The organism is Okeania sp. SIO2C2, assembly GCF_010692625.1.
GTDB lineage: Bacteria > Cyanobacteriota > Cyanobacteriia > Cyanobacteriales > Microcoleaceae > Okeania > Okeania hirsuta.
Window position 1 is genome coordinate 1 of the sequence record NZ_JAAHGM010000052.1, and the last position, 50,953, is coordinate 50,953.

At 35.9% G+C, this 50,953-nt stretch carries 38 protein-coding genes and 2 pseudogenes; 19 read left to right on the forward strand and 21 right to left on the reverse strand.

The genetic code is table 11. The features are described 5' to 3' along the window. Positions 1-421 precede the first annotated feature (421 nt). The 3 genes from F6K18_RS27690 (at position 422) to F6K18_RS27700 (ending at position 2,654) form a co-directional block, all read left to right on the forward strand. Positions 422-580 (forward strand): ATP-binding protein, encoded by a 159-nt coding sequence (locus tag F6K18_RS27690; RefSeq protein WP_287525640.1) that lies wholly within the window; start codon positions 422-424, stop codon positions 578-580. Between the two features lie 351 nt (positions 581-931). Beyond that, entirely contained in the window at positions 932-1,444 is a 513-nt protein-coding gene (locus F6K18_RS27695) for a hypothetical protein (RefSeq protein ID WP_287525586.1), read from the forward strand. Then, entirely contained in the window at positions 1,437-2,654 is a 1,218-nt protein-coding gene (locus tag F6K18_RS27700) for an FAD-dependent oxidoreductase (RefSeq protein WP_287525588.1), read from the forward strand. Before F6K18_RS27695 ends, F6K18_RS27700 begins: the two co-directional genes overlap by 8 nt. 129 nt (positions 2,655-2,783) lie before the next feature. Here F6K18_RS27700 and F6K18_RS27705 read toward each other — a convergent pair whose 3' ends face one another. The 11 genes from F6K18_RS27705 to F6K18_RS27755 all read right to left on the reverse strand — a co-directional run bounded on the left by F6K18_RS27705 (position 2,784) and on the right by F6K18_RS27755 (position 14,246). Beyond that, the gene (locus tag F6K18_RS27705; RefSeq protein WP_287525590.1) at positions 2,784-3,212 is read right to left on the reverse strand and encodes an AAA family ATPase; all 429 of its coding nucleotides are present in this window, start codon (positions 3,210-3,212) and stop codon (positions 2,784-2,786) included. Positions 3,213-3,241: 29 nt separating this feature from the next. Further along, positions 3,242-4,147 (reverse strand): sulfotransferase domain-containing protein, encoded by a 906-nt coding sequence (locus F6K18_RS27710; RefSeq protein WP_287525592.1) that lies wholly within the window; start codon positions 4,145-4,147, stop codon positions 3,242-3,244. Positions 4,148-4,454: 307 nt separating this feature from the next. Beyond that, positions 4,455-5,306, reverse strand: a complete 852-nt coding sequence (locus F6K18_RS27715; RefSeq protein WP_287525594.1) for a sulfotransferase domain-containing protein — start codon at positions 5,304-5,306, stop codon at positions 4,455-4,457. A gap of 228 nt (positions 5,307-5,534) precedes the next feature. Then, on the reverse strand, positions 5,535-6,440 hold the full coding sequence (locus F6K18_RS27720) for a sulfotransferase domain-containing protein (protein WP_287525596.1): 906 nt from the start codon (positions 6,438-6,440) through the stop codon (positions 5,535-5,537). 342 nt (positions 6,441-6,782) lie between these two features. Further along, positions 6,783-7,688 (reverse strand): sulfotransferase domain-containing protein, encoded by a 906-nt coding sequence (locus F6K18_RS27725; protein ID WP_287525598.1) that lies wholly within the window; start codon positions 7,686-7,688, stop codon positions 6,783-6,785. Positions 7,689-8,163: 475 nt separating this feature from the next. Next, positions 8,164-9,069 (reverse strand): sulfotransferase domain-containing protein, encoded by a 906-nt coding sequence (locus tag F6K18_RS27730; RefSeq protein ID WP_287525600.1) that lies wholly within the window; start codon positions 9,067-9,069, stop codon positions 8,164-8,166. 786 nt (positions 9,070-9,855) lie between these two features. After that, complete coding sequence (locus F6K18_RS27735) at positions 9,856-10,593, reverse strand: SDR family oxidoreductase (protein WP_287525602.1); 738 nt, start codon at positions 10,591-10,593, stop codon at positions 9,856-9,858. Next, a complete protein-coding gene (locus F6K18_RS27740; protein ID WP_287525604.1) occupies positions 10,553-11,359 on the reverse strand; it encodes an SDR family oxidoreductase in 807 nt (268 codons plus the stop codon). Before F6K18_RS27740 ends, F6K18_RS27735 begins: the two co-directional genes overlap by 41 nt. 237 nt (positions 11,360-11,596) lie before the next feature. Beyond that, on the reverse strand, positions 11,597-12,370 hold the full coding sequence (locus F6K18_RS27745) for an SDR family oxidoreductase (protein WP_287525606.1): 774 nt from the start codon (positions 12,368-12,370) through the stop codon (positions 11,597-11,599). A gap of 163 nt (positions 12,371-12,533) precedes the next feature. After that, complete coding sequence (locus tag F6K18_RS27750) at positions 12,534-13,271, reverse strand: SDR family oxidoreductase (protein ID WP_287525608.1); 738 nt, start codon at positions 13,269-13,271, stop codon at positions 12,534-12,536. 231 nt (positions 13,272-13,502) lie between these two features. Further along, entirely contained in the window at positions 13,503-14,246 is a 744-nt protein-coding gene (locus F6K18_RS27755) for an SDR family oxidoreductase (RefSeq protein ID WP_287525641.1), read from the reverse strand. A gap of 205 nt (positions 14,247-14,451) precedes the next feature. On the opposite strand from F6K18_RS27755, the gene F6K18_RS27760 reads away from it, so the two are divergent. Together F6K18_RS27760 and F6K18_RS27765 are read left to right on the forward strand one after the other, a co-directional pair. After that, complete coding sequence (locus F6K18_RS27760) at positions 14,452-16,296, forward strand: fatty acyl-AMP ligase (RefSeq protein ID WP_287525609.1); 1,845 nt, start codon at positions 14,452-14,454, stop codon at positions 16,294-16,296. Positions 16,297-16,984: 688 nt separating this feature from the next. After that, positions 16,985-18,598 (forward strand): aminotransferase class I/II-fold pyridoxal phosphate-dependent enzyme, encoded by a 1,614-nt coding sequence (locus F6K18_RS27765; RefSeq protein WP_287525611.1) that lies wholly within the window; start codon positions 16,985-16,987, stop codon positions 18,596-18,598. A gap of 391 nt (positions 18,599-18,989) precedes the next feature. Here F6K18_RS27765 and F6K18_RS27770 read toward each other — a convergent pair whose 3' ends face one another. The 3 genes from F6K18_RS27770 to F6K18_RS27780 all read right to left on the reverse strand — a co-directional run bounded on the left by F6K18_RS27770 (position 18,990) and on the right by F6K18_RS27780 (position 24,221). Further along, the gene (locus tag F6K18_RS27770) at positions 18,990-20,411 is read right to left on the reverse strand and encodes an NAD(P)/FAD-dependent oxidoreductase (protein WP_287525613.1); all 1,422 of its coding nucleotides are present in this window, start codon (positions 20,409-20,411) and stop codon (positions 18,990-18,992) included. Positions 20,412-20,634: 223 nt separating this feature from the next. Further along, positions 20,635-21,990 (reverse strand): methylglyoxal synthase, encoded by a 1,356-nt coding sequence (locus F6K18_RS27775; RefSeq protein ID WP_287525615.1) that lies wholly within the window; start codon positions 21,988-21,990, stop codon positions 20,635-20,637. Positions 21,991-23,477: 1,487 nt separating this feature from the next. Continuing rightward, the gene (locus F6K18_RS27780; protein ID WP_287525617.1) at positions 23,478-24,221 is read right to left on the reverse strand and encodes a hypothetical protein; all 744 of its coding nucleotides are present in this window, start codon (positions 24,219-24,221) and stop codon (positions 23,478-23,480) included. A 100-nt stretch (positions 24,222-24,321) separates the two neighbouring features. Between F6K18_RS27780 and F6K18_RS27785 the strand changes: the two genes are divergently transcribed. The 6 genes and pseudogenes from F6K18_RS27785 to F6K18_RS36925 form a co-directional block, all read left to right on the forward strand. Next, positions 24,322-26,103: an ABC transporter ATP-binding protein gene (locus F6K18_RS27785; protein ID WP_375341359.1), complete on the forward strand. Its 1,782-nt coding sequence runs from the start codon at positions 24,322-24,324 to the stop codon at positions 26,101-26,103. Then, a complete protein-coding gene (locus tag F6K18_RS27790; protein ID WP_287525619.1) occupies positions 26,076-26,255 on the forward strand; it encodes a hypothetical protein in 180 nt (59 codons plus the stop codon). The genes F6K18_RS27785 and F6K18_RS27790 overlap by 28 nt, the downstream gene beginning before the upstream one ends. Positions 26,256-26,720: 465 nt before the next feature. Then, the gene (locus F6K18_RS27795) at positions 26,721-27,191 is read left to right on the forward strand and encodes an SMI1/KNR4 family protein (RefSeq protein WP_287525621.1); all 471 of its coding nucleotides are present in this window, start codon (positions 26,721-26,723) and stop codon (positions 27,189-27,191) included. Between the two features lie 485 nt (positions 27,192-27,676). Continuing rightward, positions 27,677-28,120, forward strand: coding sequence for a hypothetical protein (locus F6K18_RS27800; RefSeq protein WP_287525622.1), 444 nt, complete (start codon positions 27,677-27,679; stop codon positions 28,118-28,120). Between the two features lie 68 nt (positions 28,121-28,188). Then, positions 28,189-28,414, forward strand: a pseudogene (locus tag F6K18_RS27805) (IS1 family transposase); the annotation flags it as partial. A gap of 113 nt (positions 28,415-28,527) precedes the next feature. Then, a pseudogene (locus tag F6K18_RS36925) lies at positions 28,528-28,779 on the forward strand (glycosyltransferase); the annotation flags it as partial. A gap of 341 nt (positions 28,780-29,120) precedes the next feature. On the opposite strand, the gene F6K18_RS27810 reads toward F6K18_RS36925, so the two are convergent. Beyond that, on the reverse strand, positions 29,121-30,332 hold the full coding sequence (locus F6K18_RS27810; RefSeq protein WP_287525624.1) for a glycosyltransferase: 1,212 nt from the start codon (positions 30,330-30,332) through the stop codon (positions 29,121-29,123). 522 nt (positions 30,333-30,854) lie between these two features. On the opposite strand from F6K18_RS27810, the gene F6K18_RS27815 reads away from it, so the two are divergent. Next, positions 30,855-32,579, forward strand: a complete 1,725-nt coding sequence (locus tag F6K18_RS27815) for a DUF6798 domain-containing protein (protein WP_287525625.1) — start codon at positions 30,855-30,857, stop codon at positions 32,577-32,579. Between the two features lie 86 nt (positions 32,580-32,665). Here F6K18_RS27815 and F6K18_RS27820 read toward each other — a convergent pair whose 3' ends face one another. Beyond that, a complete protein-coding gene (locus F6K18_RS27820) occupies positions 32,666-32,830 on the reverse strand; it encodes a hypothetical protein (RefSeq protein ID WP_287525626.1) in 165 nt (54 codons plus the stop codon). A 74-nt stretch (positions 32,831-32,904) separates the two neighbouring features. Continuing rightward, positions 32,905-34,764: an ATP-dependent zinc metalloprotease FtsH gene (ftsH, locus tag F6K18_RS27825; RefSeq protein ID WP_287525627.1), complete on the reverse strand. Its 1,860-nt coding sequence runs from the start codon at positions 34,762-34,764 to the stop codon at positions 32,905-32,907. Between the two features lie 623 nt (positions 34,765-35,387). Between ftsH and F6K18_RS27830 the strand changes: the two genes are divergently transcribed. Next, positions 35,388-35,549 (forward strand): hypothetical protein, encoded by a 162-nt coding sequence (locus tag F6K18_RS27830; RefSeq protein ID WP_287525628.1) that lies wholly within the window; start codon positions 35,388-35,390, stop codon positions 35,547-35,549. Positions 35,550-35,551: 2 nt separating this feature from the next. Then, complete coding sequence (locus F6K18_RS27835) at positions 35,552-36,232, forward strand: Uma2 family endonuclease (protein ID WP_287525643.1); 681 nt, start codon at positions 35,552-35,554, stop codon at positions 36,230-36,232. 838 nt (positions 36,233-37,070) lie between these two features. On the opposite strand, the gene ftsH4 is transcribed toward F6K18_RS27835, so the two are convergent. Further along, positions 37,071-38,960, reverse strand: a complete 1,890-nt coding sequence (gene ftsH4 / locus F6K18_RS27840; protein WP_287525629.1) for an ATP-dependent zinc metalloprotease FtsH4 — start codon at positions 38,958-38,960, stop codon at positions 37,071-37,073. Between the two features lie 300 nt (positions 38,961-39,260). Between ftsH4 and F6K18_RS27845 the strand changes: the two genes are divergently transcribed. From F6K18_RS27845 to F6K18_RS27865, 5 genes are all read left to right on the forward strand, one after another. Beyond that, positions 39,261-40,037 carry a peroxiredoxin-like family protein gene (locus F6K18_RS27845; protein ID WP_287525631.1) on the forward strand — a complete coding sequence of 259 codons (777 nt, stop codon included), beginning with the start codon at positions 39,261-39,263 and terminating at the stop codon, positions 40,035-40,037. Positions 40,038-40,138: 101 nt separating this feature from the next. Next, positions 40,139-40,792, forward strand: a complete 654-nt coding sequence (locus F6K18_RS27850) for a response regulator transcription factor (RefSeq protein ID WP_287525632.1) — start codon at positions 40,139-40,141, stop codon at positions 40,790-40,792. A gap of 537 nt (positions 40,793-41,329) precedes the next feature. Continuing rightward, positions 41,330-42,793 (forward strand): hypothetical protein, encoded by a 1,464-nt coding sequence (locus F6K18_RS27855; protein WP_287525634.1) that lies wholly within the window; start codon positions 41,330-41,332, stop codon positions 42,791-42,793. Then, complete coding sequence (locus tag F6K18_RS27860) at positions 42,778-44,241, forward strand: MAC/perforin domain-containing protein (protein WP_287525635.1); 1,464 nt, start codon at positions 42,778-42,780, stop codon at positions 44,239-44,241. Before F6K18_RS27855 ends, F6K18_RS27860 begins: the two co-directional genes overlap by 16 nt. A 504-nt stretch (positions 44,242-44,745) precedes the next feature. After that, on the forward strand, positions 44,746-45,219 hold the full coding sequence (locus F6K18_RS27865; protein WP_287525636.1) for a peptidoglycan-binding protein: 474 nt from the start codon (positions 44,746-44,748) through the stop codon (positions 45,217-45,219). 420 nt (positions 45,220-45,639) lie between these two features. Here the strand turns inward: F6K18_RS27865 and F6K18_RS27870 are convergent, their stop codons facing one another. From F6K18_RS27870 to F6K18_RS27880, 3 genes are all read right to left on the reverse strand, one after another. Further along, a complete protein-coding gene (locus F6K18_RS27870; RefSeq protein WP_287525638.1) occupies positions 45,640-48,447 on the reverse strand; it encodes a tetratricopeptide repeat protein in 2,808 nt (935 codons plus the stop codon). Positions 48,448-48,474: 27 nt separating this feature from the next. Then, positions 48,475-48,597 carry a hypothetical protein gene (locus F6K18_RS27875; RefSeq protein WP_282433675.1) on the reverse strand — a complete coding sequence of 41 codons (123 nt, stop codon included), beginning with the start codon at positions 48,595-48,597 and terminating at the stop codon, positions 48,475-48,477. A 298-nt stretch (positions 48,598-48,895) separates the two neighbouring features. Then, positions 48,896-49,435 carry a tol-pal system YbgF family protein gene (locus tag F6K18_RS27880; protein ID WP_124155593.1) on the reverse strand — a complete coding sequence of 180 codons (540 nt, stop codon included), beginning with the start codon at positions 49,433-49,435 and terminating at the stop codon, positions 48,896-48,898. Between the last annotated feature and the right edge of the window lie 1,518 nt (positions 49,436-50,953).

Below are 50,953 nucleotides of genomic sequence, written 5' to 3' on the forward strand. Positions count from 1 at the left end.
GTGGAATCGATTTTTGTTTGTAGGTGTCTTTATCTCCCCCTCTCCCCACCTCCCCACCTCCCCATCTCCCCACCTCCCCATCTCCCCCTCTCCCCCTCTCCCCATCTCCCCATTCCCCATCTCCCCATCTCCCCATCTCCCCATCTCCCCATCTAAAACACCATTTCAGTTGACGCATTAGACGAAGCAAGTGAAGGCAAAATTTACGCTGACATTGAAGTCAACAATAATCGCATTACTATTCAACCTATCCCACTAATAAGATTTTTGCTAAAAACCCTAAATGTTTTGAGAGTTAAAAACCAAAAATTCAGTCTTTTAAACACATTTTACTTAAAGAAATAAGTTTGTTAAAAATAGTGGGATAGGTTCTTAGTACGAAATTAAGTTAAGTACTGAGAAAAATATGACGGTGGTATAAATTGCGGATAATCGTCAAGGAATTAGTGAAAAAGTGCACTCAAAAATATTCAAGCAGGGATTTACAACAAAAGGGGTGGGCAAAGGAACAAGGTTAGGACTGGCGATCGCGTGGCAAATTATCGTAGAAAAACATGGCGGAACAATAACTTTTAAGTGAGAATTAGATAAACGCACAGAATTGATTATTTCTCTTCCTTTGATTTAAAATGATTGATTGAATGGAAGAGAAAAAAGTGGGGTGCATCTCAATTTTGAATAAAGCCAAAAAAATATTGCTTTTAGGGAACAGGGAACAGGGAACAGGGAACAGGGAATATATAGTAAAAAAGTATTTTTGCAAATATGAGAACCACCCAAAAAGTGATTGCTCACCCTCCTGTTTTTGTTAATATTAAACGGTAAAAAAGATTAGTCATTTTTTTGTCGTATTATTTCAATTTGATTCAATTTTATACTATAAAACTATGATAAAATTAATTCATACTCACTTAACTAAAACCATCTATATATGCAGCTTAAAACTATTTGGCAATTAGGTAGCAATAATCCAGAAAATCCAAATAATCTAGACACTATCCGTCAATGGTGGGCAGCCATAGCTGACACCGAAATTACCTGGCGACAGCGACTTATTCCTGATAGTGGAGATATTTCAGAACTTGATTGGGAACCTCAAAGATTTGATGAAATATTTCTCATTTCTCAACCAGAAATTCGCGGGATTACTCTTTATTGGCAGAAACCTAATTCTCCTACAGAAAGCAATACAACTGTGCAAAAATTAGAACTACATCATACTCGTCAGGAATTATATATTTTTCCTAAATCTCAACAACAATTGGTAATTAGAGTTGCATTGCCAGAGATAAAATATCAAAGAATTGAAATTAATAATCCCGCAGTTTTAGTCGAAAAAAATATTATCTTATTTCAGGATGCAACGCAATTATTAGAAGTACAAATTAAACTAACACCAGAACAGTTAAATCAATTGAAAGAAAAACTTAAAGAAAATGACTAATCATACCCATGAAATTATTGATGTACAGCAAACAACTTGTTGCATAGTTGGTGGCGGACCAGCAGGAGTTGTATTAGGATTACTATTAGCGCGTCAAGGTATCCCAGTTACTCTGCTGGAATTACATCAAGACTTCGATCGCGACTTTCGAGGAGATACTATTCATCCTTCCGTAATGGAAATAATGGCACAAATAGGTTTAGCTGACCGTTTGTTAGAGTTACCCCATTCCAAAGTTCGCACACTCAAGTTAAATTCTCCCACTGGTGACATTACTCTGACTGACTTCAGTCGCTTAAAAACTGCATATCCGTATATTACTATCCTCCCACAAGCAAAATTTTTAGATTTTATTGCTACTAAGGCGCAACAGTATCCCAATTTTAATTTAATCATGGGTGCAAACGTACAGGAAATTATTGAAGAGGATCGAGTAGTGAGTGGGATACGTTATCGGGGTCATGGAGGTTGGCACGAAGTTCGAGCATTATTAACAGTGGGAGCAGATGGTCGTTTCTCCCGAATGCGTCAGTTAGCAGGTTTTGAACCAATTAAAACTTCCCCACCAATGGATGTAATGTGGTTTCGTTTGCCACGCAAGTCAGAGGAACCTAATGGTTTATCAGGTCGTGTGGGTAATGGCAAAATGGTAGTTTTGCTCGATCGCTCAGATTTTTGGCAAGTAGGTTATATGATTTCTAAGGGTGCTTTCGCACAACTGCGTACTGCTGGTATAGATTTTTTGCGCAAGTCTTTGGTTGAGTTAGTGCCAGAATTTAGCGATCGTTCCCATCTATTGCAGGATTGGTCTCAGATTGCTTTTTTGTCTGTAGAGTCTAGTCGTCTTCCTCAATGGTATCGTCCAGGTTTACTACTCATTGGTGATGCTGCTCATGTTATGTCTCCGGTAGGTGGGGTAGGTATTAACTATGCCATTCAAGATGCAGTTGTAGCAACAAATATTCTCAGTGAACCCCTGAAACGCGGGAGTTGGCATTTGTGGGATTTGGCAGAAGTCCAGCGCCAACGAGAATTTCCCACCAGAGTTATTCAATGGTTTCAGGGGTTAGCTCAAAAACGAATGATTGCTCGTGCGCTGAATCAAAATCAGCAGTTTACTATTCCTGCTTTTTTGCAGTTGCCAATACTGCGGGATATTCTAGCACGGTTGATTGCATTTGGCATTGCACCTGTACGTTTGAATAGTTAAATTTTATAGCGGTTTTCATTTGGGTAGACCACAGACGTTCCATGGAACGTCCCTACAGGTTTGTACAGATAATTTAACAGTTTTAATAGAGGAGTTGCTATTTCCAAAACCTCCTTTTTTTTGTGCTAATTATTTTTGATGTCCTATCAACTGATTGAACTGAACGTAATCTGGGGAATTGATTTTTAACATATTTTCTGGAGTATCGTGAATATCATCTTTAGATTTAGATTGTGTTGGTTTCTTAGAAATTTTGATATCCTTAAAACTAACAAAACGGTATTCATAATCATCAAGAAAACTTTGTTTCTCCCAAAATAACTTACCAATTGCTTGACAATAATCAACAAAACACTTCGCCCCTTTAAGTTGCTGAATAATCTCCTTCTCTTTCGATGTCTTTTTTCTTCCCTTCATTTTCCAAGTAGACAAAAATCCAAATAAAGCATAAGTAGCATAAGTCTTGCCAGTATTGTTACCTCCACAAATAATTGTCATATCGGCAACAGTAAATTCAGCTTGCTTTAATACACCAAGATTTTGGATTTTAATTTTCATTCTTTTAATATCTACTGAATAGTTAAACTTTAATGATTTGATGGTTTAAGTAATACAACTTTCCCATCAGGCAAATTAAGATTTTCTGGGAATTTTTCTGGTAATTCTGGGAGAGTATCTATTTGACTATTCAGTGGATAATTTAATAGTTTTAAGAGAGGAGTTGCCATTTCCAATACTTCCTCTTTTTGTGCATCAGTGAGAATATCTACCCACTGTGCCAATTGACCTTTTCTGATATGATTAGGACTATCTTTTTTCATGCTATTCAATGATACTTTTTCTTTGATTTCAGCTCTAGCTTTTTCATCTAAATCAATTTCCAAATATTCTAAAATTTTGTCTAGCTCTCTGTCGAAATTATGTACCAATCTTTCATAAAAAACAAAGTGAATATTCAAATATTTCTGATATTTTAAATATGCTCCTACATGATTCATCCAGTCAGAAACAATTGTTTTCAGGTTGTTGTTTAAATAAGTTTCTGGATCGGTTTCATCAGAAATGATATAAGGGTAATATCTTTGCATATAAGGAGAAAATACAAAATTAGACCAAGAAATTAATACATCTCTGGGGTCACGAACAATATATACCACCTTGTCAAATTTTTGTATAATATTTACAACATTACTACTCATCGGAGCATGAGTCCAAACTACACTACAGCTATTAATATAACCATCTATATCATCAACTGGGTATCTAAATACATTACCTAGTCTATAAAATACAGCATTTTTTGTAATATCTAAAAAATTAATATTGATTTGCCCTTTGAACAGATTCAGATTTAATTTTTTAGCAGCTTCATATATGGGTTGATTTTGGATAAAACTTTCATATTGAAAATCACTATAATCAATAATATTATGTAAGATTGTATGTAGCCAAAAGTTGCCACTTTTAATTAGCCCAGCTTTTAGGATGTGCATAGTCTTCTCCTGATTAATTAATTGTAGTAAAAATAATTAAGCTATCCCACTAATAATGTTTTTGCTAAAAAGCTTAACTATTGTCATAAATAAAAACAAGAAATAAAATTTTTCAGGCAAATTTTACTCAAAGAAATAAGTATTTTTAGAATAGTGGGATAGGTTCATTAGTCTTGAACCTGTGCTGCGGGATATTCCGGTACGGTTGCTTGATTGTGTTTCCAATTTTTTCTGTACGTTTGAATAGTTAAATTTAATGATTAGACGGTTTGAGTAATACCACTTTCCCATCAGGTAAATTAAAATTTTATGGGATTTTTTCTGGTAATTCTGGCAGGGAATCTATTTGATTATTCAACGGATAATTTAACAGCTTTAATAGAGGAGTTGTAATTTCCAAAACTTTCTCTTTTTGTGCATCAGTCAGAATCTCTACCCACTGTCCTAATTTTCCTTTTATGAGGTGATTTTGACTATCTTTCTTCATATAATTAAATGATACTTTTTCTTGAATCTCACCTTTAGCTTTTTCGTCTAAATCAATTTCCAAATATTCTAATATTTTTTCTAGCTCCCGGTCAAAATTATCTAGCAATCTTTCATAAAAAACAAAATGAATATGCAAATATTTCTGATGTTTTAAATATCCTCCTACATGATTCATCCAGTCAGAAACAATTGTTTTCAGGTTGTTGTTTAAATAAGTTTCTGGATCGGTTTCATCAACAGTAAAAAAAGGAAAATATCTTCTGACATAAGGAGTAAATACAAAATTAGACCAAGAAATTGATACATCTCTAGGGTCACGAATAATATATATCACCTTGTCAAATTTTTGCATAATAGTTAAAGCATTGCTACTCATCTGGGAATGACTCCAGACCAAAGTAGAGCTATTAATATAATCATCCATATCATCAACTGGATATCTAAATATATTACTTATTCTATAAAATGCAGCATTTTTGGTAATATCTAAACAATTAATACTAATCTGCCCTTTTAACTGATTTATATCCCAAGTTTTAGCAAGTTCATATATAGGTTGATTTTCAATGAAGCTTTTATACTCAAAATCACTATAATCAATAATATTATGTAAGATTGTATGGAGCCAAAAGTTGCCACTTTTAATTACCCCAGCTTTGAGGATGTGCATAGTTTTCTCCTGATTAATTAATTGTAGTAAAAATTATTAGCCCTGAACCTGTGCTGCGGGATATTCCGCCACGGTTGATTGCCTTTAGAATTTTACCTGTGGGTTTGAATAGATAAATTTTTAGGACTTACGCAAAAAAAACCGGTTTCTAAGATAAATCGTTGTTTTGAGCAATAGACATCTACGATAAACCGGGTTTGGGGGGTTCCCCTGCGTAAAGTCCTGATTTTAAGAATTAGGTGGTTTAAGTAACATCACTTTCCCATCTGGTAAATTAATATTTTCTGGTAATTTATCAGGTAACTCTGGCAGAGAATCTGTTTGATTATTCAGTGGATAATTTAACAACTTTAATAGAGGATTTGCTATTCCCAAAACCTCTTCTTTTTGCGAATCTGTTAAAATATCTACCCACTGTCCTAACTTACCTTTTCTTAGATGATTTGGACTCTCTTTCTTCATGTGATTAAATGAGACTTTTTCTTTAATCTCACCTCTGGCTTTTTCGTCTAATTCTATTCCCAAATATTCTAATATTTTTTCTAGCTCTCGGCCAAAATCATGGAGTAATCTTTCATAAAACACAAAATGAATCTTCAAATCTTTCTGATGTTTTAAATATGCTCCCACATGATTCATCCAGTCAGAAACAATTGTGTTCAGATGATTGTTTAAATAAGTTTCTGGGTTAGTTTCATCAACAGTGAAAAAAGGGTAATATTTTTGCATATAAGAAGAAAATACATAATTAGACCAAGAAATTAATATATCTCTGGGCTCACGAACTATATATATCACCTTGTCAAATTTTTGCATAATACTTAAAGCATTACTACTCATCTGAGCATGAGTCCAAACCAAAGTAGAGCTATTAATATAATCATCCATATCATCAACTGGATATCTAAATATATTACTTATTCTATAAAATGCAGCATTTTTGGTAATATCTAAACAATTAATACTAATCTGCCCTTTTATCTGATTAATATCCCATGTTTTAGCAAGTTCATATATAGGTTGATTTTGAATAAAACTTTTATACTCAACATCACTATAATCAATAATATTATTTAAGATTGTATGTAACCAAAAGGTCCCACTTTTAGGTAATCCAATTTTAAGAATGTGCATAGCGTCCTCCTGATTAATTAATTGTAGTAAAAATTATTAGTGCTGGAACCTTTGCTACAGCATATTCCAACCCAGTTGATTGCCTTGGGAATTTCGCCTGTGAGGGTTGGTTAATTCCATGAATGGAATTTTTTGGGGTAATCCCCTCATAATTGGTCTGACCAAAAAATCAGGTCTCAAGCCTCCCCTTTTAAGGGGATGAAAAAAATATCCGATTCAGTATTTCCAGCCTCTGGTTTTCCTAGGTCATGCTGCGCAAACAGCCAGAGGTACTAATAACTGATAACTGATAACTGATAACTGAAATTACCAACCCTTACCTGTGGATTGAATCGTTTAATTTTAATGGTTTGATGGTTTCATTAACACCACTTTCCCATCTGGTAAATTAATATTTTCCGGTAATTTTTCTGGTAATTCTGGTAGGGAATCTATTTGATTATTAACTGGATAACTTAATAGTTTTAAGAGAGGAGTTGTAATTTCCAAAACTTTCTCTTTTTGTGCATCAGTCAGAATCTCTGCCCACTGTCCTAATTTTCCTTTTATGAGGTGATTTTGACTATCTTTCTTCATATAATTAAATGATACTTTTTCTTGAATCTCACCTTTAGCTTTTTCGTCTAAATCAATTTCCAAATATTCTAAAATTTTTTCTAGCTCCCGGTCAAAATTATCTAGCAATCTTTCATAAAAAACAAAATGAATATTCAAATCTTTCTGATGTTTTAAATATCCTCCTACATGATTCATCCAATCAGAAATAATTGTTGTCAGATTATTGTTTAAATAAGTTTCTGAATCAGTTTCATCAACAGTTAAAAAAGGGTAATATCTTCTTACATAATAAGTAAATACAAAATTAGACCAAGAAATTGATACATCTCTAGGGTCGCGAATAATATATATCACCTTGTCAAATTTTTGCATAATACTTAAAGCATTACTACTCATCTGGGAATGACTCCAGACCAAAGTAGAGCTATTAATATAATCATCCATATCATCAACTGGATATCTAAATATATTACTTATTCTATAAAATGCAGTATTTTTGGTAATATCTAAACAATTATTCTTAATCTGCCCAGGGAACTGATTTAGATCCCAAGTTTTAGCAAGTTCATATATGGGTTGATTTTGAATAAAGCTTTTATACTCAAGACCGCTATGCTCAATAATGTTATGTAAGATTGTATGTAGCCAAAAGTTGCCGCTTTTATGTAGCCCAATTTTAAGAATGTGCATAGCGTCCTCCTGATTAATTAATTGTAGTAAAAATTATTAGTGCTGGAACCTTGCTACAACATATTCCAACCCAGTTGATTGCCTTGGGAATTTCGCCTGTGAGGGTTGGTTAATTCCATAAATGGAATTTTTTGGGGTAATCCCCTCGTCATTGGTCTGACTGAGTTAGGCAGAGTGGTGCTCGCGCAAGTCAGAACTTAGAACTCAGAAGTAATCTCTGAGATTGTTTCAGGATTTAGCAATGTCCTAACGTATTTGCGTAGTGCTATACCTCTACAGATATCCCAATCAATTACCGAAAAAGAAGGTCTAAAGCCTCCCCTTTCAAGGGGAAAAAAAATATCCGATTTAGTATTTCAAACCTCTGGTACTGGTAATAGCTGCGAGGTACTGATAACTGATAACTGATAACTGATAACTGATAACTGATAACTGAAATTACCAACCCTTACCCGTGAGTTTGAATAATTTAATTTTAATGATTAGATGGTTTAAGTATCACCACTTTCCCATCTGGTAAATTAATATTTTCGGGTAATTTTTCAGGCAATGCTGGTAGAGAGTCTACTTGACTATTTAGTGGATAATTTAACAACTTTAATAGAGGAGTTGCCATTTGCAAAACCTCCTCTTTTTGTGCATCTGTTAAAATATCTACCCACTGTCCTAATTGACCTTTTCTTAGATGATTTGGACTCTCTTTCTTCATCTGATTAAATGATACTTTTTCTTTAATCTCACCTCTAGCTTTTGCGTCTAATTCAATTTCCAAATATTCTAATATTTCTTCTAACTCTCGGTCAAAATCATCTAGCAATCTTTCATAAAAAACAAAATGAATATTCAAATCTTTCTGATATTTTAAATATGCTCCTACATGATTCATCCAATCATTGATGATTGTTTTCAGGTTGTTGTTTAAATAACTTTCTGAATCTATTTCATCAGAAATAACATAAGGGTAATATCTTTTTATATAAGGAGTAAATACAAAATTAGACCAAGAAATTAATAAATCTCTAGGGTCACGAACAATATATACCAGCTTGTCAAATTTTTGTATAACATTTAAAGCATTACTACTCATCTGAGCATGAGTCCAAACCAAAGTAGAGCCATTAATATAATCATCTATATCATCAACTGGATATCTAAATATATTACCTATTCTATAAAATAGAGCATTTTTTGTAATATCTAAAACATCAATACTAACTCTATCTTTTATTTGATTGAGTCCCCAAGTTTTAGCAATTTCATATATGGGTTGATTTTCAATAAAGCTTTCATACTTAAGACCGCTATGCTCAATAATGTTATGTAAAATTGTATGTAACCAAAAATTACCACTTTTCGCCAAACCAATTTTGAGAATGTGCATACTGTTCTCCCGATTAATTAATTGTAGTAAAAGTTATTAGGATTAAACCTATAATATAGAGAGTATATCTAAATAAAATTAAGCCTTTATCTAGGCTAAGTTATGGTGGAATTATTCCACACTAATGATACGATATTTTATAATCCGCCATAACCAAGCAAATATTAGTCATTTGATGTTGTTTTTAGATTTTTTTTACCTAAGAATTAATAATTAGGGTTTGCTTATGGAAAGTCTTTTTGCGATGGTAGGGAGTAGAGAGTAGTGAAGAGTTAGGATTTAGGGGAGTTCTAGAAAAACTGGTCATTCATAATCCACCCTGACTTTTTCTGTCATAATGATTCCAAAATCTTCACTTTTTCCGCTCCACCAACCGAAAAGCTGCTACTTTTTCAGCACCTAAAATTCTTCAAACCTTTATCTCTAAATGCTTTGAGATTTAATCAGCAAGCCCTAATTAAATAATTAAATAATTAAATCATTCAGGTTTAAAGCCTCCCCTTTCAAGGGGAAATAAGAAAAAATTTTCCTTTTATTCAATCCTCTTCCTTTTAGGGAGAGGTAATTATCAATTATCAATTATCCATTATCCATTATTGAAAGATATCTTCTATAGGAATGAGTGCTCAGGTATTTACAATGTCCAGATCAAAGTGCAGTCAGCGAAAAGGTCTACAAAAAATAATGTGTAAATATGCCAGCGCAGATTGCTATAGAATATTGCAATATTGCAGGACAAAAATTGGCTTGCCCTTGATATTTCGCCTATAAGTTTGAATTAATAATTCACCTTGGTTTGTAACAAGGATTTATATTAATGCTACAGCCACCATCTACAAAAAGAGTCTGCCCAGTCATATAACCTGCCTCTTCTGAAAACAAAAAACCAATAGTTGCAGCTACCTCTGAAGGTTGACCAAAGCGTTCCATTGGCACCCCACTTATACACTGCTTTCTCAATTCACTTCCAGGTGGGCAAATACGTTGAGTCTTTTCTGTCTCAATGGGCCCAGGAGCAACAGCATTAACAGTTATCCCACTCTTGACCAACTCCAAAGCCCAGGTGCGAGTCATACCAAGCATTCCTGCTTTGGCTATAGCATAACTTGTGCGGTTTTGCACTCCCAAACTAGCGATACTAGAAACATTAACAATACGACCCCACTTTTTTGCCTTCATTGATGGCACCACTGCTTGCACAGTTTGGATCGCAACACGCAAATTTAAGTCAATAACTCCCTCGAAGTTATCAAGTGTTAACTCTTCTAGTGGCTGTGGGTTTATTACTGCTACATTATTGAGCACTCCATCAAAAGCATATTGTTTCGTTAAATTAGCCATAGTTTCTGTTGTGCCATGGCGATCGCTCAGATCGACTGTAAAAAATTCACCAGGAAAGGGTTTTTCTGGAACATGACGTGCTAGGCCAATTACTAGGTGTCCTTGTTTGGCCAGGTATTCTGCTGTAGAGAAACCTATTCCCCTACTTGCACCTGTGATTAGGGTAATGTGTTGTTCTGTCATTTTTCTTGAGAGTAAAATAATAATTATCTTGCCTTATAATAAGGAAAGGATGTATATCCATACTACAACCACCATCGACAAAAAGAGTTTGCCCAGTAATATAACCTGCCTCTTCTGAAAAGAAAAAACCAATAGTTGCAGCTACCTCCAAAGGTTGACCAAAACGCCTCATTGGTATCCCATTTATACACCGCTGTTCAACTTCACTTCCAGGTGGGCAAATGCGTTTAGCCATTTCTGTTTCTATTCCTCCAGGAGCAACAAAATTAACAGTTATCCCACTTGAAACTAACTCCAAAGCCCAAGTGCGAGCCAAACTAATCATTCCGGCTTTTGCTATAGTATAACTGGTCCGGTCTTGCGCTCCTAAAGCAGCGATACTAGAAATATTAACAATACGTCCCCACTTTTTCGCCTTCATTGATGGCACCACTGCTTGCACAGTTTGTATCGCAACACGCAAATTTAAGTCAATAACTGCCTCGAAGTTATCCAGTGTTACCTCCTCCAATGGTTGTGGATGTACTATTCCTACATTATTTACCACTCCATCAAAAGAATATTGCTTGGTTAAATTAGCAAGAGTTTTTGTTGTAGCGTGGCGATCGCTCAGATCGACTGTAAAAAATTCACCAGGAAAGGTCTTTTCAGGGGTGTGACGTGCTAGGCCAATTACTAGATGTCCTTTTTTTGCCAGATATTCTGCTGTAGACAAACCTATTCCCCGACTTGCACCAGTAATTAAGGTTATATGTTGTTGTGTCATTTTATTTGAGACTTTAACTACAAATTGACTATAGTTTGACAAGCTCAGATTAATTTATAGTGGAAATTATCAGGACTTACGCAAAGGCACTATTTATAGAGTCCAATAACTATTGGACAATAGTTAGGAGTGCTATATATAGCGTATCTGCGTAAGTCCTATTATAAATTAATCAGGCTATTACAGATTTGTGCAAATGCTAGACCTAACCAGGAAATATAACTGCAACTATTTAAACTATTTAACAGTATAACCACCATCTATTGTGAGGGAATGACCTGTTATAAAACTAGCTGCATCGGAACATAACCAAACCACAGCATTAGCTACTTCTTCTGGTTGACCGAAACGACCAATAGGGTGTGCTGCTACAGCTTGTTCTCTAGCTTCTCTATCATCTAGTAGATTCCAAGCACGATCAACCATGTCAGTTTGAATTACAGCAGGACAAACACTATTAATTCTAATACCTGCTGTCGCTTGTTCCAAAGCAACAGCTTTTGTTAACCCTATTACACCATGTTTACTAGCACAGTAAATTGAACCATTAGGAACACCAACTAATCCTGCTACAGAAGCATTATTTACTATTGCTCCCCCACCATTTTTTAACATTTGTGGAATCTGATATTTCATTGATAACCAAACTCCTTTAAGATTGGTATTAATAACCTGATTCCAATTTTCTTCACTTTGTTCAATACTAGGTCCTAATATCCCTTCTCTACCTGCATTATTGAAGGCATAATCTAAACGATTATAAGTATTAATTGTTTGATTAACTAAGTTTTCAACTTCAGTAGCTTGAGTAATATCTGTTTTGACAAAGATAGCTTCACTACCCATTTCTTGAATCATTCCCACTGTTTCTTGACTTTCTTTTTCCCTACGACTACCAATCACTACTTTTGATCCTTTCTTAGCAAAGGCTAGGGCAGTAGCTCTACCAATACCCGAACTACCTCCTGTGATTAGAGTAACTTTTCCTTCAAATTCTTTAATCAGATTCATTGCTTTTATTCTTTTAATAATATGATCATGTTCAAACTAATACTAGTATTTATAGTGCTTTTATTACATGAAAATTTCAAAAAATTATCAATAATTATATCTTGATTTTGTACCTTTTAAATTAGATTGTTCAATAACTTCTGACTTCTGACTTCTGACTTCGTTATCTTGCCTTGTAATAAGGATGTATATCAATAGTACAACCACCATCTACAAACAGAGTCTGCCCAGTAATATAACCTGCTTCTTCAGAAAAGAAAAAGCCAATGCTTGCAGCTACCTCCGAAGGTTTACCAAAGCGACCTATTGGCACCCCCCTTAAATAGCGCTTTTCCACTTCACTTCCTGATGGGTAATAATGTCTAAATAATTCTGTGTCAATGGGCCCGGGAGCAACAGCATTAACAGTTATCCCACTCTTGATCAACTCCAAGGCCCAAGTGCGAGTGAAACTAATCATTCCGGCCTTACTGACAGCATAAGTGCCACGGTTTTGCGCTCCCAAAGCAGCGATACTGGAAAGATTAACAATACGACCCCACTTTTTTGCCTTCATTGATGGCACCACTGCTTGCACAGTTTGGATAGCAACACGCAAATTTAAGTCAATAACTCTATCGAAATTATCCAGTGTTATTTCTTCTAGTAGCTCTGGGTGTGATATTCCTACATTATTTACAACTCCATCAAAAGCATACTGCTTGGTTAAATTAGCCAGAATTTCTGTTGTAGCATCGCGATCGCTCAGATCGACTGTAAAAAATTCACCAGGAAAGGTCTTTTCAGGAGTGTGGCGTGCTAGGCCAATTACTAGATGTCCTTTTTTTGCCAGATATTCTGCTGTAGACAAACCTATTCCCCGACTTGCACCAGTAATTAAGGTTATATGTTGTTGTGTCATTTTATTTGAGACTTTAACTACAAATTGACTATAGTTTGACAAGCTCAGATTAATTTATACAGGACTTACCCATGAATCCTATTGGTAGGGTGTGAAGCGCGGTAGCGTAACTGAGCGAAACCCTATATATGTTGTCAGTGCATAAGTCCTGTTATACTGGAAATCATAAATTAATGCGGTTCAGATCAGATTTGTGCAAATTATAGACCTAACCAGGAAATATAACTACAACTATTTCACAGTATAACCACCATCTATTGTGAGGGAATGACCTGTAATAAAACTAGCCGCATCGGAGCATAACCAAACAACAGCATTAGCTACTTCTTCTGGTTTACCTAAACGACCAATAGGGTGTGCTGCTGCCATTTGTACTTTACCTTCACTATCATCATCCTTGCCAAAAATACGGTCATTCATATCCGTTTGAATTACACCAGGACAAACACTATTAATTCTAATACCTGCTTCAGCTTGTTCCAAAGCAACAGCTTTTGTTAACCCTATTACACCATGTTTACTAGCACAGTAAATTGAACCATTAGGAACACCAACTAATCCAAATATAGAAGCATTATTTATTATTGCTCCCCCACCATTTTTTAACATTTGTGGAATTTGATATTTCATTGATAACCAAACTCCTTTAAGATTGGTATTAATAATCTGATTCCAATTTTCTTCAGTTTGTTCAATACTAGGTCCTAATATGCCTTCTGTGCCTGCATTATTGAAGGCATAATCTAAACGATTATAAGTATTAATTGTTTGATTAACTAAGTTTTCAACTTCAGTAGCTTGAGTAATATCTGTTTTGACAAAGATAGCTTCACTACCCATTTCTTTAACCATTGCTATTGTTTCTTGACTTTCTCTTTCCCTACGACTGGCGATCACTACTTTGGCTCCTTTTTTGGCAAAACCTAGGGCGGTAGCTCTACCAATACCTGAACTACCTCCTGTAATTAGAGCAATTTTTCCCTCAAATTATTTAATTAGATTCATTGCTTTTATCCTTTTCAAAACATGATTATGTTTAAACTAATCTTAGTATTTATTATAGTAGTTTTATTACAAAAAAAAATCTAATACACTTGGCTACTTATTCGTCCCTAAATCTGCGTTAAAATTGCTCTCGTGTCTTTCTTAATTATTGTTAGCTTTTTCTATCAAAAATCAAATGAATATTATAGATAAAAAAATTCAAACATTAGTAGATTTATTACAAAACAGAGCTATCGAAAATCCCAAACAAATAGCTTATACCTTTTTAGTAGATGGAGAAACAGACACAATTAGCTTCACCTATCAACAACTAGAACAACATTCACGGGCGATCGCTGCCTATCTCCAATCAGTATGTCCACCAGGAGAACGTGCTTTACTCATCTATCAACCGGGACTAGAGTATATTAGTGCCTTTTTTGGATGTCTTTATGCTGGAATTATTGCAGTTCCCGCCTATCCCCCTAGACCCAATCGCTCCCTGGCCCGCATTCAAACAATTATTAGGGATACAGAGGCCAAAGTAGCTCTAACAACTAAATCTATCATCTCCACTCTAGAACGTCGCGCCTCAGAAACCCCAGAATTTAATAGTTTAGGTTTGTTGGCCACTGACCATATTCCAGACAATTTTGCAGAAAAATGGCTTGAACCAAATATCAACGAAAATACCCTTGCCTTCCTCCAATATACATCCGGTTCCACAGCCACACCAAAAGGAGTAATGATTACTCACAATAACCTTTTGCATAACTCTAGTCTGATTCATCAATGTTTTGGACATTCTGTAGAAAGCAAAGGAGTAATTTGGCTACCTCCTTATCACGATATGGGTTTAATTGGTGGGATAGTACAACCTTTATATGGAGCATTTCCAGTAGTTTTAATGTCTCCGTTAATGTTTCTGCAAAGTCCGGTACGCTGGCTACAAGCTATTTCTCAACATCAAGGGACTACCAGTGGTGGACCTAACTTTGCTTACGATCTGTGTGTCCGTAAAATTAAGGCCGAACAGATGCAAAATTTGGATTTAAGTAGTTGGGAAGTAGCATTTAATGGTGCTGAACCAATTAGTGCCGACGTTTTAGAAAGATTTGCCAGAACTTTTGAAGTTTGTGGTTTCCGTCGAGAAGCTTTTTATCCTTGTTACGGGATGGCAGAAGCTACTCTGATAATTTCTGGAGGCGATAAACTTGCTCCACCAGTTCAAACTACTATTGCGACTAACGCATTAGAACAAAACCAGATCGTCTTAGTTTCTGAAACAGAAGGAACAAAAACATTAGTAGGTTGTGGTCAAACTTTGCCAGACCAACAGATTAAAATTGTCCATCCAGAAAAATTAACTCTCTGTGCTGAGGGTGAAGTTGGAGAAATTTGGGTATCAGGGCCAAGCATTGCTGAGGGTTATTGGCGCAAACCAGAAGAAACAAAGCAAACTTTTGAAGCTTTTATCACAGATGCTCTAACACCAAGAGCATTTATGAGAACTGGAGATTTAGGATTTTTAGAGGGAAATGAGTTATTTGTCACAGGTCGTCTGAAGGATGTGATTATTATTAATGGTCGGAATCACTATCCCCAAGACATTGAATGGACAGTCGAGCAAAGTCATCCCATGATTAGACCAGGTTGTGTGGCCGGGTTTTCAGTAGAGGTTGCTGGAGAAGAACATTTAGTAGTAGTGACTGAGGTAGAACGTAACTTTCGCCAACTGCTTCATGGAAGTCAAAAGTCAAAAGTCAAAAGTCAAAAGTATAACTCCACTAATGAATCTGTTGACTTGGTAAAGCTTGATTTTTTTAGTCAGCGTAATGGTAAGTCTGATACAGAAAATTTTGATAACTCTCAGGACTTAGTTAAATCTATCCAACGGTCTGTGTCAAGAAATCACGATTTACAGATTTATCAGATCCTGTTGCTTAAACCGGGAGCTATTCCCAAAACTTCTAGTGGAAAAGTTCAGCGTTATGCTTGTCGCGAAGGCTTTTTAGCCGGAACTCTACAAATATTTGAATAAGGAAGAAGGAAGAACCAACAAGGTAAACAGTATCACAACAGGAATTTAAAATTCTAAAATTCTGAGGTTACAGGTATAGTAAAAATTATACACAGGACTTACGCCAAGGTACTATATGTAGAGTTCAAAAACTATAACATTATAGTTTTTAACGCTATATATATGGTAGGCGTGCGTAAGTCCTAATCAAAGAAATATAGTCATATTATATGTTTCGTGACAACAGAACCGTAAAATGAACAATTAATGTCCAATAATTATTATCTAGATATGGCCTACGCTCCCGTCCTGTACTCTACCCTCGGTTAAAAATTTTAGCAATCAAAGTAGCTAAAGACAAGAATTACAAAGCATTTACGACTCCAAAACAATCTGGTGACTTCTTCCTTCTAACTTATAACTTCTAATGGCTGGTTATCCCTACTTCGTATAAGATCGTGGCACAATAACCATCATGCCTTCCCCAGTGTTTTTTTGGGAAGGTCAATCAGTTGAAATAGTTGGCTATTTCAGGTAATTGTGACAACTCAAAAGTTGCTCCCCATAACTCAGAAATTTGATTTCTGATTTTCCAGAGGGACTTTTTTACCCCAATATGTGCTATTGCATATAAGCTACTAGAAAAAACTGAGTGACAAGCAATTTTAATGTGGTGCAGGAGTGAACAATGAAACTGTTGAACCAGCTTATGAATGAGCAAGACAGCCAAAATCTGTCTTTAGTGAAGAACGATCAAGACCCTGCCTTGCAAGTCCCACAATCATCTCCAGTCAGAGATAATATTAAGTCCTGGTTGGTCTCCCAATTAGCTGAACGGCTAGAACTGGAAACCAATGAGATAGATATTGAGCGGGATTTTATTGATTATGGTCTTAACTCAATTGAAGTGGTCAATCTTTCTGGAGAACTAGAAAATCTCCTCGGTCGGCGACTTCCTCCAACTCTATTATTGGATTATCCTACTATTGAGGCTTTAGCTGAATATTTAGTGGAGGATACCACCCAGGATACAGGGCCAAATATTCACAAAAAATTAGAAGATGAGGCTGAGGTCTCAACTTCTAATCCAACTATTGAAACTGAAGAAATTCCTTTAGAGTATTATAACTTCGACCTATACCCAGAATATCTGCAACTGCAAAAGCAAATGGCAGAAATTAATGCTACAGGTATTGGTAACCCGTTTTTTATACCTCAAGAACGGATTAATAATAATACCACAGTTATAGGTGGTAGGGAATTGGTTAATTATGCCACCTACAATTATTTAGGTATGTGTGGTGACTCTTTAGTATCTAATGCTGCTAAGGAAGCTATCGATCGCTATGGTACTTCTGTTTCTGCCAGTAGGTTACTATCAGGAGAAAAGCCATTACATCAGGAATTGGAAAGAGAAATTGCTGATTTTATCGGCGTTGAGGATAGTATTGTTTATGTCGGGGGTCATGCCACTAATGTAACTACTATTAGTCATTTGTTTGGGCAAAATGATTTAATTCTCCATGACTCTTTGAGCCATAATAGTATTTTCCAAGGTTGTTTGTTATCAGGAGCAACTATTATTGCTTTTCCTCATAATGACTGGCAAGCTTTGGATAGGTTATTGAGCGATCGCCGTCATCGTTATAAACGGATACTTATTGCTATAGAAGGTGTATATAGTACAGATGGTGATATTCCAGATTTACCGAAATTTATAGAGATTAAACAACGTTACAAAGCTTTTCTGATGGTAGATGAGGCTCATTCTATCGGTACCATTGGCAAGCATGGTCGGGGTATTAGTGAGTATTTTGGGGTTGACCCCACTAATATTGATTTATGGATGGGTACTTTAAGTAAATCTTTTGCTAGTTGTGGTGGTTATATTGCTGGTAGCAAAGCATTAGTAGAATATCTTAAATATACTTCTCCAGGATTTGTCTATAGTGTAGGTATTTCCCCTCCAGATGCAGCATCAGTATTAGCAGCTATTCGTTTGTTGAAGGCGGAACCTGAAAGGGTGAGACAATTGCAAGAAAGGTCTCGACTATTTTTGGAATGCGCTCGCGAACGAGGTCTGAATACTGGTATGAGTAAAGATTCTCCAGTTATACCTATTATTGTGGGTGAGTCTATTAAATCTGTACTATTATCCCAAAATTTATTTAAGCGAGGGATTAATGTACCGTTTATGTTTTATCCGTCTGTGCCACACAATGCAGCCAGACTACGTTTTTTTATCACTTGTAATCATACAGATGAGCAAATTCGCTTCACTGTAGATACTCTTGCGGAAGAGCTGAGGAAGATGGATATTTAGTAGGTAATGGCTAATAGCTAATTATAAATAATACAATTAGCTATTAGCTATTCGGATTGACAAATGATATCAAATCCGGTTAAACAGTCATGGGTTGGTTAAGTCTTTAGGAGTCATATCAAATCCGGTTAAATAGCCATAGAATGGTTAAGTTAGGAGTCCTCAGGAGTCAACCCACCCCTCGCCCCTCCCCCTCCCAGGAGGGGAAGGACCTCCTCAGGAGGAGAAAGAATTACAAAGATAAACGTAGTTATGGCGATTGAAGATTTTTTTTATGTCCAATTAAACGGATTTGATATCAGGAGGAGAGAGAATCACAAAGATAAACGTAGTTATGACGATTCGAGATTTTTTTGATGTCCAATTCCCCCGGATTTGATCTGAAAGTGATTTAGCAAAGCAGTTTAGGAATATTTTGCTCTCGATCTGTTGAATCAAATTGTTGATTATTTTTGATTATCTGCCCCAAAATTTTTGCCATAATATCAGGTTGAAACAGAATTTTTGGAGATTGAGTCAGTTGCATGACTAATATATATTTTTGATAAACTTCCGGGTGCTGTACTGAAAGCAGCAATACCTGGTCTAAATATTGCTGTATTAATCTTGTCATCCATTCTGGTTTGCCACCTTCTGTACCTGGCCAACGTAAGTCTTCCGCAGTTGCCATTAACCAAGGGATAGAATTTACTTGAGCAAGTTGCTTCTGGAAACCCTTAGTGAACCCATTGAGACTAGGATGATTTTGCAAGCACTGGTCGAGAGCGATCGCTCCTAAAGCAGCTACAGTCATACCTTGACCATAAACAGGATTAAAGCAACATACTGCATCACCTATAGCAACAATACCATCTGGTAGTCTGGATAATTTCTCGTAATGACTGAGGCGATTTTCTGTACGTCGGTAGCTATAAACTGGGGAAATGGGTTGAGCATCTTTAATAAGTTCGTAGATGATGGGGGTTCGTAGACTACGGGCAAATTCTAGGAAACCAACTTCATCAGTAGGAGGATAATCTTTGTTGATACCATAAAGAGTAGTCACCCAAAAATTGTTTTCCACCGAATAAATTATCCCCGCACGTTGATCATTGGGTGGCTTTGTTGCTACTGCTAATACTTTCCAATCTGTCTGAAAACCCTCTGGGCACTTATACCATCTACTACTATAGCCCAAAAAAGAATTTATTACTGTTTCTTCAGGAGCTTGATAACCTAAAGCAGTTAACCACTTAGGTAGAGAGGAATTTCGCCCACTAGCATCAACAACTAAGTCGGCAGTTAAATCTTGTTCCTGAGAATTTGACTTTATTCGTACTCCTGTCACTCTGGAGTTACTAACGTTGCTGAGTAAGTTTTTTACCTGAGTGCTTTCTAGGAATTGCACGCTGTAATCAGCAGTTAATTGACGGCGTATTGACCACTCTAATAGATGCCGACTACAAAGACAACTTTTTATATCGGAACGAAACCGAGGTTGCCAACCAAATAAATTATACCAGGGAAATTCTGCTGCCCAATCAATTTTTAGGGAACCTGCAGTTTCCAAATCTTTGACTAAACCAGGAAACAGTTGCTCTAAAATTTGTTGACCTTTGGATAATAGTACATGGACATGATGACTTTGAGGTACTCCATGCCGAAATTGGGGATGTTCGGGAAAGCGATCACGCTCTACTATTGTTACTTGTTGAAAATGGTTTGTTAATACTCGCCCTGCTAATAACCCTGCGATACTACCACCAATTACAATTGCATGGTTACCTTTTGTAGGTTGTTGCTGTGAAATATTGATTTTGTCTGAGTAGATCATTATTTTTTGATAAAATTTAAGAATTTACAGTACCAAAGAAATTTTGAAATTACCTCTACTTTTCTCTAATTTCTTCCCTCCTGACTCCTGAGTCCCCCTCCTGGGAGGGGTTAGGGGGTGGGTTTGCTCCTAAGTAATGAAGATTGATATCATACACTCATTCACCAACACCCACAAAATTTTTCCGTCTTTCTTCTTCCTTCTTTCTTCTTCCTTCTTCCTTCTAAATTATCTCATCATTTTGCAGAACCTGATTTTTAACTCTTGTTGGTAAAGATAGAAAACTCCAGGCAGATTTTTCTTCAATTTCATTGGTTGGCGGAGCAAGCACAATTAAACCATCAGGAATACACTTAATCTCAACTGGTGTAGTGCCAATAATTTCACCGTCAAGGACAACTTTTTGCGGTGGCTCTGTACTAACTTTTACCTGCTTTGTTCGCAAACCAATAGTATCTTGATCTTGAGCAGGAGTTTTAAATATAGCTGACCCGAACATTCTAACTACGGTATTAACAGCTTGCAGTCTACTATTGGAGGTAATAATCATTACTTCTAATAAACCATCATTCATAATTACTTCTCCCAAACCTTGAGCTAAAACTGATGTGGGTGGAGCTGCATTAGCAATTGTTATTGCTCCTGCTTCAAAGGTTTTGGTAACACCATCAATTTCTATTTCAACATCAAAAAGTTCTTGTTCGTTTAGTTGTTGCCAACCTGCCATCACATAAGCAAGCACTCCCCAACGGTTTTTAGCTTCTCGATCTGCTCTCTCTACGGTTTCTGCTTCATAACCCACTCCTGCTAATAAAATCATGGTACGCTCATTGCACTGACCAACATCTATTGTACGAATTTTGCCTGCTAAAATGACATCACAAGCACCTCTAATTGGTGTAATGCCGGGAATTCCTAAAGCCATACCAAAAGCATTGGCAGTACCTCTAGGAATTACACCCAGAGGAATACCTGTATTTACTAATTCTCCAGCAACGGCAGAAACAGTGCCATCACCGCCAGAAGCAATAATCAGATCTGCTTGTTTAGCGATCGCTTCTTTTGTCAATTCTTCTGCTGTTTGCTCTATAGTGGTTTCGTGTATATGTAAATGCAGATGAGGTTCGAGAAGTGATTTAATTAATGATAATTCTTGTTGAGCATTGCCCTGACCAGATACAGGGTTGAATATGAGGTGGGCAACAGTAGCTTGAATGAAAGTATTAATAATTGCTTCAGCAGTGGCAATGTTAATGGCAATCGGGACATTATGTACCTGACAAATACGCAGTAATAATTTGAGGTCTGGTTCATAAGATTGAGAGAATAGGTAGTCTACTAAACAGATAACAGCAATAATATTTCCTGTGGCTATTTCTGCTGCTATTTGAGCATCTCCTCCCAAGGAAATTGGTAATAAAGAGTTTATTTCTATAGCTGTTTCTTGTAAAAGATATTTAGCAGTGTCTTCTGGGGCAATTAATTGATAGCGAGATAGCACAACTTGATGTTGTTTGACAAATTCAACTAAGTTGTCTTTTTTGCTGTCATAAGCAAGTAAAGCAATTGTGTTTGTCATGGTTTTTATTCTGGAATAAGTATACTAAGTTAGGCGTTATACCAAGGGTGGAAAAAGAATGTTACGAATAATCAGGGCAGTTATAGCGCTGCGCGTAGGGAACAGGCAATAGGGAATAGCTCATTTGGGGAAATAAAAAGCTGATCATATAAGATTTTAGCTATTGGAAACTTCCTGCAATTTGTAAATATGCCAGTGCACATTGCTATCAAAGACACGTGCAGGAGATGTCCCTTGGACTAAAAAGATAAATTCCGACCTAATGAATGGTATCAAAGCTATTTATTATGTATGTGGCCAATCCGACGGCTCCCCTACCTGACTCGGTCCTCAGTCCTACTAAGAAATAACCTAAGTAGAACATGGTAAATTTTGGGCGCTATGTATCAAATTGTAAGTTAGCTCAAAAATTTATATAGCAATCCTAAATAGGTCGTGACAAATCAAAAAGTAAATAAAAAAACTGAAACTCTTACCAGTTAAGTGTTCCCAGTTAAGTGTTCCCTAAAAAGCAGTAAGATTTTTGACACGAATAAAATAGGATTGCTATATTAGACATCTCCAAAAATCAAAAATTAAATCAATTATCGTACATAAATTATCAGTTCTTTCCTCCTCCATACCTATTCCCTCTTTTCTGGAGATGTCTATTGATTGCCTTTAGGGTTTTTTTGATTAAAAATGCAACGTCTTTTTTTTAGCTTGCTCTACTTAGTTATTTGTAGTAAATATTTATCACGCTTGGTATTAGGCAGGAAAATTTCAAAACAATAGACATCTCCAGAAAAGGTGATGAAAGCTTTACAGTACCTTCCCAAAATCGGTATTTTTGGAGGTATCTAATAAGCTAATAAATATTTAGATTTTATCTTCTCTATTAAGTTTTCCCTTTTATAAAAATTCAGATATTAGTTAAAATTATGAACAGCTTATTGTCATAGATTTTAGTATATATTGTCTGACTAATTTGCTATCTGTATCATAATATTTTACAGTAGTAATAATTATATAATTTTTAGGCCATACTCAATCTGATTTAGATTGATTTTTGATGTAGAGATGAAGGCAAAAATTATAATTATCTATGATCAATCAATACAGTTCAGACAAGATCAAAATTCATCTTATAGCCAAGATCAAAATAAGCTCTTGCACATCACAGATTTGCAAAAAAAAATCCTTAACTTAACCGTATTCTCTTATAAAGCTTACTTGGTATAAGTATTTTGAATTATACCATAATAATCCTTACATAAAGATACTTTCAACAATTAATAATTAATTATTAATTATTAATTATTAATTATTAATTATTACCTCTCCTTGAAAAGAATAGGATTGACTAATCATGAAAATTTTTCTTTATTATCCCCTTAAAAGGGGAGGCTTTAAACCACAATTTTTCGGTAAGATATTTTGCATTTTTTTTACTAATTATCTGATTATCTGATGCTTTGATTTAAGATATTTGTGAGTAATTTTTACTATTATTCATTTAGTTTAAATGAATCTAAAAATTTTTCTACTGCTCCTGGAATTTCGTTTTCTGTTTCTATTTCACTGGCTCCAATCATATACAACCTTTTTCCTGCTAAGTAAACTCTGAATGTAATAGTTTCAACATTATTTGTCAGTACAAATTCTCGCCCTAAAAATCTTTCTGAGTTGTAGGAATCATTCCTACTCAATTCAAAATCTGTAACATCAATAATTTTGTGTTGTACTCTTACTAATATATCTTGCTTATCAGCCAATTGTTTACTATTTAAAACGTCGGAATAAGCAACTACAAATCTTGCTGACTCGGGGTGACTTGCAAATACTTTAAAATTAATATTTCCATCGTCAGTTTCAATAATTTCTCTCTCGGCCGTCATTCCACCTGTAGGCATCCAGATTGTAAAATCTCCTTCTCTAAAAAGAAATTTTTGCCATTCTATCTGTCCAGATTCAATCGTTAATACAGATTGGGGTTTTTGTGTTTCGAGCTGTTTCATTTCCTGCTCTATCTGTAGTCGTCCTTTTTCAAAAAAGTCTGGACGGTTATTCAAGGAAAAACGAGCTTGTTTGTCTATAGTTTGCCTAGAATTATATAATTTCAAGTCCCAATTACTACAGCTAGTATTGAAAACAGCTATGATTGCGATTAAGAATAAATTAAGAATTGAGGATTGTCTTAAGGGAACAGCGATAATAGTTTGATATTTTTTATCTATTTTGAAATTGTTCATAGTTCATTAATTTAGACTGGCAATATTGACATTATACTTAATATTAACTATGTTAGAATAATTCGAGTTTTTATTTATACAAAATTATAGGAATTTAATCTTGTCAAAAAAAACATTTAAATCAAAACATCCTTTTTTACGTTTGCTTAACTATGGAAGTAGTTATCGTACTCAAATTTGGCAAGCTACTATCTGCTCGATTTTAAATAAAATTTTCGACCTGGCACCTCCAGTTTTAATTGGAGCAGCAGTTGATGTTGTGGTGAAACAAGAAGATTCTCTGATTGCTCAATGGGGAATTAAAGATATTTTTGGGCAACTTTTGGCTTTGACATTTCTGAGTTTAATTGTCTGGGGATTAGAATCAATTTTTCAATATGCTTATGAGCGACTTTGGCGCAGTTTAGCTCAAAATATTCAGCATGATTTACGCATTGAAACTTATAGTCATTTACAAGATTTAGAATTAGCCTATTTTGAAGAACGTAGTACGGGCAATCTAATGGCAATTTTAAATGATGATATTAATCAGTTAGAAAGATTCTTGGATGTAGGAGCAAATGAAATAATTCAAGTTTTAGTAACAGTCACAATTATTGGCGGTGCTTTTTTTGTTTTAGCTCCTAGTGTAGCTTGGTGGGCAGTTTTACCAATGCCATTTATTATTTGGGGTTCAATTTGGTTTCAAAAATTTTTAGTGCCTCGTTATGCTGAAGTTCGAGAAAGGGTAAGTTTATTAAGCGGGCAATTATCTAATAATATTTCAGGAATTACTACTATAAAAAGTTTCACAGCAGAAGCTTATGAAGTAGGAAGAATTACTCAAGAAAGTGAAGGTTATAAAACCAGTAATAGACGAGCGATCGCTTTTTCTGCTGCTTTTGTTCCTTTGATTAGAATTATAATTTTTATCGGTTTTACCGCAACTTTATTATTAGGTGGTTTAGAAGCAGTTGCTGGTAGATTAGCTGTAGGTACTTACAGTGTCATGGTATTTTTAACTCAACGATTATTATGGCCTTTAACTCGCTTAGGACAAACTCTTGATTTATATCAACGAAGTATGGCTTCTACTAATCGGGTGATGAATTTATTGGATACTCCGATTACTATTTCTCCGGGAAATATTGCTTTGTCTGTTGAGTCAGTTAAGGGAGAATTAGAGTTAGAAAATGTCACTTTTGCCTATGGGAAAAATTCACCTGTTGTGAAAAATCTTTCTCTCAAAATTCCTGCTGGAAAAACTATTGGAATTGTCGGTTCAACAGGTTCGGGAAAAAGCACGATAGTCAAATTATTACTGCGGTTTTATGAAATACAAGCAGGTAAAATTACTCTCGATGGTATGGAAATAAATCAAATTAATTTACAAGATTTACGGCGGGCAATAGGTTTAGTTAGTCAGGATGTATTTTTGTTTCATGGAACTGTGGCTGAAAATATTAATTATGGTTCTTTTGATGCAACTTTGCCAGAAATTATTGCCGCAGCTAAAATTGCTGAAGCGGATGATTTTATTAATAAATTACCTCATGGTTATGATACTATTGTTGGTGAAAGAGGACAGAAATTATCTGGGGGTCAAAGACAGCGAATTGCTATTGCTAGAGCTGTGTTGAAAAATCCTCCTATTTTGATACTTGATGAGGCAACTTCAGCAGTGGATAATGAAACTGAAGCAGCTATTCAAAAATCTCTAGAAAAAATCACTCAAAATCGGACAACAATTGCTATTGCTCATCGTCTTTCTACTATCAGAAATGCCGATAGTATTTACGTTATGGAATATGGCAAAATAGTAGAATTTGGTCGCCATGAGGAATTATTAGAAAAATCAGGAATTTATACTAGTTTATGGCGGGTACAATCTGGTTTAAAGTAAGGAAGAAGGAGGAAGGAAGAAGGAAGAAGGAAGAAGGAAGAAGGAAGAAGGAGGAAGGAGGAAGGAGGAAGGAGGAAGTAAGAAGGAGGAAAGAAATAAAATATGATCAAAAAAATTACCGGAAAATTGTGGGTATGTGCCTCCCCTTTTAAAGGGATAAAAAAAGAGAATATTCCTTATGTCAAACCTCCTTATTGCAGAGGTACTGATAACTGATAACTGATAATACCATTTCTCAAAAACTTTTCTACATTTTATTGAGTAGGGGAGTAGGGGAGCGGGTAGGGACTAAGCATGCTTAGTCCCTACCGGAGAAGTAAAAACAAGAATAATTAACAGTCTTCGTCGCTCAAATTAGCAAAAAAGTTATTCGAGCTGTGTTAATTACTTAATAACTGAAGCTGTCCCCAAGTATAGCGTTACTTTTAGGAATTGGTATAACTGAAATGACTTCTACTATGGGATTTATCCCTCGTAAAGGAAGGAAGAAGAAGAGATTTTATAGAAAGTCTTGAGATAAATTTATCAGAGATTACTTACGAATCTTTATTTGAAAAGTAATTTTATAGAGATCTGGTAGTTATGGAACAAAAATAAACCCAAAAAGGAATATCGTTATGTATCTCGACCAACTTAAGTCACGAGCTAAAGAATTAGAAGATTTATATTTATGTAAAGATAATTTAGCCCATAATGCTAGATTAATTCCTTGTACCGAAGAGGAAATTGAGACTCTTGAAAGTCGCTTACAACTATCCTTACCCGATGCTTATAAAGAGTTTCTTTTGTGGGGAGGACACTGGGCGAGAGGATTAATGCGTGACTCGTATTCTTTCTTTAATTCTCTTCTGAATATTCAAGAAGTAGCTGTCGAATTATTAGAAGAAAATCAGTTTCCCGAACCCTTGTCACCAGATGCTTTTGTGTTTTATATGCATCTGTCTGGTCTTTTTTTTATGTTTTTCAAAATATCTGAAGGTAATAATCCACCAATATACATTTATGAAGAAGGGGAAACTCTGCTAACTTTTAAAAAGGAATATCTAAGTTACAGTGACTTTTTAGCTGACGAACTATTTGGTAACTAAATGGTTCTTGAACTGACTGATAATATAACCCGTATTTTTTGTGATTTGAATCTGGATAAATAAACTGTTTTCAATCAGGCAATGCTCGAAAATTTTGATGGTAAAGATTGAATTTTATCTCGGTTAACTTCAAAGTTTCTCTGATTTTTTTTAAAGCTCAATTTTTCACATAAAAAGTAGCTTATCAAATCAGTTTGTGAGAAATTATGGTATACTATTTCACTCAACACCTATGACAATAAGAAGCTTTTCTTCCTCAGAAAGTATGTATAGTCTTGATACTATCTCTCTTAGATGTTACCGAAAAATAAAGGTATAAAGCCTCTCCATTCATGGAGAAAACAGAAAAAAAATTCCTTTTAGCCAATTCTCTCCCTTTTAGGGAGAGGTAATTATTAATTATTAATTATTAATTATTGAAAGGTATTTTTTAGCTGACAAACTTGAATTGTCAGAATCAAAATTTTGAAGTTCACATTTAAATTATGAATAGATTAAATACCAACCCACCGAATAACCATAAAAGTAATTGGCAACATCAATTAAATAAATTTGTCAAAACTAATCAAAAAGAATTAGCTGCTTTAGCATGGGGTCTACATTTGGAAAAGGGAGAAACTGATGAGACAATTGGAATTGATTTAAAAGAGACACCTAAATTCGTATATTGTTCAAAAGCAGCTATAGAAAGATTAAATCGCAATGTTGATGGCAAAATTCAGGAAATCTTGGGTTTGATAGATGGTTATAAACCAGAATTAGAAGTATTAATGATTGCTATTGGTGATGGCCAAATTAAATTAGTTTATTTTCAACCAGAAATATCCCCACCAGACTGTTTTGAACAACTGGGTCAGGATGTTGATACTTTGTTGAAATTATTAGAAACAGAAATGAGTGAATGTATTAATACCAATTTGATAAAATAATTTGGTAGTGCATCAAGAAAGTGTAGGAATGATAAGATGATTATTGTTCCTAAATACTTTCAATCATCATGGAATGTCCTGTGTGTGGCCATCATCAAACTCGGGTATCATGGAAAGACAACTATTGGAAGTCCACGATATTATTGTCCTGAATGCCGAAAAACTTTTCCTGCGGAATGCTGCGCAAACACCAATACTTTTGACACCCTGTACTATCGTAGAAAAATTCAACCAGAACAAATGCGTATGCTTCTACAAACTCATGTTGAGGGCAGTAGTTTAAAAGGCATTAGTGGAAAGCGTGAATCTGGCTGATGGATTAGTTTATCAAAAGTTGATAGTGTAAAATAACAAACTTACTCTAACTATGAGTTAATTATAGTTGACTATCGGTCGAGCGATCGACATCCATTGTTCAATCTTATAAAGATATCAAATATATTTTAGGTAAAGGTAGCGGTGCTTCTTACAACGCAGGAATAGATGCTGGTAATGGCGAATTAATTACTTTTTTAGACTATGATGATTTCTGGAAAAAAAATAAATTAACTGTTCAACTTAATTATCTTTATCAACATCCAGAAATTGAATATGTAATTGCTAAAATGAGATATTTTTTAGAACCAGGATGTAATATTCCTCCTGGGTGTCGTGAATAACTTTTAGAGTTGATTTATAAAGTAAATATTAAGAGGCTGAATTTATTACAGGACAAAGGTTTTGCCGATTTTGGGTCGGTAAACCAGAAATTACTGAGACCTAGATAGCATAAGAGTTTTCCTGCAGAATGCTGCGCAAACAGCTCAGTTTATAAATCAGCTCTAAAATCAAACGTTTATGTCTTGACACAAATGTTTATATCATCGGGATTCAAGAAGTTACTTCAGATGAGGCCAAGATTCTTGAGTTTATAGGTTACTATGGTAAACAATGTACTCAAATTGAAGCTGATTCTTGCTCATACCCCACCATGCGCGTACCGATGCCTACTCAGCATTTTTTATTTGTCTACCTGAGTGACTCGCCAACTCAGTTTCAGATTTACCCAGAAATTCCATAAAGTAACAGTAGTGATCGCTATTAACTTAGCAATATATTCATTAACTCCAAGAAGATTAAATAGTAAGTTGATAATTAACACATTAAAAATCAAGCCAGTCAGACAAATTAAGTTGAATTTTAATAACCTTTTAACCCTTTTCCGCCAACCACGTTGCGAACGGGAGATATCACCAAAAGTCCATAAGTCATTCCACAGAAAATTATTGATAATTCCTGCCTCTGCAGATAATATGGCACTGCTAGTTAAGCCCAAACCCACCGCCTCGCGCAATAAATAAAACACTGTCATATCCACAAACACCCCACTAAAGCCAACTGTACCAAAACGAATAAATCGTCCAACAGGCCATTTGGCTAACCTTAAAGTTAGAAGATGTTGCAGATATTCTATATATTGTTTCCAGGTAACTTTGCTCTCTCCTTCCAGACGTTCCTGGAACACATAGCCCACTTCTCCTACCCAACGAACGTTACCTCGACCTAAAACCTCAATCAAAATTTTGTACCCAACTGGACTGAGGGTTTTGCCTGCGATCGCCTCCCGGCGCACCATAAAATAGCCACTCATGGGGTCAGAAACTCGCCCCACTACTCCAGGTAAAATTATTAACCCTAAAACTTGAGCCCCACGAGACAAAAATCGTCTAATTAAACTCCACTCACTGACACCTCCTTCCCCAACATGACGACTAGCTACTGCTAAATCAGCACCTTGCTCCATTTCAGCCAATAGTTTTAACAGAGTTTCTGGAGGATGCTGTAAGTCTGCATCGATGACTCCCAATATTTTTCCTCTGGCCGCCTGCCAACCACGAATCACTGCTGTAGAAAGTCCCCGTTCTTTTTCCCTACGCATTACCTGAAGCTGAGGATATTCTGGTGTCATATTCTGAGCCACCTCCCAGGTTAGGTCGGAACTATTGTCATCTACAACAATCAATTCGTAAACACTGGGAATTACATCATCAAGTAATTGAGTTAATTTCTGGACTATCGTAGGTATGTTTTCGCTTTCCTTATATGTTGGAATCACTAACGAAAGTTTAATATCTTGGCTACTCAGTTCTGTAGTATTTTTTGCTACAGTCGGAATTTGCAATAAACCGGTTGGTACTGTTAACAGCGAATGTGGTTTATTTGTTGTAGTCATTAATAGTTGCCTTAATTTGAGTATTTGTTAATTGTGATTTAACAGTAATCAGGAATAGTCAACTCTATAACTATTTGCTAGTTATTGACCATATACTTTTTGTGTTAAATCTATTTTCCTAGTTTATACTATTTTTGACTTTTTTAATATTTTTTAGATATATCATACTTTAAAACCACTTTACGGGAATTGATTCAATAGTTTATTATGAACATAACCTGTTGTATATAGATAAGAATGGCTTAAGAAGCGGATTTACTCCAAGAATTAGATTACTTGATAATTTAAAATAATGATATAATATAAAAAATCAAATAAAACTACACTATATGGTGGTATCATTTCCAGTTGGGAAACAGAAGAAAAAATTAGAAATATAGCAAGTTAATCAATATAAACTACGCCATGAATCCACATTTAGTCAAGCGTTCTTCATTATTTTCAGTAATGACTCAGCCCCAGATAAGTCGAACAATAGTTATTTTCTTTTTTCTTTGTCTAGCCTTAATGTTCGGTAACATTATGAAAGTAACATCAAACGAAGTAGATGTTTTACCCTTGGCCAGACAATTTACAAATCCAGACTGGATTCCTCAAGATTGGTATCTTAATCAGCCTCCTGGCTATCGCCTGCTCTTTCAGTTAATATTCGGCACGATATTAAATCTGTTAGGTTTTGTCTGGGGTGGTATTGTGGGGCGGATAGTAATCTATAGCCTAGTTAGTTATGGTTTTGCCACAATGAGTCTAAGTTTAGGCATGAGTTTACATTCCATATTACTGAGTCTCTCGTTTTGGTTTCTTTATCAATTCCGCCCACTTGCCAAGCAATTATTTCCGATTTTCTTTCCTAGCCATAACGTGGGATTAATCATACTAGCTGCAATGATTATTTGTAGTATTTTCTTACTGAAACTCTGGCGGAAACCTTTATCTCCTCAAGCTAATTTTGATCGTTATGCTTTACTAGCAGTATCTTTCTACATACTTATAATTCTTAATAATCGCCCTTTCAGTATTGCTGCCAATGAATTTATGATTCCTGACCTAGAAGCAAAAGCTATTGCCTATGGATTTGTTTTAATTGGTCTGAGCAAATTTTTAAATAACCAGTATAGTTTGTGTGGTTTATTTCTTGGAGTAGCTACCTCCTTTCATGTTCTTGTTGGGGGTTATAGTTTTCTAGCATTTTTTGGTTATATTTTGTTTGAAAATATTTCGACTCTAGGTTCCTGGTTACGTCAAGGGATACGGGTTATCCTGTTTTATAGCTTGGGAGGAATTTTTGCCTTTCCTGCTGTGTTTCAAAAGTTATTTGGCTCATCTTCAGAGAGTTCCATCAATTCATCCGAAATTTATGTTTTTGTTCGCCTGCCACATCATTTAAACCCTGCTTCTTGGCCTAATAATTGGTGGCTAGTGCTACTGAGCTATCTGCTGATATTTGGCATGGTAGCTTACATAAGTACCGCTAAAACAACCCAACCCATAGTAGTCATTAATGCTCGCTTGAAACTTATCGGTTTTGCAGTTTTGAGTATGATTCCTTTCCTCCTGGGGTTAGCGATCGCCCCGTGGGATCAAACGGGGTCTTTGCTTCAATATTACCCATTTCGGTTAGGGGATGCTATATTGCCGTTGAGTACCTATATGTTCATGCTTTGTGCTTTGGAAGATACTTTTTCAGGTGGTAGTGCTAACCATTTCCGAACTTTCAGCTTGGTAATTTTAACCATAATCTTTTGTGGTTGGTTTTGGGAGTTTCAGGTAGGGGCTAGACAAGTATTTCAGTTTCCAGAAAACTATATAGGTATAAGTCAAGATAAGCAAGAACTCTATACTTGGATTAGACAGCATACTCCAGATGATGCAGTGATTGTTTCTCCTCCAGGTAGTTTATTATCTTTATCTTGGCAAACTGAGCGGGGAACTATTGCTAAGTACAAGTTTTTGCCCCAAACTGCACCAGGAATTGCTGAATGGTATGATCGTCTTAATAGTTTAAGTAACGGTGTAATAGATGAAGAAATACCTAAAATTCTGGCAGGAGAGAGTCAAAGCTTGGGAGCCATGTCTAGAAAATTAGATTCGGGGTATAATTCTCTGGTTCAAGAGGCTATGTTGGAGTTGATGAAAAAATATAACACTAATTGTGCAATTGTTAACTCAGAAACTAAGTATTCATTGCCCTTGTTATACAAAAATAAATCTTATAATTTCTATTGTCATAATTCTGAAAAATTATAAGGTTGAAAAATTTTTGGCAGGAAGTGAAAATTAACCTAGTAGGAGAAATGTCAAAATATTTATTAAATCCTACTAAACAGATATATTTAAAATCTAGACAATTTATCTACATAAGTAGTAGGGAATAGTTCTGATATGTGTACTATTTTAGGACTACCCAGATATTTATGAACAGTTGTGCCACAATATCGAGATATCTGAAATAGTTCATTCTTTTTTCCTTCTGGTAGTTTTGCGAAACTAAATAACATGAGTATAAAAGCCCAATTTATCAAAAATCAAGCTTCTATCTCCTCTTTAATATTCCTGTCATTAAGAATTTTACTTAGCTCAAATGAAGCTGCTTTTCCCAAGGCGATCGCGCCTGGTCTAATAACTTATATAACTCCTCACCTTCTATCACTTCTTGTGCTAAAATTTGCTGAGAAATCTTTTCCAACAAATCTCGATTATGGTTCAAAATATCTAAAGCTTGTTGATGAGCTTTCTCTACAATTTCCTTCACTTCATTATCAATAGCTTCAGCAGTTTTTTCACTCAATAAACGACGGGAATTAATCCCGCCATTCGCCAAAAACCCTCCTTTGCCACTCCGTTCATAAGCTAAAGGTCCTAATACTTTACTCATGCCATAAGTTGTTACCATTTGTTCGGCAAAATCAGTGGCTTTTTGTAAATCTCCAGAAGCTCCAGTAGTAATATTTCCAAATATAATTTCCTCCGCTGCACGTCCTCCTAAAAAAGTAGCAATTTGTCCCCGAAGTTCCCCCTCATCTTTTAAAAATCTATCCTCAGTGGGAAGTTGCAAAGTATAACCTAATGCTGCCATTCCTCTTGGTACAATTGAGATTTTTTCCACCTTACCACTACCAGGCATTATCGCCCCAACTAAAGCATGACCAACCTCGTGATAAGCTACTATTTTCTTTTCGCGATCACTCAAAACTCTACTTCTTTTTTCTAAACCAGCAATTACTCTTTCAATAGCTTCAGCAAAGTCTTTTTGTGCCACAGTTTGCCTTTGATTTCTAGCAGCTAATAAAGCAGCTTCATTAACAAGATTAGCTAAATCTGCACCGCCAAAACCAGAAGTTCTCACTGCTATTTTATGTAAATCTACATCTTCTCCTAATTTAACTTTTTTGCCATAAATATTTAAAATTGCTTCACGACCAGATAAGTCAGGGCGGTCTACTAATACTTGTCTATCAAATCTTCCCGGACGTAATAAAGCAGCATCTAAAGCTTCTGGGCGGTTAGTAGCAGCTAAGATAATAACTGTTAAATCTCCAGCACCAAAACCATCCATTTCTGTTAACAATTGATTGAGAGTTTGTTCTCGTTCATCATTACCGCCACTGTGAAAATTTCCACTGGTTCTTGACTTCCCAATTGCATCTATTTCATCAATGAAAATAATACAAGGAGCTTTCTTTTTTGCCTCTTTAAATAAGTCACGAACTCTAGCAGCACCAGTACCAACAAATAACTCTACAAATTCCGAACCAGATATACTAAAAAAAGGTACTCCTGCTTCTCCTGCCACTGCTTTTGCTAATAAAGTTTTACCTGTTCCAGGAGGTCCGACTAATAATAAACCTTTAGGAATTCTGGCTCCAATTTCAGTGAACTTTTGAGGTGATTTTAAGAAGTCTACAATTTCTGTTAATTCTGTCTTTGCTTCTTCTACTCCAGCAATATCAGCAAAGGTAATTTTATCTGATTCTCCTTCGACATAAACTTTAGCTTTATTCTTACTCATTGACAGAGCACCTTGAGAACCACGATTCATAAAAAACTGAAATGCTAATACTAATATAATAGGCGGAATTACCCAGTTTAAAAGAATAGCAACCCAACGACTTTGAGGTGGTGCAGCTTGAAATAAAACTTTATTATCTTCTAAACGCTGAAGTAGTTGGGAGTCATTTATTGGAGTAGTAGTAAGTAAAGGTCCGGGTTTGTTCTCTTCTCCTTTGAGACGATATAAAATTTTTTCTTCATCTACTTGAACTCCAACTACTTGTCCGTTTTCTACCTGTTGAATAAAGACACTATAAGGAACACGAGGAGGTTTACGACGTGGCACTAATAAATATGCTGTTAATAACAGACCTGCCAAAATTAATAATGCACTGCCTATCTGACGCTTATTAGGATTTTTTGGTTTCTTTTTAAGACTCATATTTATTGGGATATAATTGTGAACTGTATCAGGACTTACGCACCTGCAACTTATTTTCCTCATTGCGACCGTCAGGGTTTGGGCAGCAGTCCGGAACGGAAAGCAATCTCAAATCCTAGTTTTTCGTACCTCATGCGTAAGTCATGTGTATATTCAAATCATCAAAAATTGAACGTTTATCTTTTTTTTATGGGTTTAATACCCTAAACCTCATAAGTGGTGTCTGCAAGTTTGTTGGAATTTGATCCATTGGAGCGACAACTTTTCAGTATCCCCATCCATTTTTTCCTTTTTCCTTATTCAATTGAGACTAACACTTTATTATAATATAAAATATAGAGTTTTTGCTAATTAATTAAGATAACAGGGAACAGATAACAATTAAAAATCTTTTTTGCCAACCAAACTTGGTCTAATATGAAATACTAAAATTTTTGCTACAAATACTTAAGCTGTTTCAAGTAGTCAGTAGTCATAGCCTATATATTATTTAGTTATAGTCAAACTCAGTTTTTTTCAAATCGACATTTCTAGGTAAAGTCTTTTCAGCAGAGAAATTATTTGTAGGATTATTTTGAGATTTCATATAATATTTTATCAGCCAAAAACTCATAATAAAAAGTATGGTACAAGAGCTAACAAATGAGACTAAACCAGAAATTATATCATGTCCGGTAGCATCGGTATTGTATAGCAAAGGTAGGCAACAGCTCATCTGGCAACAGCTCCGGAAGGCAACAAACAGGAAGGCAATTGAGCAAGAAAAAAACTTAAATTTCCTGTAGATATCCACGCTAACTTTTACACAAACGATACCAACGGACATGATATTATTGATCCAGAAAGTGATGGTCAACCAATAGCAGATAATACAAAACAATTTCGCTGGATTGTAACTATCAAAGAAAATTTAGAAATTTTATTTGCTGAGGTTGCTGATGTTTTTGTCGCTGGAGATTTCCTCTGGTATCCAGTGGTAGGAAATAATAAAATTCGGACTGATCCTGATATTATGGTTGTATTTGGTAGACCAAAAGGAGATAGGGATTCTTATAAACAATGGGAGGAAAAAAATATTGCTCCCCAGGTGGTATTTGAAATATTATCGCCGGGCAACCGTCTGAAAGAAATGAATAAAAAATTGCTATTTTATCAACAGCATGGAGCCGAAGAATATTATATTTATGACCCCGATAAAATAGATTTTACAGGTTTAATTAGAGTGGATAATACTGCTTCTCCTCAAAGCGATCGCTTAGAAACAATTGAAAAAATTGATGGTTGGGTCAGTCCACGTTTGCATATTCGTTTTCAAATCACAGAAAAGACCTTAGAAATATATCGACCTGATGGACGTAAGTTCCTGACATCGATAGAATTAGAGCGACTTAGAGAGCAGGAATATCAACGAGCTGAACAAGAAAAGCAACGAGCTGACAGACTGGCAGCAATACTTAGGGTTTGCTGAAAAAAGTCTTTTTGCTGGGGTAGGAGACAGGAGACAACCCACCCCCAACCCCTCCCAGGAGGGGAAGACAGGAGAAATGGGAATTTAGAGGAGATAGGAGCTAAGTTTTGTCCCTTGATTTTTCTGCCCAACTATGAGCCTAAAATACTAACTTTTTTAGCGTGAAGAGCTGAAAACCAGGCACTGCAATTCGACAAAAAAAAGGCTAAAACCTTTATATGTAAATACTTTTAGATTTAATCAGCAAGCCCTACTTAGAGAAAGAGGAATTTACCCAGATGAGCTATTATAGTTTTGATTGAAAAAAATTGGCGTTGTTGAATAAATGTATGATATTTCAGGAGTCAGTAGAGGCGAAAGTCATTTCATATCATCTCCGCGGTGGAAGGAAGGCAGAGGGCAGCTATGCTGCTATGCTCAAGGGTTTCTTTCAATTGAAACTTAATTGTATACACGCTCTGATGCTACCGGACATAATATCAGTTATCAGTAGCCCACAGTAGGGACGTTAACGTCGTTGTGCGCTAGCTAATGGCCATTCGCCCCTACAGCGCTTTTGCTGATGACGATGTGGTTCATCAATCAGCAAAAGCGCTGTATAAAAGCCATTTGGTATCTTTGCACGCGGTATGTGCTTTTGACTACCGTTCTCATTCCTCAGTCCTGGTGAAATCAGGAGATTCAGAAATAGAATAGAGGAAAAAGCGGATGCGACCCCGCGCCATCGCACGGCGCACCAGGTAGCGCACCAAGCAAGTAGAAAAATGCTTCCATCTCCCCCACTCCCCCATCTTCCCACACTCTTTATCTAATTACACCAATGCTACCAGACATAAGATTATCCCACTTCAGAAGGAATTTTTGCAGTTTCCGCAGCTTGAACTTGCTGCAATAACTCTTGTAATTTTCCTCCCTCAATTACCTCTATATCCAAAAGCTGTTGAGAAATTGTTTCCAACAAATCTCGATTATGATTGAGAATATCTAACGCTTGTTGATGGGCAGTTTCCACAATTTCTTTCACCTCATCATCAATAGCTTTAGCAGTCTCATCACTCACCATGCGACGCGGGTTCATTCCACCTTGACCGAGAAAATTATTCTGTTGACCCTTCTCATAAGCTAAAGGACCCAATATTTTACTCATACCATAAGTTGTCACCATTTGCTCTGCTAGGTCAGTCGCGCGCTGCAAATCATTCGCAGCACCAGTAGTAATACTACCAAAGACAATTTCTTCCGCCGAACGACCCCCCAATAAAATTGCAATTTGTCCGCGAAGTTCCGCCTCATCTCTTAAAAATTTATCCTCAGTAGGTAGTTGCAAAGTATAACCCAAAGCTGCCATTCCTCGAGGAACAATAGAAATTTTCTCTACCCTACCACTGCCAGGCATCAATGCACCAACTAAAGCGTGACCCACTTCATGGTAAGCAACAATCTTTTTCTCTTTATCACTGAGAAGACGACTTTTCTTTTCCAAACCTGCCACAATGCGTTCGATCGCTTCAGCAAAATCTTCCTGAGAAACCTTTTCTCTTCTGTTACGCGCTGCTAATAATGCTGCTTCATTAACCAGGTTAGCTAAGTCCGCACCGACAAAACCAGGAGTACGAGTAGCGATCGCCTTTAAATCTATATTATCTGCCAACTTAACTTTGGCAGCATAAATTTCTAATATTTTCAGACGACCGGGTAAATCTGGACGGTCTACCAAAACCTGACGGTCAAATCTTCCTGGTCGCAATAAAGCAGGGTCTAAGGTTTCGGGGCGGTTAGTAGCAGCTAAAACAATAACTGTTGACTCGGCAGCAGCAAAGCCATCCATTTCAGTTAATAACTGGTTGAGAGTTTGTTCCCGTTCGTCGTTACCACCATAAAAACCGCCACTGGCACGAGATTTTCCAATAGCATCAAGTTCGTCAATAAAAATAATACAAGGTGCTTTTTGCTTTGCTTGTTCAAATAAGTCTCGCACCCGTGCTGCACCTGCACCCACAAATAATTCGACAAATTCGGAACCGGAGATACTGAAAAATGCTACTCCTGCTTCTCCTGCAACTGCTTTTGCTAATAGAGTTTTACCAGTTCCTGGAGGTCCAACTAATAATACACCTTTGGGAATGCGTGCGCCGATATTAGTAAAACGTTCGGGAGACTTAAGAAATTCCACAACTTCTTCTAATTCTGTTTTTGCTTCTTCAACTCCTGCCACATTGTTAAAAGTTACTTTCGTAGACTCACCTTCGACGTAAACTTTTGCCTTACTTTTTGTAATCGAAAGTGCCCCTTGGGGACCGCCCATACCACCTGCACGACGACCAATAAAAAATTGCCAGATAGCGACAAAAATTAGCGGAGGAATTACCCAACTCAAGATATTACCAAAAAAATTATTAGAAGGAGGCGGAGCAGCAAATTCTACTCCTTTTTGTTCTAGACGTTTTGGTAATTCTAGGTCGAATATTGGGGTAGTTGAAAATACCTGTCCTGGTTGTTCTGCTGTTTCTTTAAGTTGGTAACGAATTTGTTCTTGACCAACAGAAGCTCGTGCTACTTTGCCGTCTTCTACTTGGTTAATAAATAAGCTGTAAGGAACGCGAGGAATTTGAGGACCGAATAAATTAGGAAATACTAGGTTTATAAAGAGGAATATACCTGCTAGCAATAATAATATATTGCCAATTCTAATATTGCGAGGTCCTTGTGCATTATCTTTGATACTCATGGTTATTATCTTTTTTTGGTAAGCAAGATATAGCGCTGCGCGCAGGCAACAGGCAACCCACCCCTAACCCCTCCCAGGAGGGGAATAAAAAGCTTACAATATAAGATTTTAGCTATTGGACAGTTCCTGCAATTTGTACATAAGCCAGCGCACATTGCTATATTAGTCTATGTATTTATTTTATATTATTTCTGAGGAAAAGAGGAAGTAGGGACGTTGCATGCAACGTCCCTACAGAATAGGGGGAAATAATTGATAATTTCTGTGCGATAATTGATTTGATTTTTTATTATTTGTCTTATGAATATCTACCAGACCCTAAAGCAAAGTCAACCTCTCAGAATTAGTGATGGCGAAATTTCACCTATCCTCAGTGGTTGTGAAAATGTTAATCGTCTTTTAGTTTTAATTTGGTCACAATTGGGTGATTTTGATAACCTAGAATATGCTTGGTGGTTACAACGAGAATCTGCTAAGTTGCGAGATCAAGGGGTGACAATAAGGGCAATTGGGATTGGCGATCGCGCTTCTGGTTTGAAATTTTGTGAATATACTGGGTTTCCGACAGAATGTCTGTTTGTTGACCCAGATGCTCAATTGCATCAGGAATTAAAGCTATATCAGGGATTAACTTTTAAATTCCCTTTATTAACTACAGGTCAAAGTGCTTGGGTCAATTTAATGTTGATGTGTGCAGGTATTGGTAGTCCTGGTACTTTAGGGGAGGTGTTTAGAGGTTATCTAGGGGATAAAAAAGCACCTCAATTGATTGGTGATGATGAAGTCATCCATGCTAAACCTTTACCACCCCTAAAGGGTTCATTTTTTAAGATGGCGGGTGGAACAGGTTTTCAACGTCCTTTTGAACTAGCAACACTGAGGTTAAGAAATATGACTGAAGTTCTAAGTCATTGGTCAACTTATGTACCTAATTCTGCTTATTTGACTCAAAGAGGTGCTACTTTTCTATTTGATAGTCAGGGGAATTTACTGTACAAACATTGCGATCGGGGCATTCTGGATTTTGCTTTTAATAAAAGTAATCCTTTATCTTTTATAGCAGAGAACAGGGAATAGGAAATAGGGAATAGGCAACAGGTAACAACTCTCATTATGGCTAAACAAGCTGGTGTAGGCATGACGAGCTACAATAAACGGTGTAATTGATTTTACTCAAAATGAATATTCAACAACCAAAAATTCTCATTATTGATGACCATCGCTTACTGTTAAATGGAACCATTAGTTTGGTAAGCGATCGCTTTGGGGATGCCCAAATATTCTCAGCTCAAACCGCGCAAGAAGCTCTTACAGAAGTTGCTCTACATTCTCCCGATTTAGCGATCGCCGATTTGTCTATTCCTCAGGAATCAGGAACAACCGCCCAAATAGAGCATGGATTGGGGTTACTCAAGCAATTAATGCAAGATTATCCGCAACTTAACTTAATGGTACAAAGTAGTAGCATCAAAGCATTAGTTCGCCTCATACCTGAAATTGATGCCCATCAAGGAGGATTTACAATTGCTGATAAAAGTGAAACTGTAGAAACTTTTTTAACTCGGATGGAATGGTCAATGCAAGGACTTACTCATACTAAGGATTTACAAACTGATTTGGAAGTTAAACCCGAGTGGTTGGAAGTGTTGCGACTTGCTTTTGAAGAAGGTTTGCAAGATAAAGCTATTGCTCAATCAATGTATAAGTCAGAACGTATGATTCGTCACTACTGGTCAAAAATTCAGGATGTATTGGGAATTTATCCTGAACCTGGAAAAAACATTCGAGCTTTAACACAAATCCGTGCGCGGGAAAAAGGTTTACTAGATTGATTATTAGACATCTCCAATAGACATCTCCAGAAAAGAGGGAGTAGGCAGTAGGCAGTAGGGAGAAAGAATTGATAATTTCTGTGTGATAATTGATTTAATTTTCGATTTTTGATTTTTGGAGATGTCTAATAGTAGAGAGAGTGTGGGGAGATGGGGAGATGGGGAAAAATTAAAAAGATATATCTTCACCATTACCATGCAGGACTACCTCTTTTGTGAATAATTTGCCAGAAAAATTGGATTTTTGTTTTGAAGTGATTAGAAATGCACATTGGTTATAGAAAATTTCCAGAGATAGTTTTATTTAACATTCGACTTGAAATTAAATACCATTTTTGTTACTGCAAATAAACCTTAGTTAGGATTGTTTGTAATGAAACAAGATTGAGATTACAAATGATGACAAATGAATGTTAACAGCAACCGGACCCGTGGAACTTATACCTGATAGCAGCATAAATAATTAAATTACTAACAAAAGATATCTGTTTTCATTTTCGTTTTTCCCAACCTCAGTTATTTCCCAACAACTCTATTATGTCTACTATTTTATATCCCCAAAGTAAACTAAAGCGTCGAGTGATTCTAGCTGTTTTGATTTTAACATTTGTGAGTGCTACTATTGCCACTATTGTCCATAGATTGCAACCCAATATCTACCCGCTTCATCTAATTAATCCTCCTCTATTCGCAATTACATCTTTAATATTACTGATACGTCTTTATACAAAACCCGAGAGCTTGCAACAAGTAATAAATTTGGGTATACTTCAGGGTGTAATGTTTATTGTGATGCCTTGTTGGTTTCACTCTCTGATGGCGTTTAGCTCATCCAAAATTAGTCTTGTAGATAATTTACCACCGATATCCTCAATATCGTTGATGTTGATGACGTTTATGTTGATAACTCTGCGTCCTCAACGATTGTTCTTGGCAACTATACTGCTCTGGATAGGTGTTGCTGGACCTATTTTGACCTACTTTATTTTTAACCCAGAAGAACTATACTCCCTACGAGGACTAGATTTACTCATGTCCTTCGGAGCAGTAATGGGGGTGCAAACTGCACTGATTTTTTTGCATAATCGTCTCCAGTCAATGGTGAAAAGCTTGTATGTCGAACGTCTCCAGTACTATGCTCAAATCAGAGAACGGCAGAGTATTCGCCAAAATGCTTTGGAGCAAGCTTTTACCCAAATTCATAATGGACCACTGCAAACCCTAGCATTACTGCAAAGAGATGTGCAAACCCAGCAGATATCTCAAACAGAATTTTTACAACGTTTGAAAGAACTCAATACTGAAATTCGCGCAGTAGGACACAGTCTTACGGATAAAAATAATACAATTAACAAGCAAGTAATTTCACCAGAAACTTTAGAATCTGCTAATTCTGAAAATTTTCTTCGCTTGGGGGAAGGAACCTCTATCGACCTAAAACTTCCCTTGCATAATTTACTTCACGAAGTATATTCCCTAACCCTTAAACGCAATCTTCCTTGCTTCCAAACTATTCGAGTCAAAGTACGGAATTTTGCGCCTATTACTCAATTTTCCTTAACCTTGGACATGAAACGCGACTTGTGTTTATGGTTGGAGGAATCTTTGTGTAATGTTGGTAAACACGCTCGTGGTGTAACTAGAATTGTGGTTACGGGGGAAAAACGTGAAGGTAATTATATTCTTAAGGTACAGGATAATGGGTGTGGTTTAAAGCCAGGAAAGGAGCAACAAGGTACAAAGCACAGCTATTTATTAGCGAAAAGATTGGGAGGAGAATTTCGTCGGGAGTCTTTACCCAAGGGAGGTGTAATTTGCGACCTCTCTTGGAAGGTGGGAGAATTGCCGAAAAGTGCAATGACTAATGGTCAGAAGTTACCATCTGGTTTGTCCGTAACTGTCAATGATTTCTCCTTGAAATTGAATGATACTGAAATTGTTGAAAGCAAACAACAATTTGAAAATTCAAAATTTTGGAGAAACACATGGCTAACAATCTAACTGGCATACACTATCTTGGCTGTACCTACGACATCTACGGTTACTATGCCCGCGGTAACTCCGTCAATACCGCCCAGCGACTGTTTGATTTGCCCGAAGCAGATGCAGTAATCACGATTCAAGATCGGGAATATTCTTACCCTAAGGATGCCATAGGCACTCCTGTCGTGTTAGGCTTCACTCGTGTTGTAGAATCTTTTTCCGAAAGTACTGAAGAGTTGCATACCAAAATGTCGATTGATGCGAACCTGAAGGGTTCCTATGGTCTGTTTAGCGCCGAAGTTTCGGCTAAATATTCCGCATCCTACACCAGCAGCAGCTACTTCTATCACTTTGAAAAATCCAGCTATCTCCACTCCTACAAGTTGACTTTGGATCTCGATTATGCGCTGAATAATCTCGATCAGAATTTCAAGAATGACGTCTACAACAAGACTAATGGCAGCACCTACGACATGACTGCCAAGGAGTTAGTGGAAAAATACGGCACTCACTTTCTGTACGAGGCTCTTTTCGGCGGTCGTTTGTCTTATAGTCAAAGCTTCTCAAAATTCAGTAATAGCAATAGAGGGGAATTAGAAACGAAAGTAAGGACAAACTATGCAAACTACTCGGCAAAAATTTCTGGTTCTCACGAGACCTACAGTTCGGAATCGAACAGTGACTCTAATGCTGAATTTTGGTGCATCGGTGGCGCTCCCGAAACTTTGAGGCAGGGGTATGAGGCTTGGTCTGCAACGGTTTCTGGTAATTTCGTCCTCGTGGACTTTACCTCTGACTCCCTGAAGCGGATTTCGGAGTTAGTGGTCGATGACGACGTTCGCAAAACTGAAATCGACGCAGCCATCCAAGCTGTTCTTGATGGTGTTGAGGAGCCTAGTACAACTAAGCTAACTACCAGTACCAAATCTGAAGATCAGGAAGAGTGGAGCAAAGGCGATACAAGTAATTTAGAATTAGACTCAGGCAAGTCTGACGATGGCCGCGTAGTAGTCGGCTTTGCAGGTAAGGTTAACAACAGTAAGGGTGACTTCTCTCGTATTGCTGTGTGCTACCTTAATATGTCTACGGGCGAGCGTATTTGGGAGGTGTTTGGAAATGTTGATACTTATAACAAGGAGGATTACGAAACCATAGGGGAAGTCCCAGCTGGGTGTGTACTGACAGGCATTGGGTTGACGGGAAAAGACAAGGATTTCAGCCAAATGGTGCTTCACTACCAAGAACTTACCCCTGCTAGCTCCACATACAATTATCTTGACAACAACTTACAGTCAATTGCTTTTAATAGGCAAAACGAAACAGATCCTGATAGCGGCTATGAGTCTGAGTTTAATCCCGGTAGTAATAATGGTAAGGTAATTACTGGCATCGGCGTGACCTACCGTAACAACGGGGTCAAAAGTGTCAAACTGTATCGTAATATCCTAGTGGAAACTAATAACTAATATCATGTCCGGTTGAACAGTGACAAATAAATAACTACGGAGGAGTCAGTCCTCAGTCCTCAGGAGTCAGGAGGGAAGAAAGAAGAAAGAAGAAAGAAGAAGAACAGGAGCAGAAAGAGAAAGTTTTTTTATCACTAATTATCCGGACATGATATAACCTACTGATGACTAATAATCTTCACCTCCAAGCTCCCACAGTATAATTTTTTGTTAGAGCAGCGATCGCCTTCTCCAAAGGAGAGTATTTCATAAATAGATAAGGCTTCGTTTAATGTGAAGTGTAATATGAGTAGTTATTAAGTGTAACCCTGACTTATGAAAAATTAAGTTGGGGTTTGATTTTGATTATTTTTTTATTTACTACAGAAAAGTGCAATGATTAATTGTCAAAAATAACAACAGGCTTTGTCTGTAACTGTCAATGATTTTATCTTGAAATTGAATGATACTTAAATTGTTGAACAAAACAACGATTAAATTAATCCACAAAACAAGGAGAAAATTATGACTAATACAACTCAAACCACCAGCACTCGTCTCACTGTTAGCCTTGGTAGTACGGGTCAAGATGTAAAGGATTTACAAGTAGTTTTGAATGCAACTGTTGCTGATAAGAGTTTAGTAGTTGATGGAGTATTTGGTAATTTTACAAAGGAAGCTGTAATGGCTTTTCAAAAACAATATAGTTTAACCATTGATGGAATTGTTGGTTCCCAAACTTGGGCAGTAGTAGATACAATTGCGTCCGAAATTGATACAAATTATCGTCCCGTTCTGCGTTTTAGTAGTAAAGGTAAAGATGTAGAATATCTACAAAGACGGTTAAATGGTATTGGATTTGGTTCTCTAGTAGTTGATGGAATATTCGGTGTAGCAACCGAAGAATCTGTGAAAAAATTTCAAAAGTATTATGGTTTAACTGTTGATGGAATTGTTGGTAGTCAAACTTGGGCTAAATTAGAAACTATCGATGTTTAAGGTTTTATTTAGCAATCAATATTAATATAAATCACTGCTCATTTTTCATCGCTATTAACTAATAAATTAATTTGAGAAATAATGAGCAGTTAATTAATAGGACTTACGCAAAGGTAACGTAATTGTGTCATTACGAGCGACAGCGACGTAATCGCCAAAATCCTGCGTTATACCAATTTGAAAAAAGAATGCTATATTTAGGTGACACTTCAATTATTAAGTAATTAATAAAGACTGAATATTTTTTTTGATAATTATTAGCTAGTTATTGTTAATTATTCTTATTTTTACCTCTCCCATACTCCCCTACTCAAGAAAATGTAGCAAACATTTATCAAATTGGTATCACACCTCCCACACTCCCCAAACTCCCCTCTTCCTTCCTCCTTCTTCCTTCTTCCTTCCTCCTTCTTCCTTCTGCTACAACCCATCTCCTATTAAAATAAATGGCGCCCAATAATAAGGATGCCTCAACCTTTTTGACTCTTCTTCATTAATACTCCCATTTATCAAAGCTAGTTGTGCTTTTCGCAATGCTTCTGCTTTTGTCATATTGCCTGTTTTCAATGCTCGATAAAAATTAATCATCAGTACTTGCGTTCCTAGATCGTCAACTTGCCACAAACTTGCCAGAGATGTTTTTACCCCTGCACGTTGCATTTGATAACCCAACCCTAATATTTCTGAACCATCTTTTAAAATACCACCTACTCCTGTTCGACAAGCACTCAAAACTGCTAAATTAATATTAGGTAAAGATAAGTTGGTAATATCCCGCAAAGTTAAACGACTACCATCACCAAATAAAATAAAAGAATCTTCTGGTTGCCCATTGACAAAATCTGCATGGGTAGCAAAATGTAGAATATTATACTTATTAACCTGTGAAATAATTTCATTCCAATTGAAGGCTTCATTCAGTAGTTTTGTCGTATTAGGAATTATTTTGGCTAAGGTCTCTACTTCTTCTCCGGCAAATTTTAATCCTGAGAATCTAAATTCTCTAGAACCTACAAGAAATTTATAATTTCCTTGACTAAAAGCTGCGGCTAATACTCGGAGTTTACCTAGAGGTTTACTGTTAAAATTAGTCAGACTTGCTGCGGTAATATTGTTGATGTTTAACCTTTCTATTAACCATTTTTTTCCATCGTATAAAGCTGCTATTGGAATATAACGTAATAAACCATCAGGAGCATAAATAATAGTTTTAGTTTTCGCTAAAAATAGCTCTGTCTCTAAAGGTTCTATTAACCATTTGTATAACTGTTGACCTGTTGTGTGTACTATCTGATCACTAATTATATTTCTAGGATATGTCAAAGCTCCTCTAAAGTCAATAATTGCATTTTTTAACTGTGTTTTGTTAATCGGAACTGAACGATGTATTGGCAATCCTTGACTTGTCACTAATATTAATTCTATCCTATCGTCCAAAACTAAGGGATAAAGTAGTACAGCATTTTGCTTGATTTTGAGGATATTTTGTAATCTACTTAAATTGGTAATATCTATACTTTCTCCATCAGTTTTTTGCTTGAGTTCCTGTATGATTTTGACGATATTTTCGTTGGAAATCAAGTTATGAAATTCTGTTTGAATTTGCTGTTTTTCTGCTTTTAAGTCAGTAATACGTTGTTGTTGAGCTTTCGACCTATCTGTGGGTGATATATTCTGTAAATCTGTGAGTTCTTTGTTCAGTTGTACTGCTTTATCTTGAATAGCGGTATAGTTATCCAATATTTCTTGTTCTTGAGGTAATAATTCTATTCCCACAGAAGTTTGTTCATTACCTTCTACATTGTTGAGGTAATTTTCTAGTTCTTGAACTTTCAATAAATCCAAAACCTGTTGAGCTTCTGTGACTCTATTTTGCTGTAATAATAAATCTGCTAAACGACGATAAGTATCAGCAATTTTTTCGGCATAGGATTGCCGTTTATCTAGAGGAAAATTTTGTAAATCTTGCCGAATTTCTTCTGTGACATTTACAGAGTGTTTATATAAAATAATTGCTACTTCCGGCTGTTTTTCTGCAACTAATAAATCTCCAATATTACTTAAAGTTATTCTTTCACTAGCGCGATCGCCTACATTTCTTTGAGTAGTTAAAGCTTGGCGATAGTAGTCTTCTGCTCGGGTATATTCTTTGAGGCTTTTATAAACTGTTCCGAGACTATCTAGGATATGTCCTTCTTCTGTTTTATTACCTATTTCCTGGAAAATTGTTAATGCTTGGTGCAAATATTCTAATGCTTTTTGATATTCGCCTTTTTGGTCATAAACTAAGCCGATATTATTCAGGCTTTGCCCTATTCCTGCTTTGTCTTTTATTTGTTCTCTAACTGTTAAAGCTTGTTGATAATATGTTAATGCTTGAGCATATTTTTTTTGCAATTTATAGGTAAGCCCAATATTATTTATTGTATTTCCTTCGCCATTTTTATTGTTATTTGCTTGATAAATTTCTAGAGCATTTTGATACCACTCTAAGGATTTTTCATACTGACCTAATTCTTTATAAATTAAGCCGATGTTGTTAGTAACTGCTGCCTCACCTTGAAAATTTGCTAATTCCTGGAATGTTTGTAGAGCTTGTTGATAATATTTTAATGCTAGAAAATATTGAGCTTGATTTTGATAAATTGCTGCTATATTATTCTGAGTTCCTCCAACTCTAACTAAATCTCCTAATTCTTGACGTATTGCTAAAGCTTGCTCCAAGTAATTTAAAGCTTGGTCATAATTTCCCTGGAGAAAATAAATAGCACCAATACTATTTAGACTACTACCAATACCTTGTTTTTCATTAATTTTGCGACGTATTTTTAATGCTTGTTGATGATAATCTAATGCTTGGGGATAGTCAGTTAGTTTTTGATAAGTGGCTCCAATACTGTGAAGGGTTTCACTTATTTTTAGAGATAGAGATTGAGTAGAATTATCTGATAATCTGTATAATAATTGGAATATTTCTAAAGCTTTTTGATAAGCTTCTAAAGCTGCCTGATATTTACCATTTTTGTAGAGTTGTTCGCCTTGTTGATAAAATTTTTCTGCTTCAGTTTGTTGTGGAGTTTGAGATATTAGCTGATTTTGGGGTTGATCAGAATTTAATATTTGAGGAAATACTGTTTCGTAGCATAAGTAAAAAGTTAAACTCAAGCAGCAGACTAGAAAAAAATTTATGAGTCTTTTAATTATTCTTTTCCCACTACTTTTAAACATCTTTTTATACTTTTTATTTATTTAGCTTTAGCAATTACCAAATAATAGGCGATCGCTAAAGCTATTATTTAGTTCAATTAATTCATTGGCGAGTCTATTAGACATCTGGTGAGCATAAAAAATCAAATTAATTATCGTACTCTTATTCATTAATTCTTTCCGCCTACTTTGTACAGACGTTCATACAACGTCCCTACTCCTTGTTTTGGTCGAGATGTCTACTAGACATCTCTAATAATAAAAAATCAAATCAATTATCCTACATAAATTATTAATTATTTACCGAAAAATTGTGGTTTAAAGCATCCCCTTTTAAGAGGAGAATAAAGAAAATTTTTCCTTTAAGTCAATCCTCTTAGTTTTAAAAGAGAGGTAATTGTTAATTATTAATTATTAATTATTAATTGTTGAACCCCTACTCCCTCTTTTCTGGAGATGTCTATTTAAGTTATTCTGATTCTTTTTTGTCATCTTCATCAAATAAAAGAGTTACACTACCAGAGTCTCTTTCTAAATTACATTGAATCTGAATGTTATCCTCCTCTAACTTTTCTCTTCCTTTGGGAGTTGTACATAACATAGAGTTAGTTTTTGTAGAATTTTTTTGATCGGCCATTTCTTCAGATACTCCTACAACTTCCCAATAATAATCCTTAGCCTTCTCACCTTCGTCTAGCTTTTCATAAGTTGCCCCGACATAGAATAAAGCACGACCTTCTGCAAGTAAATCTCCTTTGTCTCGTCGTAGTTTTAATACCTGCTGAAATTTTGCTAATGCCTGTTCGTATTGCTCATTTTGATAATGTTCTTCTCCCTCTTTTAACAACCTACCTATTTCAGATTGATTATTAGAGCTGCTATAAGAAATATCCTGAGCAAATACAGGTGAAATTTTCCACTTTTCTCCTTGGTGTAATCCTTCAAAGGTAGGGAAACTTAAGGCTAAAGCAGTGGCAATAACTCCCAGATAGTTTCTCCAATAACGCATATATCAATACCTCACCTTAATAAGTACTAAAAAATCTATTTCAGCTACGATCAAGGGACTTCAGGACAAAATCCTTTCGATTACATGATAGTAGTTTCTCCAGGAGAATACTGACAATTTTTCGGTTGTATACTACTTGATTAATTATCACACTGGAAAGGTTATGCAGAATTTTAAGATAGGGGGTTTATTATAAAGATAGCCTCTTAACCTCTTTCCTGATATATCTAGGTTTAAGCTATTTTTTAGGTATTGAGGTATTTTTCTATTTACCCTTCCCAGAAATCTACAAAAATCTATAAAATCTATAATTATCTGATTGACTGGCTATTTTCATCGGAAAAAATATCAAAGTCCCAATAGCTTCATCTATTAGATACAAAAGTTAACACTGCAATAGCGATCGCCAATGTGAATTTAGAGCATAAAAAAATCAACCTCGGTATTAGCTGGTCTTGATGATGAATCCTTAGTCGTATTTTGACAGTAGACATATTTCCTAAGTTTTCTCTGTAGAACCAACTAAGACAAATTGCTCATACTACTATTAAAATTTAATTATATATCGACTATTAAAGATAGGCAATACTTAAATAACTTATGTAAACATAACGATAATAAACTTCTTAGGTGGTAGGTGGTAGGTGTTATATCATGTTCCCCCGGAGGGGGAGCTACGCTAACGGTTGAATATTTATAAATAAATTTTGTGAGGAGTCAGGAGTCAACCCACCCCTCGCCCCTCCCCCTTCCAGGAGGGTAAGTCAGGAGTCAGGAGGAAAAAAAGGAGAAAAAGAGGAAATATTGGAGAATAGTATTGATAATTTAAGTATTTCTTTGGTACCGTCAGTCCTTAAATTTTATTTATAACTGATTATCCGAACATAATATTATATCATGTCCGAAGGCAATCGTTTGTGTAAACCCAAGGGTGAATATCTACAGGAAATTTAGGTTTTTTTCTTGCTCAATAGCCTTTCTCTCTGTTCCCTGTTCCCTGTTCCCTGTTCCCTGTTCCCTGTTCCCTGTTCCCTGTTCCCTGTTCCCTGTTCCCTGTTCCTTCTTCCTTACCGAAAAATTGTGGGTATGCGCCTCCCCTTTTAATATAGAATCCGGTTATATAATATATGCTTATAATTCTATCCACACTTCAATATTTAATATAAAATCAGGTTATACAGTTATCGCACTTTCTACTTCCATTCAATGCAGACATAAAATGCCGGAATATCCACAGATAATTCCAACTCTCATCCTTTCTTCCTGCTGAGGACTGAGGACTGAGGACTGAGGACTCTCATCATACAATAACTAATTATCCGGATACTATATTACTCATTACTCATTACTCATTACTCATTAATCCTCAGTAATACGATAACTAATTACCCGGATTCAGCGAAAATATTTCGGGGAAGAAAGCTTCTCTATTTACCACCTATTCCACGATGAAAAAGCGCAGATCCTGCGCATGATTACCAAGCAGAGCCTAGATCGTGCTTCTCAAAGCTTTAGTGA

Excerpts from the sequence above, each read along its gene's own strand:
- F6K18_RS27695 (WP_287525586.1), top strand. The coding sequence starts at position 932 with ATGCAGCTTAAAACTATTTGGCAATTAGGTAGCAATAATCCAGAAAAT.
- F6K18_RS27700 (WP_287525588.1), top strand. The coding sequence starts at position 1,437 with ATGACTAATCATACCCATGAAATTATTGATGTACAGCAAACAACTTGT.
- F6K18_RS27705 (WP_287525590.1), bottom strand. The coding sequence starts at position 3,212 with ATGAAAATTAAAATCCAAAATCTTGGTGTATTAAAGCAAGCTGAATTT.
- F6K18_RS27710 (WP_287525592.1), bottom strand. The coding sequence starts at position 4,147 with ATGCACATCCTAAAAGCTGGGCTAATTAAAAGTGGCAACTTTTGGCTA.
- F6K18_RS27715 (WP_287525594.1), bottom strand. The coding sequence starts at position 5,306 with ATGCACATCCTCAAAGCTGGGGTAATTAAAAGTGGCAACTTTTGGCTC.
- F6K18_RS27720 (WP_287525596.1), bottom strand. The coding sequence starts at position 6,440 with ATGCACATTCTTAAAATTGGATTACCTAAAAGTGGGACCTTTTGGTTA.
- F6K18_RS27725 (WP_287525598.1), bottom strand. The coding sequence starts at position 7,688 with ATGCACATTCTTAAAATTGGGCTACATAAAAGCGGCAACTTTTGGCTA.
- F6K18_RS27730 (WP_287525600.1), bottom strand. The coding sequence starts at position 9,069 with ATGCACATTCTCAAAATTGGTTTGGCGAAAAGTGGTAATTTTTGGTTA.
- F6K18_RS27735 (WP_287525602.1), bottom strand. The coding sequence starts at position 10,593 with ATGACAGAACAACACATTACCCTAATCACAGGTGCAAGTAGGGGAATA.
- F6K18_RS27740 (WP_287525604.1), bottom strand. The coding sequence starts at position 11,359 with ATGACACAACAACATATAACCTTAATTACTGGTGCAAGTCGGGGAATA.
- F6K18_RS27745 (WP_287525606.1), bottom strand. The coding sequence starts at position 12,370 with ATGAATCTGATTAAAGAATTTGAAGGAAAAGTTACTCTAATCACAGGA.
- F6K18_RS27750 (WP_287525608.1), bottom strand. The coding sequence starts at position 13,271 with ATGACACAACAACATATAACCTTAATTACTGGTGCAAGTCGGGGAATA.
- F6K18_RS27760 (WP_287525609.1), top strand. The coding sequence starts at position 14,452 with ATGAATATTATAGATAAAAAAATTCAAACATTAGTAGATTTATTACAA.
- F6K18_RS27765 (WP_287525611.1), top strand. The coding sequence starts at position 16,985 with ATGAATGAGCAAGACAGCCAAAATCTGTCTTTAGTGAAGAACGATCAA.
- F6K18_RS27770 (WP_287525613.1), bottom strand. The coding sequence starts at position 20,411 with ATGATCTACTCAGACAAAATCAATATTTCACAGCAACAACCTACAAAA.
- F6K18_RS27775 (WP_287525615.1), bottom strand. The coding sequence starts at position 21,990 with ATGACAAACACAATTGCTTTACTTGCTTATGACAGCAAAAAAGACAAC.
- F6K18_RS27780 (WP_287525617.1), bottom strand. The coding sequence starts at position 24,221 with ATGAACAATTTCAAAATAGATAAAAAATATCAAACTATTATCGCTGTT.
- F6K18_RS27790 (WP_287525619.1), top strand. The coding sequence starts at position 26,076 with ATGGCGGGTACAATCTGGTTTAAAGTAAGGAAGAAGGAGGAAGGAAGA.
- F6K18_RS27795 (WP_287525621.1), top strand. The coding sequence starts at position 26,721 with ATGTATCTCGACCAACTTAAGTCACGAGCTAAAGAATTAGAAGATTTA.
- F6K18_RS27800 (WP_287525622.1), top strand. The coding sequence starts at position 27,677 with ATGAATAGATTAAATACCAACCCACCGAATAACCATAAAAGTAATTGG.
- F6K18_RS27810 (WP_287525624.1), bottom strand. The coding sequence starts at position 30,332 with ATGACTACAACAAATAAACCACATTCGCTGTTAACAGTACCAACCGGT.
- F6K18_RS27815 (WP_287525625.1), top strand. The coding sequence starts at position 30,855 with ATGAAAGTAACATCAAACGAAGTAGATGTTTTACCCTTGGCCAGACAA.
- F6K18_RS27820 (WP_287525626.1), bottom strand. The coding sequence starts at position 32,830 with ATGTTATTTAGTTTCGCAAAACTACCAGAAGGAAAAAAGAATGAACTA.
- ftsH (WP_287525627.1), bottom strand. The coding sequence starts at position 34,764 with ATGAGTCTTAAAAAGAAACCAAAAAATCCTAATAAGCGTCAGATAGGC.
- F6K18_RS27830 (WP_287525628.1), top strand. The coding sequence starts at position 35,388 with ATGGTACAAGAGCTAACAAATGAGACTAAACCAGAAATTATATCATGT.
- ftsH4 (WP_287525629.1), bottom strand. The coding sequence starts at position 38,960 with ATGAGTATCAAAGATAATGCACAAGGACCTCGCAATATTAGAATTGGC.
- F6K18_RS27845 (WP_287525631.1), top strand. The coding sequence starts at position 39,261 with ATGAATATCTACCAGACCCTAAAGCAAAGTCAACCTCTCAGAATTAGT.
- F6K18_RS27850 (WP_287525632.1), top strand. The coding sequence starts at position 40,139 with ATGAATATTCAACAACCAAAAATTCTCATTATTGATGACCATCGCTTA.
- F6K18_RS27855 (WP_287525634.1), top strand. The coding sequence starts at position 41,330 with ATGTCTACTATTTTATATCCCCAAAGTAAACTAAAGCGTCGAGTGATT.
- F6K18_RS27860 (WP_287525635.1), top strand. The coding sequence starts at position 42,778 with ATGGCTAACAATCTAACTGGCATACACTATCTTGGCTGTACCTACGAC.
- F6K18_RS27865 (WP_287525636.1), top strand. The coding sequence starts at position 44,746 with ATGACTAATACAACTCAAACCACCAGCACTCGTCTCACTGTTAGCCTT.
- F6K18_RS27870 (WP_287525638.1), bottom strand. The coding sequence starts at position 48,447 with ATGTTTAAAAGTAGTGGGAAAAGAATAATTAAAAGACTCATAAATTTT.
- F6K18_RS27875 (WP_282433675.1), bottom strand. The coding sequence starts at position 48,597 with ATGAATAAGAGTACGATAATTAATTTGATTTTTTATGCTCACCAGATG.
- F6K18_RS27880 (WP_124155593.1), bottom strand. The coding sequence starts at position 49,435 with ATGCGTTATTGGAGAAACTATCTGGGAGTTATTGCCACTGCTTTAGCC.